Below are 55,729 nucleotides of genomic sequence, written 5' to 3'. Positions count from 1 at the left end.
GAACTCAATCTGTACGAGTGCCCACACAGATGATTGCTTTATATTGTTAAAGAACGTTGCGATTATAAAGTTGAACTTTATCTCGCTAGGGCTGCGCATATTACGCTTTCCCATTTTTTTGTCAACACTTAAATTTAAACTTTCTAAAAAGATTCAATCTAAGTTTTACTTAACACCCTGAGTTGTTCGTGCCTCGCTATGCGTTGCTGTTTCCCGTCTCAGTGGGGTCGCATTATAGGGAGATTCGAGCGGGGGTCAATGTTTTATTTCAGCTTTTTGACAATTAAATGAATTTAGTATGAAAGCTATACAAATAAAGGGCTACAGGATACTTTTAGTTTAAAAAACACGCACAATATAAGTATCTATTGATGAGGTATTAGTAAGGTTTAAACTAAGCTGTATGTTAAACAAACAACACACAGCTTTATTTTAAATTAAAGGTTTATTTAGATGCTATTTCCCATACGGCAATGGAGCCTGATATTTCATTTCCAACGATTAATAGTGGGTTTCCTGTAGCACTTTGCTCAGCTGGAACGAATTCCATTCCTTCAGGCGCTAAATCGCCTGTAATATTAGCGTCTTTAATTAAGCCTCTATTATAGAAGTAGTCTTCAAACTGCACATTATATGGATTGGTAATATCATAAACCATAATCCCACCCATACGCTCAAGCCCTATAAAAGCAAATGTACGATCGTCAATTTTACCAATAGTCAGCGCTTCTGGCTCTGCGCCTTTATCATCTGAACGTGAGTCACCTTTGTTTTCATCTTCATTGTTGTTAAATGCTTCACCATGAACCGATGCAGTAATACGACCTATATCATCGCCTGAATCAAACACCACCAGCCCATTGCTGTCCAAAATGGTAAACGAACGTGCACCATAAGCATAAAGCGATTCGTATTGACCATCATTATTAGTATCGCCTTTTATTGTTGTTACTTTTAAGCGACCAATATCGTTATCGTCGTTATTTAAGTAATCAAAATTAGATGCAAGCGTTAAGTCTTCAACGCGGCTCTCATCTATATAAGCTAAGCAGCCGTCGTCTTTATCGTAATCAAGTCCCCCCTTTGCTATACAGTCTGCTTCATCCGTTGTATCAAAAAAGTATTCTCTTGCGTCACCTTCGTTGGCAGTGACTATAAAGTTAGCGCCTTTCCAACTAAAGCTTGAGATAGTATCGGGCTGGTACATACCATAGAGCCCTGGGTATGATTTAAAATTAACGCCGCCATCTTTATCTGAGGCATCAAGTTGTAAGCTTGACCAATCTTTAAAGCCTAAGCCCTTTAGCTCAAGGCTGTTGTCTTGTAGGTTAACTATTGCAAGTGCATTGTTTTCTTGAATAGATACATAAGCGTATTTGTTATCTTTAGAAATGCTAACGTACTCGGGCTCTAAATCCATAGCTACTGTGGTATTTATCAGATTACCGTTAATAGTACGACCATTGGGGTTTGCAAAAACGACCCCTTGCGCTTCTAGTTCGGTTTGTTTGTTGTTATAGGCTTTAAAATCAATATTTATTGCCGTATCGGCTATTACATTATTTGTTATATCGATAATACTAATAGAACCTTCAGGATCTACGCTGTAGTCGCCACTTGGTTCACCTTCGTTAGCAACCACTGCCTTTGCGCCATCATGGGTGAACGTCACCATGTCTGGTAAAAATCCGACTGTAACATTTTTAATAAATACAGGTGAGTCGCCGCTTATATCGTAAAAAGCAATTTGACCTGCATCACCCGTGCTTTTAGCAGCCATTGCGACCGCTAGTAAATTATTATTTTCATCAATAGCAATGCTGTTTGCATCGCCTTGGGTATGCTCGTTTAGAGACAACGTAATAACGGACGTTAAATTTGTGGCGCTGATAACCCCTTCGTTATCTTTAACGAGTGCGGCAGTATCAAAGGTATCGGCGGGTAAAATATTAATAACAGCGTCATCGCCTGAACTGTTAATAGCGTAAATCCATTTTTTAGATGCTTGGTAAGCAACTATTTCAGCGGCACCTTCTGGACTTTGTGCATTTAATACTCCTCTTCCTACGAGGCTAATATTTAATACTGAATTAGCATTTACACCATTTATCCCATTTGCGCCTTGTTCTCCCTGTAATCCTTGAGAGCCGTTTTGGCCATCGTCACCATCAAGTGAGCAACCAGTAAGAACAGATATAAGTGACAGCGCAATAATTGATTTTTTAAACATGTGATTTTCCTTAGTATTGTATTTGCTAAATATCAACACACAGGCATGACAAGATTATGGCAATTTTATTTTGATTAGCTTTCGGCAATAAAAAAGCGAGTATATAACTCGCTTGAAGCTAAGGAGTACTTATTGCCCATGAAAGCAGGTTTGTAGCTAAAACCTATTAATATACTCATTACGCCTTTTTCGAGTTTCTTTTATAAACTCTTTTAGCTCATCAACAGAAGGCTCAATACCTTGTTGGTTTTTTTGCTCGAACCAATCGGCTATATCACTGATTATGACAGAGCCATCTTGTAAGCATAACTCATCGTTTTTTAGCCAAACATCAGGCGCTCGAAGTGAGGATCCTGTATACCAACTACAATAAGTGTAACCTTTGCTTTTTAAATTAGACTCTATGACAAGATTCGTCGGGATTGATAGAATTAATAAAACAATTAAACCTACAACTGCACTTTTAAATGCATTAATTAAAGTTAACTTTATATCAAACCCCAAAAAACGCTGTAAAGTCGATAAAAACGTTAGAAATAAGCAAGGTAATAATAAAAAAGATAATAGTATGGTGGCTTGCTCTTTGATAAAAAATTGAGGCTGACTAACTAAAAATATAGTTTCCACTTCGGAAAAAAAGTTTAAGGCTATTTTGTAGCACAGTCCCCCACTAACAATTAACAAGAAAAAAACAGATGCTAATTCTTTCATATTTGCAAGATATAACTTTTTATCTGCTTTTTTCCATTCTAAAATAGGCATTAGTTATGGCTCATTTCTGTTTCAACTTATATTCATCAACTACACTACAATTAACACAGCCCCTCGGTTGCATAAAAGTGAGCCATGAAATAGTTCTACATAGATGTTAGCTTATTACTCTTTAATGGTGACTTTTCACTACTTATAATTAGTATAATCATCACGACTTTTTCTAGTTTCTTTTATAAACTCTTTTAGCTCATCAACAGAAGGTTCAATACCTTGTTGATTTTTTTGCTCGAACCAATCGGCTATATCACTGATTATGACAGAGCCATCTTGTAAGCATAACTCATCGTTTTTTAGCCAAACATCAGGACCTCTAAAAGATGGACTAGTATACCAATGACAAAAACTATAACCCTTCCCTATTAATTTAGACTCGATATAAAAACTATTAGTAATAGATAAAGTTATATATAGAGGAATTGCCCAAAGCATAAGTTTTACCATTAGCTTTATTGTTTTCTCGTTGCGAAAATTGAATACCTTTTGAAAACCGGCAATTGTCATAAGCACAGGAAACGGTGTCATTGCTATTATTGGAGCCAACAGGCCACTTTCTCTAATATAATAAAGCGAGTCATCAAAATAAACATTTTCAACAAACCCGTAATAAGAGAAATAAAATAAAGTCATTGAGAATAATACAAACACAACCAAGCCTATAACAACTGTTAGCTTATGCTCGAAAGTTTGTTCTAAAAAGCGTTTTTCAGATTTCTGCCATTCTAAAATAGACATCAATTGTACTCATTTTTACCACGATTAAGATTTATTGTTGGAACTCCAAACATAAAGTTAAAAAAAGCATAAGGATCTTCACTAAAACCCTTTTCTAATTTTTTATTAACCTCAATAATCTCAGAGCGAAGATTGCTTTCAAGTTCTCGCAACTTATAAGCAATGGCATCCGCTATAGGATCTGTTGAAAAAACCATAGTTAAGGCAGTAAAAACTATACCTACACTGACAACAATAAGGAGAGGTATTGCAGCAGTAGTAACAATAATGGCCCCAGCAAAAGCGGTTGCAAAATAAGTAACTGCAAATGTTGTAGCTATAGCAGCTCCAACAACTGCCATATCGACAGCTATACCTGCGACTAAGTCATGCCATGTTTTTTGATCATTTAAAAACAAATCTACACTGTGGAATGTAACTGAAATTAATAAACTAACTACAAAGCCTCCTTTCATTGCTTTAGAAGCTTCTAGCTTGCCTACGCCGATAGTAAAAAGCCTAGGATTACTTGCTAAATAATGAGTTCCCGTTAAATGAGCTCTGATACCAGGGTAAGAAGTCATTATAATAGCAGGGGAGCCATTATATATTTTGATTTTAAACTTACCAAACGTATTACCTTGCCGCTTCATTACTTCTGCAATAATGACTAAAGCTTTAATATCATCAAATAGAGGATATAGACCAGCTCCAGCTTTCAAAGGATCTTTAATTCGTTTCCATTTACTTGATAATGAATTATGCTCTTCCAGTAACTCATCAAGCCAATCAACCACTTCTGAACGAGATTTACCTTGCTTCATCTTTACAGAAATAATGTAGTCTACAAACTCTGCAGAGTTCATTTGTATCAGCGTGTGATTGTTACCTGATAGAAGACTTTTAATTTGATTTTGACGTTGCCTTTCGGCAATAGCACAGCGAGCATATGCTGATATAAGAGTTCCTTGAGTGTATTTTTTAATCCGTTAACCATTAGTTTAAATAACAGCCAAAATATAAACAATAAAAAAGCGACTATATAACTCGCTTTAAAAAGGTGTTGGCTTATTATTTTTTAACTGGGCGTTTCCAACCAGTTAAATTACGCTGTTTAGAGCGTGCTATTGCTAATTGGTCATCTTCAACGGTACTGGTGATCACAGAGCCTGCACCAATTGTTGCAGTTGCACCTATATTTACTGGGGCAACGAGTGATGAATTAGAGCCAATAAAAGCATTATCGCCAATAATAGTTTTTGATTTATTAACACCATCGTAGTTGCAGGTAATAGTACCAGCGCCAATATTCACCTTTTCGCCAATTTCAGCATCACCTAAGTAACTTAAGTGGTTGGCTTTTGAGCCTTTGCCTAAACGGGTTTTTTTCATCTCAACAAAGTTACCAATGTGTGAGTCTTCTTCCATAACAGCGCCAGGGCGAAGGCGAGCATAAGGGCCCAGCGTACATTTAGCAGCTACGCTTGCATCTTCAATTAGGGTATTAGCCTTTATTACCACGTTATCGCCTATGGTACAGTTTTTAAGTACACAGTTAGGGCCAATTTGTACATTGTTACCAAGGGTCACATTACCTTCAAAGATAACGTTTATATCAACTAATACGTCTTCGCCTGTTTTAACATTGCCACGAACATCAATACGAGCAGGGTCGGCAAGTGTTGCGCCATTTAACATTAACTCTTCTGCTTGCCATGCTTGGTAAGCGCGCTCTAAGCCTGCAAGTTGTACACGGTTATTTGCGCCTTCAACTTCCATTGCATGATCTGGTTGCGCTGAAGTGATCTCTACGCCTTCACTGTTAGCCATTGCAACGATATCTGTTAAGTAGTACTCGCCTTGTGCATTATTGTTAGATAAGTTACCTAACCATGTTTTTAATAGCTTACCGTTAACAGCCATAATGCCTGTATTTACTTCGTTAATAAGTAACTGCTCTGAGCTTGCATCTTTTTGCTCAACAATACCGACTAACTTACCACCGGCACGAAGCATTCGACCATAGCCATTTGGGTTTACCAAATTTACCGTTAATACCGCTAAACCATTTTTAGGTGTTGCAGCTAATAAACGCTCTAGAGTTGATTGTTTTGTTAGCGGTACATCGCCGTATAAAATCAATACAGTGTCTTCATCGTTAATATGAGAGTTGGCTTGCGCTACTGCGTGGCCAGTACCGAGTTGTTCTGCTTGAAGTACCCAATTTACATCGTTATCGGCAAGTTGTTGTTGTAATAGATCGCCGCCGTGTCCGTAAACTAAGTTTGTAGTCGTTGCACCTAATGCCATCGCATTATCAATAACGTGCTGTACCATTGGTTTACCTGCAACATTGTGCAAAACTTTAGGTAGAGCAGAGCGCATACGAGTACCTTTACCCGCAGCAAGAATAACAGTTGTTAGAGCCATTAAAACAATTTCCTTTTTCCGTTGTTTTAGCTAAATAAGTATTATGTTTGTGCAGAAGATTACGTAAATCACTTCTTGTGCAGATACTCAGTAGGTTAGTTTATTCGTACTGAATCTTGACTGAAAAACACACTTAATTGGATGACGTTATTGTAGCGAGGATTGGTGAAGGATATAAGTGATAAAGCACAGATAATAGTCTGATAGACCTATTATTTAACAATTATAAATAAGCGATACACCATGTTTAAATTACAGACACAAAAAAGCCCACATAAAGTGGGCTTTTCAAAACCGGATAGGCTTACTTGTGACGTAATTGCTGAATTACGCGTAACTGAGCAACTGCTTCTGCCAGTCGCGTAGCCGCTTGTTGATAATCAAACTCAACAGCTGACGAATTCGCCATATGTTCTTCAGCTTCACGTTTAGCTTTTTGTACAGAATCTTCATCTAAATCTTCACCACGAACCGCAGTATCTGCAAGAATCGTGATGTGATTTGGTTGAACTTCTAATGTACCGCCAGCAACATATAACACATCTTCGTGACCATATTGCTTAACTAAACGTACCATACCAGGTTTAAGGGCAGTTAGTAGTGGAGCATGACCTAGGTTTACACCCAGCTCGCCTTCACTACCAGATACTTGAATCGATTCAACAAGACCAGAGAACAAGCTCTGCTCTGCGCTTACTACGTCAAGATGTACAGTCATAGCTGTCATACTACCCTCCTAGTTACATGCCTTTGGCTTTTTCTTGAGCTTCTTCGATAGAGCCAACCATGTAAAACGCTTGCTCTGGAAGCTCATCAAACTCGCCGTTTAAAATGCCTTTGAAGCCAGCAATTGTATCTTTCAGTGATACGTATTTACCTGACGCGCCTGTAAACACCTCTGCCACGAAGAATGGCTGAGATAGGAAACGTTGGATTTTACGTGCACGAGATACAAGTTGCTTATCTTCGTCAGAAAGCTCGTCCATACCTAGGATTGCAATGATGTCTTTAAGTTCTTTGTAACGCTGAAGAACTGTTTGAACGCCACGTGCTGTATCGTAGTGCTCTTGACCAATTACTTGTGGGTCAAGTTGACGCGAAGATGAATCAAGTGGATCTACCGCTGGGTAGATACCAAGTGATGCGATATCACGTGAAAGTACTACTGTTGCGTCTAAGTGAGCAAAGGTAGTTGCTGGAGATGGATCCGTTAAATCATCCGCTGGTACGTATACCGCTTGGATTGATGTAATTGAACCAGTCTTAGTTGAAGCGATACGCTCTTGAAGCACACCCATTTCTTCAGCAAGTGTAGGCTGGTAACCTACCGCTGACGGCATACGACCAAGAAGTGCAGATACTTCAGTACCAGCAAGTGTATAACGGTAGATATTATCTACGAAGAAAAGTACATCGCGACCTTCATCACGGAACTTTTCAGCCATAGTAAGGCCTGTTAACGCTACGCGTAAACGGTTACCTGGAGGCTCGTTCATCTGACCGTATACAAGCGATACTTTATCAAGTACGTTTGAATCGTTCATCTCATGGTAGAAATCGTTACCCTCACGTGTACGCTCACCAACACCTGCGAATACTGAGTAGCCGCTGTGCTCGATTGCGATGTTACGGATAAGTTCCATCATGTTTACAGTTTTACCAACACCGGCACCACCGAATAAACCAACTTTACCACCTTTAGCAAACGGACATACAAGGTCGATAACCTTGATACCAGTTTCTAAAAGCTCAACTGAACTTGATTGCTCTTCGTATGAAGGCGCTGCACGGTGAATAGACATACGGTCTTCTTCGCCGATTGGACCCGCTTCATCGATTGGCTCACCAAGTACGTTCATGATACGACCAAGTGTTGCTTTACCAACTGGAACTTGAATCGATTCACCTGTATTCATAACTAAAGCACTACGACGTAAACCATCAGTAGTACCCATAGCGATAGTACGCACTACACCGCCACCTAGCTGTTGTTGAACTTCTAAAGTCAAACCAGCTAAATCGCCATCTGTTACTCTTAGTGCGTGGTATACCGCTGGCACGCTATCTTGTGGAAATTCAATATCCACAACGGCGCCGATAATTTGGACGACCTTACCTAAACTCATGTCTATTCCTCTCGTTAATCTTTACCCGAAGCATTAAACTGCTGCTGAGCCAGAACAAATCTCACTAATTTCTTGTGTGATTGCTGCTTGGCGAGCCTTGTTATAAACAAGCTGTAGCTCGTCCATAAGGTCACCTGCGTTATCAGTTGCAGCTTTCATTGCAACCATACGAGCAGCCTGTTCTGAGGCAGCATTTTCTACCACACCTTGGTATGCTTGAGACTCAATAAAGCGTACTAACAAAGACTCTAAAATAGCCTCTGGGTTTGGCTCGTATAAGTAATCCCATGTGTGAGCAGATACTTCTTCTTCAGCTTTTGGCAAAGGGAGTAACTGATCTATAATTGGCTCTTGCTTCATGGTATTAACGAATTTGTTATATACCAAGAATAAACGGTCTATTTTGCCTTCAGAAAATGCATCAAGCATAATTTTTACAGGACCAATAACGTCTTGTACTGAAGGTTTATCTCCTAGGCCCGCTTTTTTAGCGAGTAGTTGACCACCAAAACGTTGAAAGAAGCCTGCTGCCTTACTACCTAAAGTAGCAAATTCAGCATCAACACCTTTCTCTTTCCACGCTTTAACATCAAGTGCAACTTTCTTAAACTCGTTTGAGTTTAGACCGCCACACAGACCACGGTCTGTAGAGATAACAATATAACCAACTCGTTTCACTTCACGTTCTTTTAAGAACGGGTGAGTAAAATCAAGATTTGCTTGAGCAACACGACCAATTACTTCACGTAATTTATTAGCGTATGGACGGCTTGAAGCAACGCGTTCTTGCGCCCTTTTCATTTTAGACGCAGCAACCATTTCCATTGCGCTAGTGATCTTTTGAGTATTTTTAATACTCCCGATCTTGCTTTTAATCTCTTTTCCGCTGGCCATGACTCTCTCTCCGAATCAAGGTGTGCTTTAGTTTCCTAAAGCGCACCATTAATAACTAAATTACCAAGTTTGCGTAGACTTGAACTTCGTAAGAAGTTCTTTAAGCTGCGCTTCGATCTCGGCATTCAAGTTACCAGTTTCATTGATTTGAGCCACAAGCTCTGCGTATGTGCTAGTTGCATACGAAAGTAAAGCTGCTTCAAAGTCACCGATTTTCGCGATTTCGATGTCTTGAAGGAAGCCTTTTTCAGCAGCAAATAACGACAAAGACATTTCAGCAACAGACATTGGCGCGTACTGTTTCTGCTTCATTAGCTCTGTTACACGCTCACCATGCTCAAGTTGAGCACGAGTAGCATCATCAAGGTCAGACGCGAACTGCGAGAACGCAGCTAATTCACGGTACTGAGCTAGGGCTAGACGGATACCGCCACCTAGTTTCTTAACAATTTTAGTTTGTGCAGCACCACCAACACGCGATACCGAGATACCAGCATTTACTGCCGGACGGATACCTGAGTTGAATAAGTCAGTTTCTAAGAAGATCTGACCATCGGTGATAGAGATAACGTTAGTCGGTACGAACGCAGAAACGTCGCCGCCTTGAGTTTCAATGATTGGCAATGCCGTCAATGAACCAGTTTTACCTTTCACTTCACCATTAGTGAACTTTTCAACGTAATCTGCGTTTACACGCGATGCACGCTCTAAAAGACGAGAGTGAAGGTAGAATACGTCACCTGGGTATGCTTCACGGCCTGGTGGACGCTTAAGTAGTAATGAAATTTGACGGTAAGCAACTGCTTGCTTAGACAAATCATCATATACGATTAATGCGTTTTCACCACGGTCACGGAAGTATTCACCCATAGTACAGCCCGCGAACGGTGCTAAGTACTGAAGTGCCGCAGATTCAGAAGCAGATGCAACAACTACGATAGTATTTGCTAGTGCACCATGCTCTTCTAATTTACGAACTACATTTGCAATAGTAGATGCTTTTTGACCAATCGCAACGTACACACACTTAACGCCTGTGTCTTTTTGATTGATGATTGCATCGATTGCTAGTGCAGTTTTACCTGTTTGACGGTCACCGATGATAAGTTCACGTTGACCACGACCAACTGGAATCATCGCATCGATAGATTTATAACCAGTTTGAACTGGCTCATCTACTGATTTACGCTCGATTACACCTGGTGCAATTTTTTCTACAGGTTCAAACCCGTCGTTATCTAAAGCGCCTTTACCATCGATTGGAGCACCTAGTGTGTTTACAACACGACCAAGTAGACCAGGACCAACAGGAACTTCTAAAATACGACCAGTTGTATATACTTTTACGCCTTCAGTAAGGTCAGCGTACGGACCCATTACTACTGCACCAATTGAGTCGCGCTCAAGGTTTAATGCGATAGCATAACGGCTGCCAGGAAGCTCAATCATTTCACCTTGCATACAGTCAGCAAGACCGTGGATGCGGATGATACCGTCAGTAACAGATACAATAGTACCTTCGTTACGAGCTTCACTTACAACTTCGAACTTCTCAATACGTTGTTTGATCAGATCTGAAATTTCAGTGGAATTAAGTTGCATGCTCTTTTTCCCAATTACGATTGTAGTGTTGTAGCTAAGCGGCTTAATTTACCGCGAATAGTACCGTCGATTACAGTGTCGCCAGACCTAATAATAAGTCCACCAACCACTGACGCGTCTTCACTACAATTCAGCTTAACTTTGCGTGCGAAACGTTTTTCAAGTGCCGCTACCAATGACTCTTGTTGCGCAGCAACAAGAGGAGTTGCAGAAATCACATCTACTTCGATTTCTTTATCGTATTCTGCTTTAAATTCAGCAAATAACTCAGCAACGTCAGGTAGAGCTGTCAAACGTCCATTTTCAGCCATCACCTTAACTAGGTTCTGACCTTGTTCGTTGAGCTGCTCAGCACAAAGTTGAATAAATAATTCAGCTTGTGCAGTAGCTGTAGGCATACCTGCTAAAGCAGATGATGCTTGTTCATTGCTGGCTACGTGGCCTGCAAAGAACAACATATCATTCCAGCTTTCTAGAGTGCCTTTCTCAACGGCAAGTTCAAAAGCCGCTTTAGCGTATGGGCGAGCGATAGTAGTCAAATTAGACATGCTCATACCCTCCTAATTACAGCTCAGCGACAAGTTTTTCAACGATGTCACTATGTGCGGCTTGATTAATTTCACGCTCTAAAATACGTTCTGCACCAATCACTGCCAGAGTTGCTACTTGCTTACGTAGCTCTTCTGTTATGCGATTACGTTCAGACTCAACTTCAGAGTGCCCTTGAGCAATGATACTTTCACGCTCTTGCTGACCACGAAGTGTTTCTTCGTCAACAATTAGCACTGCACGCTTTTTAGCTTGATCAATGATATCAGCCGCTTGAGCTTTTGCATCTTTAAGCTGTTCAGCAGCTTTCTTTTGCGCAAGTTCTAAGTCTTTTTCGGCTCTATCAGAGGCAGCTAAACCATCTTCGATTTTTTTCTGGCGAGCTTCAATTGCACCGTTCAATGGTGGCCATACGTATTTCATACAAAATAATACGAACACCGTAAACGCAATCAATTCACCGATAAGAGTGGCGTTTAAATTCACAACCGCTCCTCCTTAAATAGTAAGCTGTTCAAAAAATAAAATTAAAGTACGAACAACAATACCATAGCGATACCAACACCAATCATTGCTACAGCATCGATTAGACCAGCAAGAATAAACATCTTAACTTGTAGCGAAGGTGCAAGCTCAGGTTGACGCGCACATGCTTCAAGGAATTTACCGCCCATGTTACCAAAACCGATTGCAGTGCCGATTGCACCAAAACCGATTAGTAAAGCTACTGCGATGTATTTTAAGCCTGTTAATAATTCTAAAGCTTCCATTTATTTCTCCAAAGTTTCAATTGTAAAGTTAAAAGTAAAAGTAAAATTGTAAATATAAAATTAGTGATTATCTGAGCTAGCCATGCTTAGGTATACGATTGTTAGCATCATAAATACGAATGCTTGCAATACAATTACTAAGATGTGGAATACAGCCCAAACAAAATGCAATGGTAATTGCATAAATCCGATAGCGCCGATCAAGATGAAAATCAATTCACCTGCATATAAGTTACCAAACAGACGTAGCGCTAATGAAAACGGTTTAGAAACCAGCGCAATCAGTTCAAGTAATAAGTTAAACGGGATTAAAAGGATTTGTAGTGCAGTATTATTTGAACTAAACGGGTGAAGTGTTAATTCTTTAATAAAACCACCAATGCCTTTTATTTTAATTGAGTAGCCTATCATTAAAATAAATACACCCAGCGCTAGCGCTGCAGTCATATTAATGTCAGTCGTTGGTACAATTTTCATGTACACATCGTGTGAATCCATACCAAACGCAGTTTCACCAACAAAACCAGCTAATGCAGGTAAAAAGTCAACCGGAATTAAATCCATTAAGTTCATTAAAAATATCCAAACGAATATTGTTAATGCTAATGGTGCAATAAGCTTGCTTTTACCATGGAAAGTATCACGTACGTTGTCACCAACAAACTCTACTACCATTTCAATGAAACATTGAAATTTTCCAGGTACACCTAGTGTTGATTTTTTAGCGGCACTACGAAAGATCCATAAAAATATAAGACCTAAACCGATAGACCATGCGAGGGTATCTATATGCCATGTCCAGAAACCACTATCCGTACATGCTTTATTGAAGGCGAGACCTGTATCGGTCGAACACATCTTAGCATTGGTCAAATGGTGCTGGATATGGCCAGATAGAGTAACTTCTTCTGCTGCCATGTTATATCCCAAAGTTAATGTTTAAAAAAAACGGGTGCGAACAATCCAGTAAAGAGCGCCAGTATATAAGTACTAAAAAAGGGTAATAAAATTACCGGAAAATGCTTCAGTACTAGCGCAAACAATACAATTGTTAGCATAAATTTTAATCCGTTGCCGCGTTTCAACGAGGCATACGCTTGATTTGCTCGACTTGCACCCATATGTCTGAATGCATAAAGACCAAATACAAAGTGCGGAAGTACTGCGACAACTCCACCAGCGAGTGATGAGAGCGCGGCATTGACTCCCGAACTAAAACAAATAATTACAGCAGCAACTAATGCTACAACACCCTGAAGGCAAATTAACTTTAATACGGCAAGTCGATATGGACTCGCTAACTTATCAGTCACGTTTAGTTAACCTTTATTGCGTTCTAATTGTTAGGGTGTGAAAACTGGCGAAATTATACTTAATCCTGCCAGTTTTGCAACTTGAGTAGACGCTTTGTAACACGAAATAGCTACAAATGTCCCTTTTTAGACATGTAGAAAACTAATGGTGGGTATTGTCTTGATTAATGCGATTTAAAATGCCGTCAAGTTCGTCCAAATTAGTATAAGAAATAACAAGCTTACCTTTGCCTTTTTTGTTGTAATTTATTTCTACTTTGGCACCTAGGTTTTCAGCGAGTTGTTGCTCTAACTGTTTAACATCTGGATCTTTTTCAGCTATTTCTTTAGCTGGCACGGGTTCTAAAATTGAACGAACTAACTTTTCGGTTTCACGAACGGTTAATGCTTTAGCAACAGCTAAACGAGCAGCATCTGATTGTGCTTCTCCCTCAAGGGCTAATAAACAACGAGCGTGCCCCATTTCAATGTCGCCATGTTCTAACAGAATTTTTACATCACTGTTTAAATTATTTAAACGAAGTAAGTTAGTTACTGTAGTGCGTGATTTACCCACCGCATCTGCTACTTGTTGATGTGTTAGTTCAAACTCATTGAGTAAGCGATTTAACGCAACCGCTTCTTCCATGGCATTTAAGTCTTCACGTTGAATATTTTCTATTAGCGCAATAGCAACTGCAGCTTCATCTGGTACGTCTTTAATAATACAAGGTACTGTTTCAAGCTTAGCTATTTGCGCTGCACGCCAACGACGCTCACCGGCGATAATTTCAAAACTATTTTGTGCAATAGGGCGCACGACTATAGGTTGAATAATACCTTGTGAGCGAATAGAACTAGCAAGCTCTTCTAGTGCCTCTTCGGACATGTCTTTACGAGGTTGATATTTACCAGAGTGTAAAAACTCGATTGGGAGTTTTTGTAATTCACTGTTATTTGGCCCAGCCGCATTTTTTACAGCTTCAGTCACGTTTGATGTGTCTTTTTCCTTGCTTGCGCTCGGTGTAGGCTTTGACGAACTTAAAAGTGCATCGAGTCCTCGGCCTAAACCTCGTTTTTTAGCAGACATGTTATTTTTTTACCTCAAAGTTAGGCGACAACGGACGCTGTTTTTTCTTTTCTACGTAACATTTCACCAGCGAGTGCTAAATATGCTTTAGCGCCACTTGATGCCCGGTCATAATACATAGCAGGTGTACCAAAACTAGGTGCCTCTGCTAAACGAACATTACGCGGGATCACCGTACGGTATACTTTGTCGCCAAAATGTTGTTTTAATTGTTCTGATACGTCATTCGCTAAACGGTTACGCGGATCGTACATAGTACGAAGTATGCCTTCAATTTGTAAGCTAGGGTTTACTAACTTAGCAAGCTGCGTAATCGTATCCATTAATGCGGTTAACCCTTCAAGTGCATAATACTCACACTGCATTGGCACTAAAATAGAATCAGCTGCGGCCATTGCGTTAACAGTTAACATATTTAAAGAGGGTGGACAGTCGATAAAAATAAATTCGTACTGATCCTGAATTTTTTCAAGTGCGTTACGTAAACGCACTTCACGGGCAAATAATTCCATAAGTTTAACTTCTGCAGCGGTTACATCACCGTTTGCAGCAATCATATGGTATTCGCCAGACGTTTCTTTGATAATAACGTCTTCTATAGGTTTATCTTCAATGAGTAAGTCGTAAATAGTTGGTACGTCGCCGTACTTATCTACGCCACTTCCCATAGTCGCATTGCCTTGCGGATCGAGATCAATTAACAGCACTTTACGTTTCGTTGCAGCCATAGACGCAGCGAGGTTTACAGCGGTTGTAGTTTTACCCACTCCACCTTTTTGATTTGCTAATGCGATGACTTTTGCCACAGTGTCTCTGATCCCTAGTCTTTAGAAAGAATAATTAAATGTCGTTGTGCATCTAACTTAGGTACTTCTAATGCAATTTTTTGCTCAAACTTAACGCCAGTAGGTAATGACTCTAGCTCTTCACTAGGGAACACACCTTTAAGCGCTATAAATTTACCCGAATGATCAATTAAGTGCGAACACCAGTCAACCATATCTTGTAATGAAGCAAATGCACGACTGAGTACGCCATCTAATTTAACACTTGGCTGATATTCTTCAACTCTTGACTGAACAGGTGTTACGTTATCAAGGCCAAGCTCATGTTTAACATGCATTAAAAAGCGAACGCGTTTACCTAGACTATCTAGTAACACAAATTGTGTGTTAGGTAATGCAATCGCTAATACAATGCCCGGAAGGCCAGGCCCTGTGCCAACATCAATATAATGATGACCGGGTAAGTGAGGTGCAACAACTAAACTATCCATAATATGCTTAATCATCATTTCTTCAGGTAAGCGTACCGAAGTTAAATTATAAGCTTTATTCCACTTATCTAATAACTCGACGTAACGAATTAGCTGTTGCTGTTGTTTTTCCGTTAGCGCAATATCAGTTTGCGCTAACAATGTAGTTAATTGTTGCTGTAACACTATGTACCCTTATCGTTACGCAGATTTGCGTAATAAGCCTTGCTTCTTCAGATACACTAATAATAGCGAAATCGCCGCTGGGGTGATACCAGAAATACGCGATGCTTGGCCAATAGTGTCTGGACGTGACTCAATAAGCTTAGCAACAACCTCATTTGATAAACCTGATACAGTTTTGTAATCAAACTCTTTTGGTAAAATTGTTTGCTCATGACGAAGCTGCTTATTGATCTCATCTTGTTGACGCGCAATATAGCCTGCGTACTTAGTATGGATCTCAACTTGTTCAAGTGCTGCTACGTTTGTAAATTCAGATCCTAAACCGTCAATAGCCATAAGATCGTTATAACGAATCTCTGGACGACGAAGTAATTCTTCTAAACTTGCTTCACGAGTTAATGGTGTTTTTAGTAATGCATTTACTTGATCAACAACAACGTGATCTTTATGAATCCACGTATCTTTAATGCGTTGCTTCTCTTTTTCGATTACTTCCATTTTTTCGTTAAATGCCTGCCAACGTTCGTCATTAACTAAACCCAGCTCACGGCCTTTTTCAGTTAAGCGAATATCTGCATTATCTTCACGAAGTAGTAAACGGTATTCGGCACGGCTAGTAAACATGCGGTACGGTTCTTTCGTACCCAGTGTTGCTAAGTCGTCGATTAATACACCCACGTAAGCTTCATCGCGACGTGGCGTCCAAGAATCTTTACCTTGCACTTTTAACGCAGCATTCATACCTGCGATTAAGCCTTGTGCACCCGCTTCTTCATAACCGGTAGTGCCGTTAATTTGACCCGCGAAAAATAAGCCTTCGATAAATTTTGTTTCTAAAGACTGTTTTAAATCACGTGGATCAAAGTAGTCATATTCTATTGCATAGCCTGGTCGACAAATATGTGCATTTTCAAAACCAGAAATAGATTGCACAATCTCAAGTTGTACATCAAACGGTAAACTAGTAGAAATACCATTTGGATATAATTCGTATGATGTTAAGCCTTCAGGTTCAACAAATATTTGGTGCTTATCTTTATCCGCAAAACGTACAATTTTATCTTCAATTGATGGGCAGTAGCGTGGACCAATACCTTCAATAACACCTGAGTACATAGGTGAGCGATGTAGGTTTTTACGAATAACATCATGTGTTTTTTCGTTGGTGTAAGTGATGTAACACGGTATTTGTTGTGGGTGATCTGATTGTTTACCCATAAATGAAAATACAGGTGTTGGCATATCACCAGGCTGTGCTTCCATTTTTGTAAAATCAACAGTACGTGCATCAATACGTGGCGGAGTACCTGTTTTTAAACGATCCACTCTAAAAGGGTGTTCGCGTAAACGTTCAGCCAATGCAATTGATGGTGGATCACCAGCACGACCGCCTTTGTAATTTTCTAAACCAATGTGTATTTGGCCACCTAAAAAAGTACCCACGGTTAAAACAACACTTGGAGCACTAAAACGTAAACCCATTTGAGTTACTACGCCAGTAACACGATCGTTTTCAACAATAAGATCATCACATGATTGTTGAAAAATCTTAAGGTTATCTTGATTTTGTAATGTTGTTTGAATAGCTGCTTTGTACAAAGCGCGATCTGCTTGTGCTCGAGTTGCACGAACAGCAGGTCCTTTTGAAGAGTTTAGTGTGCGAAATTGGATCCCACCTTTGTCAATGGCCTGTGCCATTGCACCGCCAAGCGCATCAATTTCTTTTACCAAATGACCTTTGCCAATCCCACCAATCGCTGGGTTACAAGACATTTGACCAAGGGTATCCATATTGTGAGTCAGTAGCAGGGTATTCATCCCCATACGGGCAGCTGCTAATGCGGCTTCAGTGCCAGCATGTCCACCACCTACTACGATAACGTCAAAATTTTCGTGAAAAATCATTAATGGGATCCTACTTAAATCAAACCGGTAAACTTCAAAAGGGAGCGTATTCTACCTAGAAATTGGCAGAAGATAAATGATTAAACATAGAGCAAGATCTAAGTATGTGATCTCTAATAATATAAAGGATCTTTTAAAGAGATCTTTTATTACTATTACTACTACTGATCAGCTTTTCTGTTGATAAGGTTTAGATCTTCATTTAAAACATGAAATTAGATCAGATCTAAAGGTGTTAATATGATCGGATCATCCCGCAAATAAGCTCTGATCAAAAAGGCACCTTATGCACAGGGCTGAATCAGTTGGATCTTATCCCATGGATAAGCATGCTTTAAAAAGCAGTTTATTCAATCTTTATCCACAAAATCTATTAAATTATTAGTAAATTGTGGGTAACTTTATATATAACTTTTTACTTGATCTATCTATTTTAAGCCTGTTTTGGTTATCCAAGAGTCTAACCATGCTAATGCTGTGTCTTCTGGTAGTGCTTCATCGAGAATATTAAGCTCTAAGCGTTCTGCTACTTTTATAGCGCCTTTTTGAGATAATAAGGCATCTATATTACGTCCAGCTTGGTTGTAAGTGTCATAACTGGTATCACCTAAAGCGATTACTGAGTATTTTAATTCTGATAAATCATTAGCTTGAGTCACATCTTCAACAAAGCTAATAAAGTTTTCAGGATAATCACCTGCACCATAAGTAGATGTGCAAATTAACCAAATAGTATTTTGCTGATCTATATCGCTAAATTCAGGTTGATCATGTAGTTGTGTAGTAATACCAAGGTTATTAAGCGCGTCGCTTAGTTGCTCTGCAACATACTCGGCTGATCCCATTTGGCTGCCAACAATAAGATTTACTGAACTCATGAATATTAGTGATCACATTGGTTTTAATTGCTGCCTATGATAACTGAGTGTGAGTAACAGTAAAGTTAAGAGTGCTTTTTTGTATAACTATTTTTGTGCTAATTTTACTCTTATTTGAAAGTGCCTCCTTAAGTTGTTGATATTATAAGGCTTAACAAAATATCTTTAAATGTAATCTTCTGATCAAGTTGTTGATAACAGTGGGGAAAGCTCTGTTTAAACACACCTTTTAGGTTGTTTAATAATCGCTAAGTTATTGATATTACTATTTAGTGAAAGACTTAATTGTAAATCTAGGCATAAAAAGCACAAAGTGATCATAATGTGGATATAAAGGTTGTTGATAACCTTAAATTTAGATCGAAAATAATTTTATTAAATGATCTAATTGAGCTGATCTAACGAAATTAATTAAAAATAAGCTTATAAACAGATAATTTTTAATAGATCATTAGGTTTTTCTCTGCGAGGTGGCTCAATTTACTATTTATTTGAGCTAAAAATTAGGTTTTGTGGATAAGTGATCTCAATATATTTAATTTAATGCGTATTTATAGCTGCTTTTTTTATGTATTTTGCTGGTGGATTAGTAGATCAAAAGTTTGATGCACTCAAATCTCGAGTCATTTTTATTAAAAAGCCGCATTGATCGTCTGTCCATATGTTGTATAAAGTTGATTATTTAGAGTGTTTATCGTCACGTTTTAGCTCTTAAATTGAGCAAATAACATTAGTTTTTATGAGCTAGGTAATTATAAAAAAGCTATTTATAACTAACTTTTGTGTGGAGGATAACGATTTTAAAACGTATTTTTGTTTGAAATATGTATCGGTTTTGACCTTAAAATGGGTGTTACTTGCGCTATTAATACCTTACTTAAAGGCTCTTTTCACTGTCTAATCTACATGATCTGGCTGGTAATAATTATCGCTTTGGGTATGATTTTATTGGCAGAACTGGCTGGGATTGACGGTATAAATACATATTTTATAGTGAATATTTTACATAAAAAAGAGCACCTAAGTGCTCTTATAATAAACATATATCTGTAATAAGGTGCTTATTTACCAATACAAAATGAGCTAAATATCTTGCCAAGTAAGTCGTCTGAGGTAAATTCACCGGTTATTTCGTTTAAATACTGCTGTGTTAAACGTAGTTCTTCAGCCAATATTTCACCAGCAATGTGCATTTCTAATTGTGTTTTACCTGTTTCTAAATGATACGCAGCACTCTCTAGTGCATCCAAATGACGACGGCGCGCCATAAAGCCACCCTCTGTTGCGCCTTGAAAGCCTATACAGGCTTTTAAATGCTCGCGAACAAGTTCAATACCGTCAGCATTTTTAGCACTTAAGCTGATGACCGGGTATTGTTGCTCTTGCTCCATTCCGACTATATCACCCGATAAATCAGCTTTATTTCTGATGACCGTAACCCCCATACCTTCTGGTAATTTGGCCATAAATTCAGGCCAAATTTTATGCGGGTCAGTATCTATAGTGTCAGTGCCATCAAGCATAAATAAAACGCGATCGGCTTGGTTTATTTCATCCCACGCCCGTTCAATACCTATTTGTTCTACGCGGTCAGGGCTCTCTCGTAGGCCTGCGGTATCTATAATATGCAGTGGCATACCATCTATATGTATATGCTCTCGTAGTACGTCGCGAGTGGTACCGGCTATTTCTGTTACGATTGCAGCTTCACGACCGGCTAGGGCGTTAAGTAGGCTTGATTTACCGGCATTTGGGCGACCAGCAATAACAACACGCATACCTTCGCGCATGATGCTGCCTTGTTTTGCTTGATTAGTTACGGTATTAAGCTGGGTAATAATGGCATCTAAGTCGCCTGATACCTTACCGTCTGATAAAAAATCAATTTCTTCATCAGGAAAATCTATTGCCGCTTCTACATACATACGTAAGTGAATTACTTTTTCTACAAGCGTTTCTATGTGTTTAGAAAATTCACCTTGGAGAGACTGTAGGGCGCTTTTGGCAGCTTGTTCGCTCGTAGCATTAATTAAGTCTGCGATGGCCTCTGCTTGAGTTAAATCAAGCTTGTCATTCATAAATGCGCGCTCAGAAAACTCACCAGGCTTTGCTAAACGAACGCCCTCTATTTTACTAATTTCTTTAAGTAGCATATCAAGTACTACAGGACCGCCGTGGCCTTGTAATTCAAGTACGTCTTCACCAGTAAATGAGTTAGGACCTGCAAAGTAAATGGCAATACCTTGGTCAAGTTGCTCGCCAGCTAGGCTTTTAAATGGCACGTAATCGGCGTAGCGAACTTTAGGAATTTTACCTACTACTTTTTCGGCGACACTTTTAGCAAGGCTACCTGAAACGCGAATAATACCAACACCACCACGTCCGGGGGCAGTTGCTTGTGCTGCAATTGTATCTTGATTGATCATGCTATTAATTTGCCAACGATGAGTAACTTTATGGCGGTATTGTAACCTATGAAATAAACACTCGCGAATACTCTGGTGAAAAACAGGCAATAAAAAAGGCGACCGAAGTCGCCTTTATATAAGTAGGAGCTTGGTTAGCCTCTTACTTTAATTCCTTTCTTTTCCATGCCACGGTAGATGATTAACATCTGGACAATAGAAATAAGGTTAGACACTAACCAGTAAAGAACTAAACCCGATGGGAACCATAAGAAGAATACAGAGAAGATAACCGGCATAAAGGTCATCATTTTTTGCTGCATTGGATCAGTTACCGTCATAGGCTGAAGTTTTTGCGTCACAAACATACTCGCACCAAATAAGATTGGTAATACGTAGTACGGGTCTTGTGCAGAAAGGTCTGTTAACCAAAAAATAAATTCAGCATGGCGAAGTTCAGTTGACTCTAAGAATACGTAGAACAAGGCTAAGAAAATTGGCATTTGTAGCAAAATAGGGAAACAGCCACCCATTGGGTTAACTTTTTCTTTTTTGTACATTTCCATAGTTGCTTGGCCGAACTTTTGACGGTCGTCACCAAACTTTTCTTTAAGAGCTGCCATTTTAGGCTGTAGGGCACGCATTTTTGCCATTGAAGTGTATTGCGCTTTAGTAAGTGGGTACATTAACGATTTAACGATAATAGTGATGGCAATAATTGCTACACCCCAGTTACCTAAAATGCTATGTAGCCATTTTAGCAATACAAATAAAGGTTGCGAAATAAACCATAACCAACCGTAATCTACAGTTAAGTCTAAGTCTGGGTGAATTGCTTCAAGAATATCTGACTCTTTCGGACCCATATAATAAGTAGCAGTTAGTGTTTGCTCACTACCAGCTTGAATATTTACAGCGGGATCTTTAGCACCAATAATAGCGGCATTACTTTTTGTAATTAAGCTATAAATTGTATTTGTTTGATCCTGCATTGGAACCCAAGCACTTACAAAGTAATGTTGTATAAATGCAACATAACCACCTTGCGTGTTTTTGTTTAGGTTTTTATCAGCCATATCTGAAAAACTATACTTTTCGTATGGTTCTTCGTCAGTACCGTATGCAGCACCTAAATAGTTTTGATCAACCATGCTACCTTTTTCTTGTACGGTACGCTTAATTTGCGTGTACAGCTGTACTTGAAGAGGTGCGCTGGTAGTGTTGTTAATTTTGTATTCTAAGCCTACGTCATACTGACCTTTTTTGAATACATATGTTTTAGTAAAACTAACACCATTACTATCAGTAAACTGAAGTGGAACGCGAAGCTCATCACCCGTTAAGGTATATGATTTTTGTTCGGTACTATAAGTAGGGCGACCGTTAGCTGACGCGTCAGGGCCATTTAAGCCAATTAAGCCACTTTGTGAAAAGTATTGTTTGCCACTATCAAGCTGACCAAGAAGCATATAAGGTGTTTCACTTCCTTTAGTTTCTTCGTATTGAAGAAGGTCTGTTTCAACAATGTCACCGCCTTTGGTGTCAATTTTAACTTTAAAAACGTCAGTTGTGATTTCAATAACTGAACGTTTAGCTAAAGTTGCTGAAGCGGGTAAACCTGAATCTGACGATGAAGGAATATAATCATCCGACTCTGGTGAATTTGCTTGTAGTGTTTGTGTTGTGGCACTTGGATCGGCTTTAGGCTTGTTGTAATCATTATCCCATTCTTGGAACAATAAAAACGACACTAGCATTAGGCCAATTAATAAAAACGTGCGTTGCGATTCCATAACAGCTCTTATTTCTCGTGTTGGTGGTTAATATGGGTTAATTTTTCAGGTACGGGGTCGTCTCCACCTGAATGTAAAGGATGGCATTTTAATATGCGTTTTAAAGCTAACCAACTACCTTTTATAAATCCATGCAAATTAATTGCTTGAATTGCATAATGTGAGCAGCTTGGATTAAAACGACAATGCGGACCTAACAGCGGGCTAATCCACTTTTGATAACCGCGGATAAATAACACTAAACAAATCTTAGGAAAAGCAACAAGTGGTTTAATTAACCTCATGATGTTTATGCCCCTACTTAAGTTTAGTGAGATAGATATCATGTATTTAAAGACTCAATTAGAAATTTTAAATGCATGATTAAAAGGTGAGCTAAAGATACATTAATTAACCCTGCAATTCTATTGCAATTAGGTTTGTTTATTAGATTTAGCTGATTTGTTTGGGCGTTTCTTAAAAGGTGGCGGTTTAGGTGCACCTGGTTTACAGCGTTCGTTAATTTTTCGCCATAATTTAGTAAGTTGTTTGGTTAATTCTTCATTAGACTGTTCATCAATACCACTTTTCACCATAAGCACAATATCAATATTATCGATGCTGTGTTGATTTAAACGAAAACTTTCGCGAGCGAGACGTTTAATACGGTTTCGTTGGCATGCCTTTTTTACGCGTTTTTTAGCAACAGTAAGACCTAACCGAGGTTTTTCTTGGTCATTTGGTTTAGCTAATAGAGTAAAGAAAGGAGTTGCAGCCCGAGCGGGTTCATTAAATATGCGAGAGTAATGCGAGGGAGTTAACAGACGTAACTCCCTGCCAAAGCTAAAGTCTTCCACTTATAAATTAAGCAGAAAGAACTTTGCGGCCTTTAGCGCGGCGACGTGCTAATACTTTACGGCCATTTACAGTTGCCATGCGAGCACGGAAGCCGTGTGCACGTTTGCGTTTTAAAACGCTAGGTTGAAAAGTTCTTTTCATAACAATCTCATCCGATCGGTTAAAGTTAAAACATCCTATACAGGTCGCGATCCTGGCATAGGTGCCATTGCGAGCGCGAGATATTATAGAGTAAGTAACGTAAAGTCAATCATAATTACGTTCGCAGTATATAGCCTACTTATGGTCCATAAAGAGATCATGTAGAGCGATCTGATAGGATCATCATAAATAAGAAGTTTTCCACAGCCCCTGTATAAAAAGTGAATAAAAGCGGGGGAAAAGAAAATTGGATCGTAAATTTGGTTCGCGATCTTGGTGTTATTTTGTTATGATCTCCTCTTCGGATCTAAAATAAAAACTGTTTTAAATCAGGTTGTTAATGATTTTATACATCGATATCAACAATTTTATAAAAATCAATCTTTTACTTGTGGATAAAGTGCCTTCATAATACGCGGTCTTGGGTCGCTTATTGGACCATTTGAACGCAATAAATGTATGATTTATAATCATTAATGATGTGCGGGAATAAAAATTATATCTCTGGGAGTTTAACTGTGTATCTGTCGGTTTGGCAAAGTTGTTTATATGTATTGCAAGATGAGCTGCCTTCGCAGCAATTCAGTATGTGGGTAAGACCACTACAAGCAGAAAGTACCGAAGATACCTTGACGATTTATGCACCTAATCGCTTTGTGCTTGATTGGGTAAGAGAAAAGTACCTAAATAGAATTAACGAATTATTAGTAGAAATTTGTGGTGTTGAAGCACCAAAGCTACGTTTTGATGTAGGTAGTAAGCCTTTATTAAATGCACAAGCAGCACCGGTTATAGAAACACAATCAGCACCACAAGCTTCTACAAAACAACAGCCTCGTGAGCAAAAGCCTGTTGTTGAACCTGCACCTAAGTCAGGTTACAAATCTAACATTAAAGAAAACTATACCTTTGACAGCTTTGTTGAGGGTAAGTCAAACCAATTAGCAAAAGCAGCGGCCACTCAAGTTGCCGATAATCCTGGCTCTGCTTTTAACCCTGTATTTATTTACGGTGGTACTGGTTTAGGTAAAACTCACTTATTACATGCTGTAGGTAACGGCATTATGGCAAACAAGCCAGATGCTAAAATTGTTTACATGCATTCAGAACGCTTTGTTCAAGACATGGTAAAGGCACTACAAAATAATGCGATAGAAGAATTTAAGCGTTATTACCGCAGTGTTGACGCATTAATGATTGATGATATTCAATTTTTTGCTAATAAAGAGCGTTCACAAGAAGAGTTTTTTCATACCTTTAATGCATTGCTTGAAGGCAACCAACAAATTATTTTAACCTCTGACCGTTATCCAAAAGAGATTGAAGGGGTCGAAGACCGTCTTAAATCACGTTTTGGTTGGGGATTAACAATCGCGATTGAGCCACCAGAGCTTGAAACTCGCGTTGCTATTTTGATGAAAAAAGCACAGCAAAGTAAGATTAACTTACCACATGAAGTTGCCTTTTTTATCGCCAAAAAATTACGTTCAAATGTACGTGAACTAGAAGGCGCACTTAACCGTGTAATTGCTAATGCTAATTTTACAGGTCGTCCAATTTCGATTGATTTTGTAAAAGAAGCACTACGCGATTTACTTGCCTTGCAAGATAAGCTGGTTACGATAGATAATATTCAGCGCACCGTTGCTGAGTACTACCGAATTCGAGTGTCAGATCTATTGTCTAAGCGCCGCAGCCGCTCTATAGCAAGGCCACGCCAAGTTGCCATGGCATTATCTAAAGAATTAACTAATCACAGCTTACCTGAGATTGGTGACGCATTTGGTGGACGCGATCATACGACCGTATTACACGCATGTCGTAAGATAAAATCACTACGTGACGAAAGCCACGAAATTAAAGAAGATTACCAAAACTTAATAAGAACATTGTCATCTTAGGGCTGACTTTATTATGCAAATAACAATATCAAGACAACAATTTTTAAAGCCATTGGTGCAAGTGTCGGGTGCAATAGAGCGCAAACACACGCTACCAATCTTATCTAACGTTTTGTTAGTGGTAGAAAACGGACAACTTTCAATGACGGGTACTGACCTTGAAATTGAATTAGTTTCTGGCGTATTTGTAGGTGATGATATTGCCGATACAAAACTAACGTTACCCGCTAAAAAGTTACTCGATATTTGTAAAAGTCTACCAGACGGTTCAGACATTACTTTAAGCTTGCAAGAGCACCAATTACTTTTAACCAGTGGTAAAAGCCGTTTTTCATTAACGACTTTATCAGCTGATGATTTTCCTAATTTAGAGCAGTGGGATGGTGAGGTTGAATTTCAACTAACTCGTTTAGAGCTTCGTAAGTTACTTGAAAGCACGCATTTTTCGATGGCGAATCAAGACGTACGTTATTACTTAAACGGTATGTCTTTTGAAGTAGATAATACAGACATAAAAACAGTAGCAACAGATGGTCACCGTTTAGCTATTGCACAAAAGCAATTAACGCAATCGCTTAACACTCAACGTCAATTAATTATACCTCGCAAAGGTGTGCAAGAAATTATGCGCCTTATGGTAGCTGACGACGAATTGGTAACAATTCAGTTTGGTGCTAACCATATCCGTATTATTGATATTGAGTTTACATTTACAAGTAAGCTAGTTGATGGACGCTTTCCTGATTACCGTCGTGTATTACCTCGTGGTGGCGACAAAGTAATTACAGCTAACAGAGAATGGTTACGAAATGCGTTTCAACGAGTGTCTATTTTATCGAATGAAAAATTTCGTGGTGTACGCTTAAACCTATCAAACGGTTTATTAAAAATTACTGCCAATAACCCAGAGCAAGAACAAGCTGAAGAAGTTGTTGAAGTAAGTTACGAAGGCGCGGACCTAGAAATAGGATTCAACGTGTCTTACGTATTAGATGTACTAAACACATTAAAAACAGAAGACGTACTATTTACATTAGCCGACTCAAACAGCAGTGCATTAATTGAAGGTGCAGGCGATGAAGAAGCAATGTACGTTGTTATGCCTATGCGTTTATAAGACTATAAATACATAATGAGCTTAAGTCATTTGAGCCTCAAATATTTTCGTAATATTGAGGCGCTGACGCTAGAACCAGTCAACGGCGTTAATATAATTTATGGTGAAAATGGCAGCGGAAAAACCAGCCTTTTAGAGGCTATATATTACCTTTCTCATGGCAAATCTTTTCGTACTCCAAAACACAAAAGTATTATTGCGCACCAGCAAGAGCAATTTGTAATTCACGGGCGTAAAACAATACACGATTTATCAATTCCAATTGGTATTAGTAAAACGCAAACGGGTGAGACCAATTTAAAAATTCAAGGTAAGGCGAGCCGTAAGATATCAGAACTCGCTCAACTTATGCCTGTACAAATTATTACACCAGAGAGTTATTCTTTGTTTTTTGGTGGACCTAAAGAGCGCAGAAAGTTTTTAGATTTAGGTTTGTTCCACGTGGAACATGAGTTCTTTTTTTTGTGGCAATCATTTAATAAAGTACTTAAACAACGTAATGCATTATTAAAAACTAAGCCCAAGAATTATTTTGACCAAATTAAGTTTTGGGACAAAGAATTTGTTAGACTGGCTGAAGAAATAAATAAATTAAGATTGGCGTATATAAGTAGGTTTAAGCAGCAATTTTTTGATAAAATGTGTGCAGAATTGACGCTTGTACGTGATTTAGAAATGACCTTTAGCGCAGGCTGGAAAGAGACTGAATCTCTTGCAGATGCGTTAGAGCAAAACTTTGAGCGAGATGCTCGCCAAGGGTTTACAAGTAAAGGCCCTCATAAGGCCGATTTTAGTTTTAGTGTCGCTGGCAACAGTGTGGAGAATACATTCTCACGCGGTCAATTGAAGCTATTATTGTATGCGTTGAAAGTTACGCAAAATAGCTTAATTGAGTCAGAGACAGATAAGCAATCTATATTGCTAATAGATGATCTACCTTCAGAATTAGGCGAAGATACAAAAGAGAAAGTGGGACAATTACTTGCTCACTGCAGTTCTCAAATTTTTATCTCTTCAATTTTATCTGAAAGTATTTCTGCTGTGGTGGAACCCATGCAACGAGAACTACAAATGTTCCACGTGAAACATGGCAACCTAATAACAAGATAAGTGGGATTAACCATGTCTGAGAATTATGACTCGTCGAGTATTAAAGTACTTAAAGGATTAGACGCAGTAAGAAAGCGTCCTGGAATGTATATTGGGGACACCGATGATGGCACAGGCTTACACCACATGGTGTTTGAGGTCGTTGATAACTCGATCGATGAAGCCTTAGCAGGTCATTGTGATGATATTTATGTAACGATTCACTTAGACGGTTCTGTCTCAGTTCGAGATAACGGTCGTGGTATCCCAACTTCTATCCATGAAGAAGAAGGCGTATCTGCAGCCGAAGTTATTATGACGGTACTTCATGCCGGTGGTAAGTTTGATGATAACTCTTATAAAGTATCAGGTGGCTTACACGGTGTTGGTGTTTCTGTTGTAAATGCACTTTCAGAAAAACTAAAACTGACTGTTCGTCGTGAAGGAAAGCTTCATGAGCAGTTTTATACTATGGGTGTTCCAGATGCACCTTTAGCAGTAATTGGTGACTCAGAAACAACTGGTACAGAATTACGTTTTTGGCCAAGCGCTGAAACATTCACAAATTTAGATTTTCATTACGACATTTTAGCTAAGCGTTTACGCGAACTTTCATTCCTAAACTCAGGTGTGAGCATCATCTTAAATGATGAGCGTGAAGAAAATAAATCTGACCACTTTAAATATGAAGGCGGTATTCAAGCTTTCGTAGAATACTTAAACCGTAATAAAACACCTATACATAAAGGTGTGTTCCATTTTACTCACGAACGTGAAGAAGATGGTATTAGTGTTGAAGTATCAATGCAGTGGAATGATGCATACCAAGAAAACATTTACTGTTTCACAAATAATATTCCACAACGTGATGGTGGTACTCACTTAGCCGGTTTTAGATCAGCGCTAACACGTACACTTAATAACTACATGGAAAAAGAAGGCTTTAACAAAAAAGCTAAAACAACCAGCAATGCTACCGGTGATGATGCCCGTGAAGGCTTAACGGCTGTTGTTAGTGTTAAAGTTCCTGATCCTAAGTTCTCATCACAAACTAAAGACAAGCTAGTATCAAGTGAAGTTAAATCTGCGGTTGAACAAGCAATGGCTGAAAAATTCACTGAGTTTTTACTAGAAAACCCAACTGATGCCAAAATTGTTGTAGGTAAGATTATTGATGCCTCACGTGCTCGTGAAGCGGCGCGTAAAGCCCGTGAAATGACGCGACGTAAAGGTGCAATGGACTTAGCAGGCTTACCAGGTAAGCTAGCTGATTGCCAAGAAAAAGACCCAGCCCAATCTGAACTATATATAGTGGAAGGGGACTCTGCTGGCGGATCAGCCAAGCAGGGACGTAACCGTAAAAACCAAGCTATTCTTCCGCTTAAAGGGAAAATATTAAACGTAGAAAAAGCACGTTTTGATAAAATGTTATCTTCGCAAGAAGTAGCAACACTAATTACTGCATTAGGGTGTGGTATTGGTCGTGACGAATATAACCCTGAGAAATTACGTTATCACCGTATCATCATCATGACCGATGCGGACGTGGATGGTTCTCACATTCGTACGTTACTACTAACATTCTTCTATCGTCAAATGCCTGAAATTGTAGAACGCGGTTATATTTATATTGCTCAACCACCACTTTATAAAGTGAAAAAGGGTAAGCAAGAGCGTTATATTAAAGATGATCCTGCATTAGTAGAATACTTAACGTCGCTTGCGCTTAATAATGCTGCTTTATATCCAAGTGCAGATGCTCCTGCGCTAGAAGGTGAAGCGCTAGAGAAAGTCGTTCACGATTACCAAAATACAGTTAAAGTTATTGAGCGTTTAAAGCGTAAATACCCTAACACGGTAATGGAGCGCTTAATCTACCAAACAGAGTTGAAAACTGATGACCTTTCTGACGAAGCTAAAGTAATTGCTTGGACAAAAGAGTTAGTTGATGACCTGATTGCACGTGATGAAGATGCAACTATTTTCCATGCGGGTACAGAGTTTGACGCTGAGCGTAATATGTATTACCCGGTTGTGAATATTCGTCAGCACGGTGTTGATAAAGCACATGTACTTCATTATGACTTTATTGCATCACGTGACTACCAACGCATTGCTGTGACTGGTACTAACATTGCAAACATCCTAAAAGAAGGTGCTTATATTCAACGTGGTGAGAAAACAAAACCTGTTGATAACTTTGTGGATGCTTTGGAATGGTTGATCACAGAATCTAAGCGCGGGATCTACATTCAACGCTATAAAGGACTGGGTGAAATGAACCCAAGCCAGCTTTGGGAAACAACAATGGATCCTAGTGCTCGTCGTATGTTACAAGTAACGATTGAAGATGCTGTTGGCGCGGATCAATTATTTGCCACCTTAATGGGTGATCAAGTAGAGCCTCGTAGAGAGTTTATCGAAACTAACGCTCTACGCGTAGTTAATCTAGACGTGTAAAAATATTACTTACACCGAAAAAGGAGCCTAATGGCTCCTTTTTTATTTTTTCAATTACACAAACTGCTTAAAACCTGAGTGTACACACGGTATACTAAGGGTAATTTTCACGCTACTTCTTAGATAGTAAAAAGCCAAATATGCAAAAATATGACGTAAAAACCTTTCAAGGTTTGATCCTGGCTTTACAGGATTATTGGGCGCAGCAAGGCTGTGTCATTATTCAACCACTTGATATGGAAGTGGGCGCCGGGACATTTCACCCGCAAACATTTTTAAAGTCTATTGGTCCAGAGCCAATGTCGAGCGCGTACGTTCAGCCGTGTCGTCGTCCTACGGATGGCCGCTATGGTGAAAACCCAAATCGCCTACAACATTACTACCAATTCCAAGTAGTTTTAAAGCCATCACCAGATAACATCCAAGAGCTTTACTTAGGCTCATTAGCGGCAATGGGTATTGATACCCTTACTCACGAAGTTCGCTTTGTAGAAGATAACTGGGAATCACCTACGCTAGGCGCATGGGGCTTGGGATGGGAAATTTGGTTAAACGGCATGGAAGTAACGCAGTTTACCTACTTTCAACAAGTGGGTGGCTTAGAGTGCTCACCAGTAACAGGCGAAATTACTTACGGCCTAGAGCGTTTAGCAATGTACATTCAAGGCGTAGATAGCATTTACGACCTAGTATGGGCAGACGGTCCACTAGGGCGCGTAACATACGGCGACGTGTTCCATCAAAATGAAGTAGAGCAATCTACTTATAATTTTGAACATGCAAACGTAGAAGACTTATTTGCACAGTTTGATAAGTGTGAAGCAGAAAGCCAAAAGTTAATTGAAGCTAACTTACCACTACCTGCATACGAGCAAGTAATGAAAGCATCGCACGCATTTAACTTACTAGACGCACGCCACGCAATTTCGGTAACCGAACGTCAGCGTTATATTTTACGCGTTCGTGCGTTATCAAAAGCGTGTGCACAAAGTTACTATGACAAACGTGAAGCGCTTGGTTTCCCGCTGTGTAAGGATAAGTAAAATGTCAGCACAAAATTTATTAGTAGAAATTGGCACTGAAGAGTTACCACCAAAAGCATTGCGTAAATTAGCAGAAGCCTTTGCTGCAAACTTAACTCAAGAGCTAGAAACATTAGAATTAGCACACCAAGGCGTAAGCTGGTATGCATCGCCTCGTCGTTTGGGTTTACAAGTAAAAGCGCTTGAAGCTAAGCAACAAGACAAAGAAGTTGAAAAGCGTGGCCCAGCAACAAAGGCAGCGTTTGACAGCGAAGGTAACCCAACAAAAGCAGCAATGGGTTGGGCACGTGGTTGTGGTATTGAAGTAAAAGACGCACAAACACTTGAAACCGATAAAGGCGCTTGGTTATTGCACATTGCTAAAGTAGCAGGGCAAGAAACTAAAACCCTAATGACAGATGCAATCACAAAAGCATTAAGTAAATTACCAATCCCTAAACCAATGCGTTGGGGCGCGAATAAAACACAATTTATTCGCCCTGTGCATACAGTAACTATTTTATTTGGTGATGAGTTACTTGAAGGCGAAATTCTTGGTAAGCAAATAACTAACCAGCTTCAGGGTCATCGTTTTCATCACCCAGAAAAAATTAGCATTAACCATGCAGATGACGTTTTTGACGTACTTAAATCTGCTTACGTTATTGCTGATTACGAGCAACGTAAAGCGCAAATTCGAGCACAAATAGAAGAGGCTGCAAGCGCAGTTAACGCTGTTGTTGCAATGGATGAAGATTTACTAGAAGAAGTAACATCACTTGTAGAGTGGCCAGTTACTTTAACGGCAACATTTGAAGAAGCATTTTTAGATGTACCAGCCGAAGCGTTAATTTACACCATGAAAGACGATCAAAAATATTTCCCGTTATTAGATCAAAACGGCAAACTTTTAAATAAGTTTTTGTTTGTATCTAACATCGAAAGTAAAGATCCAAGTGTGGTTATCTCTGGTAACGAAAAAGTAGTGCGCCCGCGTTTAGCCGATGCACAGTTCTTCTTTGAAACAGATAAAAAGAAAACCCTAGAAAGCCGATTAGAGTCGCTTGATAGCGTATTGTTCCAAAAGCAACTTGGTACGCTTAAAGATAAGTCTGAGCGCATTAGTGAACTTGCAGGTTATATTGCTGAGCAATTAGGTGCTGATAAAGACCTAGCACAGCGTGCAGGCTTATTAAGTAAAACTGACCTAATGACTGAAATGGTTATGGAATTTACCGACGTGCAAGGTGTAATGGGAATGCATTACGCTCGCCACGATGGTGAAGCCGAAGATGTAGCCGTAGCGCAAAACGAGCAGTACATGCCACGCTTTGCAGGGGATAACTTACCAACAAACTTAATTAGCTGCGCAGTAGCGATTGCTGATAAGTTTGACACGCTGGTGGGTATTTTTGGTATAGGCCAAGCACCTAAAGGTGACAAAGACCCATTTGCTCTTCGTCGTGCTGCTATTGGTGCACTGCGCATCATGGTAGAAAAAGAACTACCACTTGATATTTTAGACCTAGTAGCTAAATCGCAAACATTGTTTGGCGACAAGTTAACTAACTTAAATGTATCAACTGACGTATTTGAGTTTATGCTAGGGCGCTTCCGTGCTTGGTATCAAGACGAAGGTATTGAAGTAGACGTAATTCAAGCAGTGCTTGCACGTCGTCCGACTAAACCTGTTGATTTTGACCGCCGTGTTAAAGCCGTAAGCCACTTCCGTACATTAGACGCAGCAGAAGCGCTTGCAGCAGCTAATAAGCGTGTAGGTAACATTCTGGCTAAAAACGACATTACCAGCCAAGGTAGTGTTGATGAGAGCTTATTAAGCGACGACGCCGAAAAAGTATTGGCATCACAAGTAGCAAAATTTGCCACTGACCTTGCACCACTTTACGCAGATGGAAACTACCAAGAAGCATTAAGCCAATTGGCGGGTATTCGTGAAAGTGTTGATAACTTTTTTGACAACGTAATGGTTATGGCCGACGATGAAGCTGTTAAGCAAAATCGTCTTGCGCTATTAAGCCAGTTAAGCGGATTGTTTTTAGGTATTGCAGATATTTCTGTTTTACAAAAATAACACCGATTAGCAATTTTAAAAGCCAGCGTTTTGCTGGCTTTTTAGTTTTCACTGTATGCAAAGGATACCCATTGATGATTTCTATGAAACGAATTTTAACCTTAGCAATTGCTGGTTTACTTACTGCCTGTACAAGCCAAATTTCGATTAACGATGTATTGCCACAGCAAGAGCTTGACCGCACAATTTACTTACGTGGCGACTTTACACTGTGGGATGCAGAGCCCCAGTATCAGTTTGCGCCAGTTGGCCCTGCGCTTTATCAAGCGCAAGTTAAATTTTCGACGCCTGGTAAAGTGTACGAATTTAAAATAGCTGATGCCGATTTTAGTGAAGGCTACAACTGTGGTTACAGCGATGCACAACCAGCAGGGCAAAAACTAACACTCGGCCAGCCAGCTATCGCAGACTGTAATACTATTTATAACTACTTTAGTTTCACACCAGCAATAAAAGGCACGTACATAGTAAGTATTGATTACAGTGACTACGATAAGCCACAAGTGACGATAACGAAGAAGTGATTTTTAGCTATTTAATAGCCCTAGTGGGTTGATGGATTTGTGACAAGGACGTTGTAGGATTTATTCAGCATTAACACCAAGGGGGTTTAGTCGTTTGGGTAGAGTGAAGCGAAACCCAACATGTGTGGCGAACAAAACTATTTTGGTGGTTATTAAATACGTTGGGTTTCGTAAAACTCAACCCAACCTACGTGAGTTTAAAGCCCTTTCTTCACCACATATCTATACGGTGCTTCCTCTGCATCTTTAGCCACCAGCGTGTGATCCATAAACGTACAAAAGCTCGGAATGTCGCGAGTGGTTGATGGGTCATCAGCAGTTATTAATAACGTTTCACCATCATTCATTTTGCGAATAGCAGCACGTACCATCATTACTGGCTCTGGGCAGCGAAGGCCTATAGCATCTAATTGGTGATCGGGATTATCAAAGCTCATAATAAATTGGCCTGTTTAATTAAAGTGATTGCTGTGTACGCGAGTGCTTAGGTATAGCAATTAATAAGTTTGGCAGTTTAACGCAATTTTATATGTAATTTAACTATTTTACTTTATGCTTTTAGCGGTTTCAAAATACCCTATTTAATAATACGCCCGATCACATAATTAAGCTGTTACATGCTTGCTTGATAAAGGGACGTTTTTATAAATGAAGCTAATAAAAAAGGCGAACTGAATAAAATCAGTTCGCCTTTTTAATCACCAAGATGGTTTTACATGTTTAAGCTAATTAGTCTTGAACACGTTCAAATACAGTTGCAATGCCTTGGCCTAAACCAATACACATAGTTGCTAAACCGTATCGTACATTTTTGTCTTCCATTAAGTGAATAAGCGATGTGCTAATACGCGAACCCGAACAACCCAGTGGGTGACCAAGTGCGATTGCGCCGCCATTTAAATTCACTTTTTCGTCAACAACATCCATTAACCCTAAATCTTTCATTACAGGTAATGATTGTGCTGCAAAGGCTTCATTAAGTTCTACTACGCCTAGGTCATCAATTGTAATACCGGCTTGTGCAAGTGCTTTTTTACTTGCTGGTACTGGGCCGTAACCCATAATTGATGGATCGCAACCAGCGACTGCCATTGCTTTAATGCGCGCACGAATTGGTAAACCAAGTTCTTTTGCTTTTTCTTCGCTCATTACTAACATTGCAGATGCGCCGTCAGAAAGTGCTGAAGAAGTACCGGCTGTTACCGTACCTGATGCAGGATTAAATACTGGGCGAAGCTTTGATAGACCTTCTACTGTTGTTTCTGGGCGAATTACTTCGTCGTCTTCAACTAAGATAAGCGAACCATCTGCATCGTGACCTTCCATTGCTAAAATTTCGCGACGGAAGCGGCCTTCAACAGTTGCAGCTTGTGCACGTTGATGTGAACGGTAAGCAAATTCATCTTGTTGCTCACGGCTAATGCCATGAAGCGTTGCAAGGTATTCTGCTGTTAAGCCCATAGAGCCAGACGCTTGTGCAATTGATGTTGCTAAGCCTGGGTGAAAGTCGTTGCCGTGAGTCATAGGTACGTGACCCATGTGCTCAACACCACCAATTAGGTAAGTGTCGCCAGCGCCTGTCATTATTGCGCGTGCTGCGTCATGCAATGCTTGCATAGAAGAGCCACATAAACGGTTAACCGTAACAGCAGGAACGCTGTGCGGAATACCGGCAAGCAATGATGCGTTACGTGCTACGTTAAAGCCTTGCTCTAATGTTTGCTGTACACAACCCCAATAAATATCGTCAATTGATGCAGGATCAACTGCAGGGTTGCGATCTAGCAAGCCTTTCATTAAATGTGCGCTTAAGTCTTCTGCACGTTTATGTTTGAATACACCACTTTTAGAGCGACCCATTGGTGTGCGGATACAATCTACAATTACTGGATTATTCATGATATTAACCTTCCACCTTATAGAAAACACGACCTTCTTCGGCCCACTTGCGAGTTTGTTCAGATACTTGGTAAATCGCACCTAGGTGAGCGTATTTGTCTGCTGCTGCAACAAAGTTAGCTAAACCAGTTTGATCTAAGTAACGGAACGCGCCGCCTCTAAATGGAGGGAAACCAACACCGTAAACTAATGCCATATCTGCTTCTTGCGGCGAGGCAACAATGCCTTCTTGCAAACACAGTAGCACTTCGTTAATCATTGGAATCATACAACGGTCGATGATTTCTTGTTTATCAAATTCTTTTGGTGCGTCTGTGATTGGGCTTAGTAGCTCAATTGCTGTCTCGTCATGAGACTTTTTAAGACGACCGCGACGATCTGTTTCGTATTTGTAAAAACCGGCTTTGTTCTTTTGTCCAAAACGTTTTTCGTTGGCAAAAATAGTCACAGGGTCTTTATCAGCACGAGCCATACGCTCAGGGAAGCCGTCAGCCATTACGCCAGTACAATGGAACGCTGTATCAATACCTACAACATCAAGTAGGTAAGCCGGACCCATAGGCCAGCCAAATACGTTTTCCATTACTTTATCTACTTTTGCAAAGTTAGCGCCTTCAACCACTAATTTGCTAAAACCTGCAAAGTAAGGGAATAAAACACGGTTTACGAAAAAGCCTGGGCAATCGTTAACAACAATTGGCGATTTACCTAATTTAAGCGCGTAATCAACTACTGCATTAATTGTTTTATCTGAGGTTTTTGCACCACGGATAATTTCTACTAATGGCATTTTTGGCACAGGGTTGAAAAAGTGCATACCACAGAAGTTTTCTGGCTTATCTAGCGCTTGCGCTAGTAAATCAATACAAATAGTCGATGTGTTTGAAGTAAGTACAGTGCCTTCTGGCATGTTCTTTTCAAGATCAGCGAGTACTGCTTGCTTAACTTTAGGGTTTTCTACAACGGCTTCAACAATGATGTTGGCACTTTGTAGGTCTGACTCGTTAAGTGTTGGCTTAATTTTGCTAAGTGTTGCCAACATTTTTTCCATTGGCATGTGACCACGCTTAACTTTTGCACCTAATAACTTAGATGCTTCACCCATACCTAAATCAAGCGCATCTTGTTGGATGTCTTTCATTATAATAGGTGTGCCTTTATAAGCAGACTGGTATGCAATACCGCCACCCATAATACCAGCACCTAATACAGCGGCTTGTTTAATTTCTACATCGCTGTGCTTAGCAAATTTACGTGCTTTACCTTTAATGTATTGATCAGCTAGGAATATACCTGTCTGTGCAGCTGCTTCTGGTGTGCGTGCTAATTTAGCAAAGTTAGCGTTTTCGATTGCCATTGCTTCATCGCGAGTACAGTTTGCCGCTGCTTTAATAGTACGTACAGCCATAACCGGTGCAGGATAGTGGCCTTTGGTTTTACCCATTACCATACCTTCTGCCATAGCAAAGCTCATGCCTTGCTCAACACGGTTTAATTTAAGTGGCTGTAGTTTTACGTTGCGTTTTGCTTGCCAATCTAGCTTGCCAGCAATCGCCAGTTCAAGTGTTGATACACTTGACTCTAGAAGTTTGTCAGCACTAACTACCGCGTCAAACGCACCTACTTTAAGGGCATCTGCTGCGCGGTTTTCTGCGCCTGAGGTAATCCACATCATCGCGTTATCGGCGCCAATGATACGTGGTAAGCGCACTGTGCCACCAAACCCTGGCATTATGCCAAGTTTAACTTCTGGTAGGCCCATTTTAGCTGTTTCGCTTGCCACACGATAATCGGTAGCAAGTGCCCACTCACAACCACCGCCAAGTGCCATACCGTTTATAGCGCTTAGAGTTGGGAATGGTAAATCTTCAATTGCATCAAAAACGTCGGTTGCGTTTTTGATCCACACTACTAATTCTTCTTCAGGTTTAGTAAATGTAGGTAAAAATTCGAAGATATCGGCACCAATAATAAAGTGGTCTTTATCACTGGTAAAAATCATGCCTTTGATATCAGTATTGGCGGCTAATTCTTTTAATGCTGCTGCGCAATCTGAAAGAGTTTTTTGAGATAGTGTGTTTACAGAACCTGCAACACAAAACTTAAACTCGGCGATGTTTTCCTTTAGGAAGCTAACTTCAAAGGAATCGCTTTTATATAACATTATTATTCTCCCTAGTTGACGAACTAAGACTGGTACGATGAGTTTGTATTTCAATCAGTGTGCTTGCTTTAAATTAAAAATGCAACGAAAAATTTAACTCGGTTACAATCGACTGGTTAAAATATAGCTGGTTTGGTGCTAAGGTGGTTGAAAAGTTTTTATTCACTACTTTAATTTTTTATTAAAGGACATTATGAAAAAATATTTATTAAGCATTGCGGCAGCTGCATTCATTTTCCCTCTTCATTCTGCCGAGGCAAGTATTGATAACGATGCATTTTTAGATGCCGAAAAAAAAGTAAGGTACGGCAGTTACCAAGACTTTAAACAAGCGGTTAGTAACCTAAATCATCCGTTAAAACCTTATGTTGAAAAAACGTATTGGCAACGCCATCCGAGCATTAAACATCAGGCAGAAATAGAAGAATATTTAAATATATACCAGCATACGCCGCTTGAGTGGCCGGTCCGTAAAGCGTGGTTAGAGTATTTAAAAGATAACAACGAAAAGGCGGCGTATATCCGCAACTATCGTGAAACGTCTAATACGGAGCTTACTTGTACTTATTTAGATTTTCAGCTTGATTTAGGTGCGCCCGAAAAGGCAATTCTAAATCAGGTGACCGACTTATGGGCTGTAGGTAAATCGCAACCTAATGGTTGTGATAGTTTATTTTCTACGTGGCGTAAAAAAGGCTACATGAAAGAAGAAACGGTTTGGAAGCGTGTAACACTTGCTGCACAAGGCGGAACGCAAAGCTTATTACCTTACTTAAAAACTTTATTACCAAGTAAGGAGCGTTACTTAGCTGACTTATATTTAAAAGTGCGAAAAGATCCAAGCGCAGCCGCTGGATTATATAGATATAAAAACAAGTCGGCTAAAGAAGGGCAAATAGCTATTTATGGTGTTAAGCGTTTGGTTTGGCGCGATAAAGAGCTAGCTTTAAAAGCATGGGAAAAGCTAGAAAAAATATTTAAGTACAGCGATGAAGAAAAAGCGGATGTGTATTACACTTTTGCATTGTCACTTGCCTCTAGCGGGCATAAACAAGCGAGCTTTTGGCTAAATAAAGTGCCAAAAGAGCGACTAGACAGCAAGCTTATTCAGTGGCAACTGGGCAATATGCTCAAAACCCAAGATTGGGAAGGGATTGCTGCATTTTTTACAGGTAAAGAAAATTTAAGTCTTGGTCAGCAATATTGGTTAGCTTATAGCTATGCACAACGTGGCGAGCAACAAAAAGCAGACGACATCTGGAAAAAAGTAGCGGCTAATCGTGATTATTACGGCTTTTTAGCCGCAGCACGTTTGGGGTTGCCCGTTGATTTAAATAATCAGCCTTTAGCAGTCGATAAGGTACTTGTAGATAAAGTGAGTAATGCACCAGGCTTTAAGCGTGCAAAAGCACTTTATGATATTGAGCGCTTTACGTCGGCGCGCCGTGAATGGAATTACTTAACGGATACCTCCAGCGATGAAGAAAAGCTGGCAGCATCACAGTTATCTACCGATTTAGGTTGGCACGACAGTACTATTTTTACTTTAGCAAAAATTAAAGCATGGGATAATGTAGAGCAACGTTTTCCGTTTGCGTTTCAAGATGTTTTTGAGCGCTACAGTAAACGTAGCAAGATAGATGTTGCTTGGAGTATTGCTATTGCAAGGCGCGAAAGCTCTTTTGCGCCAGATGCACGCTCGCATGCTAATGCGCGTGGTTTAATGCAGTTATTACCTAGTACTGCTGAGTATGTAAATAAAGGCAGTGTGACAAGTAGTCGTTTATATCAACCTAAAACAAATATTAGGTTGGGTACGAGTTACTTACAATACTTAAAAAAGAAAAACCATGGCAATGAAGTGCTGGCTACGGCTTCTTATAATGCGGGTTATCACCGTATAAAGCGTTGGTTACCTGATGACGCTATTCCGGCTGAGTTATGGGTAGAGCTTATTCCGTATCGCGAAACCCGCGATTACGTAAAAAATGTATTTGCGTACAGGCAGGTTTACCATACAAGAATGGGCCGAGAAGGTAATGTATTAGCGCCGCTACTCGAAATGAAAATGGGCGGTTGAATATATGATACCAATCGACCAATAACTTAACACGATAGGTATAGGTATTAATAAGGGGGATGTTTACATGTTAAATATCCCCCTTTTTTGAGCGCTGAGGGTCATACCAATTTTATTAAAAACATGATCATTCTAGCGTATTAAATAACTCAATAACTGCGTTAAAAATTATTTATATAGAACAACTATGTATCATAATTTTAGCCTTGTTATTAAGCTATTTTCTTATCGCTATAATAGATCATTAATTTAATGCAATTGGTATAAGTGATAGACTCATAGCAAGTTAAATTTAACAGATGGATTAACAATGGATAAATTAGCCGTTTTATACGCCGAACATATTGCAACACTGCAACAGCGTACTCGTACAATTTGTAATAGCGAAGGGTTAGAAGGATTAGTAATTCATTCAGGCCAAGCTAAGCGCCAGTTTTTAGATGATATGTATTATCCATTTAAAGTTAATCCACAGTTTAAAGCATGGTTACCGGTTATTGATAATCCTCATTGCTGGATTGTGGTAAATGGCAGCGACAAGCCAAAACTCATATTTTATCGCCCGGTAGATTTTTGGCATAAAGTACCAGACGAGCCTCGCGACTTTTGGGCAGAGTACTTTGATATAGAGCTACTACTTCAGCCTGATCAAGTAGAAAAGTTATTACCATACGATAAAGCTAAATATGCTTACATGGGTGAATACATTGAAGTAGCGCAAGCACTTGGTTTTAGTATTATGAACCCTGAGCCTGTACTTAACTATTTTCATTACCACCGCGCTTATAAAACCCAGTACGAACTTGAATGTTTACGCAACGCTAACCGCATTGCAGTAGATGGGCATAAAGCTGCACGCGATACATTCTTTAATGGTGGTAGCGAGTTCGACATTCAGCAAGCGTACTTAATGGCGACACGTCAAAGCGAAAATGAAATGCCGTACGGCAACATTGTTGCGCTTAACGAAAACTGCGCTATTTTGCACTACACGCACTTTGATCCAAAAGTGCCGCACACCCACAACTCATTTTTAATTGATGCCGGTGCAAACTTTAATGGTTACGCTGCTGATATTACTCGTACGTATGATTTTAAAAAGCAGGGTGAGTTTGCTGAGCTTGTACAAGCGATGACTGTTCAACAAATCGAGTTAGGTAAAGGTTTAAAGCCGGGTATGCTTTATGGTGATTTACACGTTGAATGCCATAACCGTATCGCACAAATACTCAGTGACTTTAAAATTGTTAACCTACCCGCGGAGGAAATTGTTGAGCGTAAAATTACATCTACTTTCTTCCCGCATGGACTAGGACATCACCTAGGTTTACAAGTGCATGATATGGGCGGTTTTATGAGTGACGAAAAGGGCACACATCAACCATCGCCTGAAGGGCATCCGTTCTTGCGTTGTACTCGCCTGATCGAAAAAAACCAAGTGTTTACTATTGAGCCAGGTTTATACTTTATTGATTCACTGCTTGGTGATTTAGCGCAAACCGATAATAAGCAGTTTATTAACTGGGAAAAGGTAGAGTCATTTAAACCATTTGGCGGCATTCGTATTGAAGATAACATTATTGTTCACGAAGATAGCCTAGAGAATATGACGCGTAATTTAGAACTCGATTAATTTCTATAAAGACGAGTTAGCGAATAAACGTTAAAATATGCATATGAACGGGGCCTTTAGGCCCCATTTTTAATTGAGCTTTTAATATGTCTGAATATAAATATCCTGCTGCTGACGTTTTTCATCAAGAAGAAATTAAAAAAAGTACGTTTATAGTCCACATTGCACATACCCCCGATTTAAATTCAGCCAAAGCATTTATTAAAAGCATTGAAGAAAAGTATAGCGATGCGCGTCATAACTGCTGGGCACATGTGGCAGGCAACCCCGGTGGTAGTCATGTTTATGGTTTTTCGGACGATGGTGAACCCAATGGCACGGCAGGAAAGCCTATGTTAAATGTGCTGGTGGGTTCAGGCCTTGGCGAAATCACAGCTGTTGTTACACGTTACTTTGGCGGTATAAAATTAGGCACAGGCGGATTAGTACGTGCTTATGGTGGCTCATTAAATAATGCACTAGTAAAATTGCAAACAGTGCTTAAAGTTCCCAGTGTTGAAATTACAGGGAGTAGCGAGTACAGCATGCAAGGTGCGATTGAGCAGTTATTAAAAACAAAGTATCAAGTGCTTAATATTGATAAGCAATTTACTGCTAATATTGAATGGGTGATTACAATAGATAGCCGCGAAGCTCAGCAAGCAATCAAAGATATTTTTGATTTAAGTCACGGCGCAGTTGAGTTAACTATTAAAGAGTAATAACCTAGACAAATTGCATGTAATGCATACTGACCCTATTTAATTTGGTTGATACTACTCAGCCTGAATTTACTAATAATAAAAGCGACAAGCTAAATGCAATTTCGTACCATCATAAAAATTCTTGGCCAACTTGTTGCGCTGTTTAGTATTACCATGGTGCCGCCGGCACTGGTGTCTTTAATATATAAAGACGGTGGTGGTGTTCCTTTTGTTTTAGCATTTATCTTTAGTGTTGTTATTGGCATGATGGCTTATTACCCAAACCGCCATGAAAACGGTGACTTAAAAGCGCGTGAAGGCTTTTTAATTGTTGTCCTGTTTTGGCTGGTACTTGGGGCGTTTGCGTCCTTGCCGCTTATCTTTTTACAAGAACCTAACTTATCGCTCGCCGATGCGGTATTTGAAGCATTTTCTGGCTTAACAACCACCGGCGCTACGGTGCTTACCGGTATTGAGTATTTACCCAAGTCGGTATTGTTTTATCGCCAGCAACTCCAGTGGTTTGGCGGTATGGGTATAATCGTACTCGCTGTTGCTATACTCCCAATGCTAGGTGTTGGTGGTATGCAGTTGTACCGCGCTGAAATACCAGGGCCTGTAAAAGATTCTAAAATGACCCCGCGAATTGCCGATACTGCAAAGCACCTTTGGTATATTTATGTGTCGTTGACTATTACTTGTATGCTGGCTTATTGGGCTGCGGGAATGGAGTGGTTTGATGCTATATGCCATGCATTCTCAACGGTGGCAATAGGTGGTTTTTCTACTTACGACGCCTCCATGGGGCACTTTGACAGCCCTGTAATTAACTTTATTTGTGTGTTCTTTTTAATTATTGCCGCTGTTAACTTCTCCCTGCATTACGCCGCAGTGGCGAGCCGAAATATACAAGTTTATATTAGAGACCCAGAGTTTAAGGTGTTTTTGTGTATTCAATTAGCGCTGGTGGTTATTTGTTTTACCGTACTTTCCTCTAACGAAATATTTGCTAATGGCGATGAAACCCTCGATCAGGCGTTATTTCAAGCTGTTTCAATGAGTACAACAGCAGGCTTTGCTACTGATAACTTTTCAACATGGCCTTTGTTTTTACCTATTTTACTTATATTTTCGAGCTTTATTGGTGGCTGTGCAGGCTCTACCGGTGGTGGTATGAAAGTAGTGCGCGTATTTTTACTTTATTTGCAGGGCGTGCGTGAGCTCAATCGTTTAGTGCACCCACGGGCTATATATTCAATCAAGCTGGGTCGTAAGGCGTTGCCAGACAAAGTAGTAGAAGCCGTGTGGGGATTTTTCTCTGCATATGCGCTTGTATTTATTATTATCATGTTAGCGCTTATGGGCACGGGTATGGATAACATAACTGCGTTCTCAGCCACTGCGGCTTGTTTAAATAACTTAGGGCCTGGCTTAGGAGATGTAGCGTCGCATTATGGTGCTATAACCGATGGTGCTAAATGGTTGCTTACTATTGCAATGGTGTTTGGTCGCCTAGAAATATTTACTTTATTAGTGTTATTTACGCCTACATTTTGGCGTGGATAAACGAGCGGCTTAAGTTTTAAATTACAAAATATTGGAAAAAGGGATATGCCAACAAATTTAGAAAAGCTAAAGCATATAGGTGTAGGCAGTTTAGTTGACCTAGAAATATTAACACCTACAAGCAGTAAGCGTGTTAAAACTGAATTAGTTGGTTTACTCGATAAACAGTTTATTATTTTAAATTATCCCAATGCTAAGCGTTTACCTGCAGCGAGTGACTATTTACGTGATGGTGTAATGGTTGTTGTAAGAGCACTGATTGAAGGCAGTGGCGGGCAAGTTATTGCGTTTCGCCAGCAAATTATGTCAGTAGCCTCTCATCCCGCTAAACTCGTCTTTATTAATTTTCCTAAGCAAGTGCAGCTATTTGCGCTACGCTCGCAAACACGCATACCTACCTTGTTACCTGCAAAGCTAAAACTAAGTGACGATAGAGTGCTTGAAGGCCTTATTAAGGACATTTCACTCACTGGTGTAATGTTTGATATTAGAGGCGATCAGCAAGCTGAAGGTATTAAAGATATGCAATGCACTGTCGTACTCAATAGTAGTGATAAAGATTTTGAAGGTGAAATTTGCAGTGTTAAAGAGCATGTCGCAGGTGTGCACTGCGGAATTAAGCTACTAGCAAGCGAGGATGAAATGAAAACCTTTATGAAAGAGCATTTTATAGACCCATCTGCGCTTGAGCCCACCGTTGACTAAATCGTTTTTCGCTTATTTGCAACAAAATGTCGTTTTACGTGAGTATTTATAAAGTGTTTTTTTGTTTTTATATAATTAAAAATATTATTCAGATAAAACAATGTTTTACGTATTTTTTGTTATGGCTTGTTTTTTGTTGTTATAGCTACTTCGTTAAAATTAACCTTAATTATTTTTTAAAATCCCTCCTTTTATAGCTCTACATTTTAAAATGTATCTTTTTATATAAACATAACTAGTTGTTTTTAATGACTTTAGTTTTTCACCTCTAAAGCGTGTTGCGAAAAGGCAACAGTAATGACTCTGAAAATTCCTACTTATTGTACGTATTCTTTTTAACTTCTTGAAATTTAATGGCTTTTCAATGTTGGCATTTAAGTTGTAATAGTCAGGGTGTACTGAACGAAATCGTGATTCAAAGTGAAACACTTAATCGCACACACATAAATTTGAAGGATACATATTATGAAAAGCATTAATAAAACTTTAGCACTTATCGCTATTGCATCTTCTTCAGCCGCTTTTGCAGCAACAGATTTTGACACACTTGATGTAGACGGCAGTGGCACAATTAGCCAAGCAGAAGCATCAGTAGACGCAAAATTAATGAGCATGTTTTCTGAGCTTGATACTGACCAAAATGGTGAGTTATCAAAAGAAGAATTTTCAGAAGCTTAATTAAAAAGTATTTATCCTGAGTGGCCAAAGACAACCTAAGTAGGCAAGGGAGCTTACGAAAGAGGATAACAAGGAAGTGAAAAATTACGTTTTAAGTTAAACGAAGCAATTTTTTTGATAGAACATTGAAGGATTAAGTTATGAAACATTTAAATAAAGCATTAGCACTTATAGTACTAGCATCTTCTTCAGCTGCATTTGCAGCATCAGATTTTGACAGCCTTGATATTGATGGTAGCGGCACAATTAGCCCAAGCGAAGCGGCAGTCGATACCGATTTAATGGCTGAATTTATTGAGCTAGACACAGATGGTAGCGGCGAGCTTTCTAAAGAAGAGTTCTCTAATTACTAATTAAACATTTTTCACAGTCAGGGATCTTTGAAAAGGACTTCCCATATTACTAGGAATATTATTATGAAAACATTCAATACAACACTTGCAGTTATCGTTTTAGCATCTTCATCAGCAGCATATGCTGCAGTAGATTTTGCCTCTTTTGATGCAGATGGCGACGGTGCGATTTCAATGGAAGAAGCGAAGGTTAACCCTCAACTTGTGAAGATTTTTGATGATTTAGATACTGATGGAAATGGTGAAATCTCTAAAGAAGAGTTTTCAAAGGTACAGTAATCAATATTCGAAGATACTCCACTAAAGCCGCCTTAGTCAGCGGCTTTTTTGTATTTTAAATTAACTAATTAGCGTAACTAGTTAAAGGAATATAGCACTTACTTGGAATAGTTTTTCTACAACGGTAATATGTTTTTTGTCGATTAAAAACATAATGACATGATCGCCCGACATAATAATTGTATCATCGTGAGCTATCAGTACATCGTCATTACGTACTATTGCGCCAATAGTTGTACCCGCTGGAAGTTTTATGTCGGCAATCGCGCGACCAACAACTTTAGATGTGCTTTCATCACCATGAGCAACCGCTTCTATGGCTTCTGCCGCACCTTTACGCAGTGAATACACATTAACAATATCACCACGGCGTACGTGCGTTAATAACGCTGATATTGTTGCTTGTTGTGGCGATATGGCAATGTCTATTTCGCCGCCTTGTACCAAATCAACGTAAGCACCACGCTGGATAAGCACCATGGTTTTCTGTGCGCCCATACGTTTTGCAAGCATGGCTGACATAATGTTTGCTTCATCGTCGTTGGTTACGGCAATAAACACATCTACTTGTTCAATATGCTCTTCTGAGAGCAGTTCTTGATCAGATGCGTCACCACAAAAAACGACCGTGTTATCGAGCATTTCTGAGAGTTGCTCAGCACGTTCTTTACTGCGTTCAATTAGTTTAACGGTGTGGTTTTTTTCAAGTGAGCGGGCAAGGCCTGCCCCAATGTTACCGCCACCAGCTATCATAATTTTTTTGTACGAACGCTCAAGTTTTTGTAGCTCGTTCATTACTGCGCGTATATGTTTTGTAGCGGCAATAAAGAATACTTCGTCATCGGCTTCAATAACGGTGGTACCCAATGGTTTTATTGCTTTACCTTGACGATAAATAGCGGCAACACGAGTTTCTACATTAGGAATATGTTCTTTAAGTGCAGATAACGCATAACCTACAAGTAAACCGCCATAGTAAGCTTTTACGGCTACTAACGAGAGCATGCCATCAGCAAACTGCAATACTTGCAGAGCACCAGGGTAGTCAATTAAACGGCGAATATACTTAGTGACCAGTGCTTCGGGAGCAATGTAATGATCGATTGGTAAATCATCGTTTTGAAAAAGTTTTTCGCGGTATTTTAAGTATTGCTCTGAGCGAATACGAGCAATTTTAGTAGGCGTTTTAAAAATACTGTATGCCACTTGGCATGCAACCATGTTCACTTCATCTGAACTGGTTACCGCTATAATCATATCGGCATCTTCAGCACCTGCGCGGCGTAATACATCAGGATGCGCGCTGTGGCCCATAACCCCTTGTAAGTCGTACTTATCTTGAAGTTCACGTAATCGGTTACCGTCTATATCAACAACGGTAATTTCGTTTTGTTCGCCAACTAAGTTTTCAGCAAGCGTAGCACCAACTTGCCCGGCACCGAGTATAATTATTTTCATTATTTACCCGTGGTATTGATCATAATTTAATTAAAAAAATAGCCATTTAATTTTTCATAAATGGCTAACTATTTAGTGTACGGCTATTAGGCTTTTTTAACTAGCTTAGCGTAATAAAATCCATCACTTTCACCGGGCAGTAACTGCAAACCTGGCGTTGTTACGGTATCGTTTTCGTGTAGAGGTATATGTTCTACATCATCGTTATTAGCTAAAAACTTAGCAACTTGCTGTTGGTTTTCTTGTGGAAGAACTGAACACGTAGCATATACCAATGTGCCACCTGGTTTTAACAGTGGCCAAATGCTATCAAGAATATCGCTTTGTAACTTGGCTAAGTCTTCGATATCTGATGCGCGACGTAACCATTTTATGTCAGGGTGACGGCGAATTACGCCAGTGGCCGAACAAGGCACATCAAGTAAAATACGATCAAATAATTTTTCATCCCACCAGGTATGTGGTTGCGATGCATCGCCACATTGTAGGTCTGCACCTAAGCCAATACGAGTTAAGTTTTGCTTAACACGTTCAAGGCGAGTTGAGTCGCTATCAAGTGCAAGTACATCAGCATCAGCAAGCTCTAAAATATGACATGTTTTACCGCCAGGGGCTGCGCAGGCATCCAAAATATAGTCGTCTGCTTTAGGTTCTAAAAAGCGGGCTGCCAACTGTGCTGCAGCATCTTGTACTGAACATGCACCTGTATCAAACTCAGGTAACGAAAATACATCACGTGGTTTGGCAAGCTTAATCCCATCAATAAAATCAGGGTTTAAGGTGTGTTCAATATCGTTAGCGCTGAGTATGTCACTGTATTCTTGCGTGCTAAATTGGGCTTGATTGACACGAAGCCACATTGGCGCTTGTTGCTGGTTTTCTTCAAGTAGTGCTTCCCAGCTATCTGGGTAGGCTGTTTGCACCTGTTTAATAAACCAATTTGGATGGTTGTATAAACATACCGGAATAAGCTTCGCTTTTTCTTCAAGCTCAGCTTGTTGACGCTGAAAGCTACGTAAAATGGCGTTTATCAGTCCTTTTAATCCTAAAGCGCGTAGTTGAGCCAGTGCGTTAACCGTTTCTGAAATGGCAGCATGAGGTGGTACGCGCATATGCTGCAGTTGATAAATACCTACGTATAATAAAAACTGAAATATTCTACGTTTACCTTTTAATGGCTGCTCTACTAAGTGTTGGCAGTAATTTTCAAGGCTCGGTAAGTAGCGTAAAACGCCATAACAAATTTGCTGTAGCAACGCTTTATCTTTAGGCGGCAAGCCTTGGCTTGCAAATGGAAGTTCTTGATTAAGCGATGCGCCTTTATCAACTACGTTATATAAAGTTTCAGCGGCAAGCGCTCGTACGTTTGGAACATTACTCATTGTTTTCGCCTAATATTGTGCCAGGAGTAACCCAGTCACTACGACCATTTAAAAAGTCGTTAATTGCCATTGGTTTTTTACCTTGCGGCTGTAATTGCGTAATACATAAAGCGTGTTCGCCACACGCCACTACTACGCCATTTTTGTCGCTTGATAAAATTTGCCCAGGATCACCTGATTGCAGCATAACCTGCGCTTGATGAATTTTTACTGTTTGCCCACCCATTTGGGTAAAGCACATTGGCCACGGGTTAAAAGAGCGAATGTTTCGCTCGATTTGAAGCGCACTCATGGACCAGTCGATATCAGCTTCCTCTTTAGAAAGCTTTTTAGCGTAGTTAGCAAGTTCATCGTTTTGAGGTTCAGGGGTGATCTCACCATTAGCTAATTTATTAATGGTTTCAATTAACGCATCTGGACCTAGCTCAGCAAGCTTTGTATATAAGCTTGCGCTAGTTTCTGTTGTGCTAATAGGGCAGCGGCTTATATGTAGCATATCGCCGGTATCTAGCCCTTCATCCATTTGCATTATTGTTACGCCGGTTTGTTCATCACCTGCCCAAATTGCGCGTTGAATAGGTGCAGCACCGCGCCAGCGCGGTAATATAGAGCCATGCACATTTAAACAACCTAAACGTGGCGCTTCTAAAATAGCTTTAGGTAAAATTAAGCCATATGCTACAACAATCATAATGTCGGCATTTAAGCTTGTTAGCTCAGCTAGTGCTTCATCATTTTTTAATGACTGTGGCTGAAAAACCGGTAAGTTGTGCTCAAGCGCTAGCTCTTTCACTTCACTGGCTTTTAATTTTTTACCACGACCTGCAGGGCGATCTGGCTGGCTATATACACCCACTATTTGGTGTTCGCTTTGTATCAGCGCTTGTAAATGACGTGCGGCAAAGTCCGGCGTACCGGCAAATATAATGCGTAATGGTTGAGTCACTGAGTTTTCCTAAGGTGCTTATTACTGTTCTGCAAACTTGGCTTCTTTTTCAAGCTTTTTACGAATACGTTGGCGCTTTAATGGAGATAAGTAATCAATGAATAGCTTACCTTGAAGGTGATCTAGTTCATGTTGAATACAAATAGCCAATAATTCATCTGCATCTAATACAAATTCTTCACCGTTTTCGTTGAGTGCAGCGACTGTTACTGTTTCTGCGCGATCTACTTTTGCATACGAGTTAGGTACTGATAAACAGCCTTCTTCGCTAACGGTAGAGCCGTCTTTTTTTATGATTTGTGGATTAATTAATACCAGTGGCTCATTGCGCTCTTCTGATACATCAATAACAACGATTCGTTGATGAATATCTACTTGCGTGGCCGCAAGACCAATGCCATTTTCATCGTACATTGTCTCTAGCATGTCTTTTACAATTTGGCGTACTGTGTCATCAACTTGTACAACATCTTTTGCTACAGTACGTAAACGTTCATCTGGAAATCTTAAAACTTCTAACCTAGCCATAGTTACCTTTTTCACTTGTGCTTAATTTAGGGTATTGTATGCTCTTATTTTAGCCATTCGCGTTCACCTTTAACAGGTTTTGGGCAATAATAATGAAAAAACAATACAAGGAAGCTCGATGAAATCTCCACTACTTGCAATCATGCTTACGTTAAGCGCTGCGTTTCCCGCAGTTGCTGATGTACTTAAAATAAAAAAAGACGCACCAAAACAGTATGTTGTAAAAAAAGGCGATACACTTTGGGATATTTCTGGCATCTATTTAGATGAGCCTTGGCTATGGCCTGAACTTTGGCAAATGAATCCACAAATTGACAACCCACACCTAATTTACCCCGGTGATGCATTAGCGTTGATATACGATGCAGATGGAAACCCACGTTTAGTGATAAATAAAGGATATAGAAAGCTATCTCCTCAGGGTCGTATTACACCAAAAGGGCGTGATGCTATTACTACTTTGCCGCTTGAAATGATCAAACCTTATATCAGTTACGAGCAAGCAATGAACAGTGACGATATTAAAGGTAAACCTTATATTTTAGGTGCAAACGAAAATACTAAAACACAAACGCTAGGCCATATTTTATATGTTAAAGGCGACTTACAAGTACATAAAGCATATGCCATTTACCATAAAGGTGACCCCTACACTGACTTAACCGGTGAGGTGTTAGCAACGCGTGCATCTTATGTGGGTATAGCACGTGCTTTTAGAGCGGGCGATGAGAAAAATGGCGTGCCTTCATCATTACGTGTTGAGTCTGTTAAACGAGAAATTCAGCAAGGTGATTTTTTAATGCCGGCAATGGAAGGCCAAATGCTTCCTGCGTACTTTGATATACACCGTCCTTCAGAACCTGTAACAGGTAATATTATTGCTTCACCACGCGAAGTTAGAGAATTCAGCACAATGGATGTTGTGGTGCTAAACTTAGGCAGTGAACAAAATATAGAAGCGGGTCATGTATTAGATCTAGAGCGTCAATCACCAACGGTTATTGATGGTCCTCGTGGCCCTCGTTACCCAGAAGATTCTAGTAAATATGAGAAGCTTTTATCTGATGTGAGCCAATTATTTGGTGATGAGTCTGACGAACAAAACACAACGTGGACCATGCCTAAAGAAAAAGTTGGTGAGCTAATTGTCTTTAAAGTGTATGACAAAGTAAGTTATGCATTAATAACTAAAAACCAGCACCCAATTCGCATTGGAGATATTGCAGTTATTCATTAAGAAGTAGCGAGTCGGTGCTCTAGGAGAGAGCATGGATCAGTCATCTGGCAAGCTAGCCCACTGGCTTGCCTTTTATATGTGTAAAGGGTTGGGTATAAAAACTCTTTTAGCACTATCTACAAACTATTCCCTTGGGTCGTTATTCGACTTATCTCATGACAAGCTTTTACAGCTTGGGTTAACCGCTAATCAAGCGAGTAATTTACTCAACACCAATTGGCAACAAGTCAGTCATTATGAGCAATTAATAGCGCTGAACAACATTACTGTTGTCTGTATTTTTGATGCGCTTTACCCAGAAGATCTCCGGCAGATTGCCAGTGCGCCATTATTACTATTTTGCAGGGGAGATGTCTCGTTATTATCAACTCCACAAATTGCAATTGTTGGCAGTCGTAATGCTACACCTACCGGGCTTGAAATAGCCTCAGAATTTGCATACGAGTTAACTTTGGCGGGTATTACAGTTACTTCAGGTATGGCGCGGGGAATAGATGGTGCAGCACATAAAGGCTCTCTTGCTGGTACAGGTAAAACCATAGCTGTGCTTGGTACTGGGGTTGATATTTACTACCCCAAACGCCATAAACTATTAACAGACCAAGTTTTAGAAAGCGGTTTGCTGGTGAGTGAGTTTTTACCAGGCACAGCTGCTCATGCGCACAACTTTCCGCGCCGTAATCGTATTATTTCTGGGTTATCGTTAGGAGTACTTATTGTTGAGGCTGAAATTAAAAGTGGTTCGTTAATTACAGTACGCTATGCGCTTGAACAAAATAAAGAGGTATTTGCAGTACCGGGTTCTATTAAAAACCCGTTAGCGCAGGCAAGTCACTTTCTAATAAAGCAAGGTGCTAAGCTGGTAGAAAACGTGGCTGACATTCTTGATGAGGTGAGTTTCACTTACGACAATAATGTATTTAATAAAGAGCAGCCGATTCAAGCCAATTCTCAATGTGAGGTTTTAAATAGTATTGGCTTTGAAGTAACCAGTGTAGATGACATTGTGCGTCGTGCGCAGTGGCCAATAGATAAAGTACTCAGTAGGTTGCTCGATTTAGAATTAGACGATCAGATTGAGCGAGTGTTAGATGGTTACATCAAGTTAAGCGCAGGAAGGTAATATGTTTGATATTCTTTTGTATCTTTTTGAAAATTACATTCATAGCGAAGCGGATATATTTGCAGAGCAAAATGAGTTAACCGATGAGCTACTGCGTGCTGGCTTTAATAAGCCTGAGATATTTAAAGCTCTTGATTGGTTAGAGCAACTAGCCGATTTACAACACAGCGATGAGTCTCCTTATCTTATTGCTAACCCTAAAGATGCTGTGCGTATATTTACCGATAGTGAATGCCAAAGGCTCAGCGCTGAGTGTCGTGGCTTTTTAATGTTTATTGAACAAATAGGCGTAATTAACAATGTAACACGTGAAATGGTAATGGACTGTTTAGCCTCTCTCGATAAACCAACTATAAGCCTAGAAGACTTAAAGTGGATTGTACTTATGATCTTGTTTAACGTTCCTGGCTCTGAAGAGGCATATGAGCAAATGGAAGATTTGATTTTTGATGAACCCAGCGAACTTCTTCATTAGAGATAATTATCTTGATTGTACTCAAATTACTTAAAAGGATAAGCACGGCATTGCTTGTATCTTTAAGTGGTTTGGGTATATTAGGCGAAAATTCACCAACCTATTAGGATCACCATGAGTAAAATCGACCATTCGCTTTTCTCGGCGAACAAGCACGCCCTCGAAAAAGAATACGAGATATGCCCACAGTGTGGTTCAGAGTTAGTGATCCGCAATAGTAAATCAGGCCCTTTTTTAGGATGCGCAAGTTATCCCAAATGCGACTTTATTAGGCCGCTGGCACATCACGACAGTAACGAAATCAAAATATTAGAAGATTCTGCATGTCCTGAGTGTAGCAAACCGCTGGTGGTTAAAAATGGCCGCTATGGTATGTTTATTGGGTGTACGGGTTATCCAGAGTGTCATTATATTGCTAACGAAAATGAAGAAAAGCAAAGCGAAGATACTTTGCCTAGTTGCCCTAAATGCAAAAAAGGTCATTTAGTCGCGCGCAGTAATAAGTTTGGTAAAGTATTTTATTCTTGTGATTGCTACCCAAGTTGTAAATACACGCTTAATAATAAACCGGTTGAACATCCGTGTCCTGAATGTGACTGGCCTATCGTCATAGAAAGAAATATGGCAAACGGCATATTATTGCAATGCCCACAAAAAAGCTGCATGCATAAGCTCACCCCAACTGAATAACGTTTAATTATATCTGGAGACTACTTTGTCAGACCTTTCAAATACGCCCACTGCAATAACATGCTTAACGCAAGGCGAAGTTATTTTATACCCAACAGAAGCTGTATATGGTTTAGGTTGTGATCCAGATAATCAACAAGCCGTTGAGGCACTATTAGCTATTAAGCAGCGCCCGGTTGAAAAAGGGCTTATTTTAATCGCTGATAACTACGGACAATTATTAAAATACGTAGATGATGCAAAAATACCAATGGATAAACGCGCTGATATTTTTTCGAGTTGGCCTGCTGCAATTACATGGGTTATGCCTGCATCTAAAAATACGCCTAAATGGCTCACAGGGCAGTTTGATACCATCGCGGTAAGAGTAACAAACCATCCAACAGTAAAGCGTTTGTGCCAAGAGTTTGGCAAGCCATTAGTATCAACCAGTGCAAACTTAACCGGTCAAGAAACGGTAATTAGTATTGAGCAAGCCAAAGCGCAATTTGCAGAACAAGTTGGCTTTTACGTTGACGAGCCGTTAGGTGGTAATACTCAACCAAGCACAATAAAAGACGCCATGACTGGCAAAATATTTAGAGGTTAATATGCAAAGCGAATTATTAAATCAAGTAAAAGCATACTTTATGGCTTTGCAAGACACTATTTGCCAAGGTTTGGAGGCTGCAGATGGCAGTGCTAAATTTATAGAAGATAACTGGCAGCGAGCAGAAGGCGGTGGTGGTCGTACACGCGTAACCACTAATGGCACTGTAATAGAGCAAGGCGGAGTTAATTACTCTCATGTATTTGGCGCTTCAATGCCTGGTTCGGCAACAGCGCACAGACCAGAGCTTGCAGGGCGCAGCTTTCATGCGTGTGGTGTGTCGTTAGTTATTCACCCTAAAAACCCTCATGTACCAACAAGTCATGCCAATGTGCGCTTTTTTATAGCCGAAAAAGAAGGCGAAGAGCCAATATGGTGGTTTGGTGGCGGGTTTGATCTCACTCCTTTTTATCCAGTATTAGAAGACGTACAACATTGGCATCAAGTTGCTCACGACATTTGTTCGCCTTTTGGCAGCGACGTTTATCCAAAATACAAAACCTGGTGCGACGAGTACTTTTATTTAAAGCACAGAGATGAGACTCGCGGAGTAGGCGGTTTATTCTTTGACGATTTAAACGAACTTGGTTTTGAAAAGAGTTTTGCGTTTATGCAATCGGTGGGTAATGGATTTTTAGATGCCTATTTACCTATTATTGAACGTCGCAAAAATGACGAATACACAGAGCAACAACGTGATTTTCAGCTTTATCGTCGCGGGCGCTACGTTGAGTTTAATTTAGTATGGGATAGGGGCACTTTATTTGGATTGCAAAGTGGCGGGCGCACTGAGTCTATATTAATGTCTATGCCACCACTTGCACGCTGGGAATATAACTATAAACCAGAGCCAAGTAGCCCAGAAGCTAACCTATATCAGTATTACTTACGCTCGCAAGAGTGGTTAACGAGTCAACCAAGTGAGCTGATAGCCAGAGAGTGGCAATTATAAAAATTAAACAATAATCAAAAAGGCGCTAATTAGCTGTCTCTTGATCACAAGTCTGACTCAAGAGATTTTGCTAAATCGTAGCCTTCCAGGATGGCTTGTAACTTAAGCCACCCTTGCCATAACACTTTCACAGATGCACGCCCTGTGCGCTTGGTATCTTTCCAGCCTCCTAACTTTGCCAGTTCCTGATACGCCCATGACATATTTGGAGCAGTTTCAGGCAATGGTGTTTTTAT

52 protein-coding genes and 1 pseudogene are annotated in these 55,729 nt (G+C 39.8%); 21 read left to right on the top strand and 32 right to left on the bottom strand.

Annotation, left to right across the window (positions count from 1 at the left end; all coding sequences use genetic code 11):
* Window positions 1–445 precede the first annotated feature (445 nt).
* The 24 genes from H5118_RS18425 to rpmH all read right to left on the bottom strand — a co-directional run bounded on the left by H5118_RS18425 (window position 446) and on the right by rpmH (window position 23,868).
* Window positions 446–2,230, bottom strand: coding sequence for a choice-of-anchor I family protein (locus H5118_RS18425; RefSeq protein ID WP_182749653.1), 1,785 nt, complete (start codon window positions 2,228–2,230; stop codon window positions 446–448).
* Between the two features lie 156 nt (window positions 2,231–2,386).
* Window positions 2,387–2,992, bottom strand: coding sequence for a DUF1240 domain-containing protein (locus H5118_RS18420; RefSeq protein WP_182749652.1), 606 nt, complete (start codon window positions 2,990–2,992; stop codon window positions 2,387–2,389).
* 138 nt (window positions 2,993–3,130) lie between these two features.
* On the bottom strand, window positions 3,131–3,736 hold the full coding sequence (locus tag H5118_RS18415; RefSeq protein WP_182749651.1) for a DUF1240 domain-containing protein: 606 nt from the start codon (window positions 3,734–3,736) through the stop codon (window positions 3,131–3,133).
* Window positions 3,736–4,581 carry a hypothetical protein gene (locus H5118_RS20485; protein WP_259398003.1) on the bottom strand — a complete coding sequence of 282 codons (846 nt, stop codon included), beginning with the start codon at window positions 4,579–4,581 and terminating at the stop codon, window positions 3,736–3,738. The genes H5118_RS18415 and H5118_RS20485 overlap by 1 nt, the downstream gene beginning before the upstream one ends.
* A gap of 205 nt (window positions 4,582–4,786) precedes the next feature.
* Window positions 4,787–6,145: a bifunctional UDP-N-acetylglucosamine diphosphorylase/glucosamine-1-phosphate N-acetyltransferase GlmU gene (gene glmU, locus H5118_RS18405; RefSeq protein WP_182749650.1), complete on the bottom strand. Its 1,359-nt coding sequence runs from the start codon at window positions 6,143–6,145 to the stop codon at window positions 4,787–4,789.
* Between the two features lie 304 nt (window positions 6,146–6,449).
* The gene (locus tag H5118_RS18400) at window positions 6,450–6,872 is read right to left on the bottom strand and encodes a F0F1 ATP synthase subunit epsilon (RefSeq protein ID WP_004335277.1); all 423 of its coding nucleotides are present in this window, start codon (window positions 6,870–6,872) and stop codon (window positions 6,450–6,452) included.
* Window positions 6,873–6,885: 13 nt separating this feature from the next.
* Complete coding sequence (gene atpD / locus H5118_RS18395; protein ID WP_004335274.1) at window positions 6,886–8,271, bottom strand: F0F1 ATP synthase subunit beta; 1,386 nt, start codon at window positions 8,269–8,271, stop codon at window positions 6,886–6,888.
* A gap of 33 nt (window positions 8,272–8,304) precedes the next feature.
* Window positions 8,305–9,165 (bottom strand): F0F1 ATP synthase subunit gamma, encoded by an 861-nt coding sequence (gene atpG / locus H5118_RS18390; RefSeq protein ID WP_024597176.1) that lies wholly within the window; start codon window positions 9,163–9,165, stop codon window positions 8,305–8,307.
* Between the two features lie 60 nt (window positions 9,166–9,225).
* Window positions 9,226–10,767, bottom strand: a complete 1,542-nt coding sequence (atpA, locus tag H5118_RS18385) for a F0F1 ATP synthase subunit alpha (protein WP_004335270.1) — start codon at window positions 10,765–10,767, stop codon at window positions 9,226–9,228.
* 14 nt (window positions 10,768–10,781) lie between these two features.
* Entirely contained in the window at window positions 10,782–11,315 is a 534-nt protein-coding gene (gene atpH / locus H5118_RS18380; protein WP_004335267.1) for a F0F1 ATP synthase subunit delta, read from the bottom strand.
* 16 nt (window positions 11,316–11,331) lie between these two features.
* Window positions 11,332–11,802 (bottom strand): F0F1 ATP synthase subunit B, encoded by a 471-nt coding sequence (gene atpF, locus H5118_RS18375; RefSeq protein WP_004335264.1) that lies wholly within the window; start codon window positions 11,800–11,802, stop codon window positions 11,332–11,334.
* 41 nt (window positions 11,803–11,843) lie between these two features.
* Window positions 11,844–12,086 (bottom strand): F0F1 ATP synthase subunit C, encoded by a 243-nt coding sequence (gene atpE / locus H5118_RS18370; RefSeq protein ID WP_007585980.1) that lies wholly within the window; start codon window positions 12,084–12,086, stop codon window positions 11,844–11,846.
* 60 nt (window positions 12,087–12,146) lie between these two features.
* Window positions 12,147–13,004, bottom strand: coding sequence for a F0F1 ATP synthase subunit A (atpB, locus tag H5118_RS18365; protein WP_024597178.1), 858 nt, complete (start codon window positions 13,002–13,004; stop codon window positions 12,147–12,149).
* Window positions 13,005–13,018: 14 nt separating this feature from the next.
* Window positions 13,019–13,399 (bottom strand): ATP synthase subunit I, encoded by a 381-nt coding sequence (locus tag H5118_RS18360; protein ID WP_004335240.1) that lies wholly within the window; start codon window positions 13,397–13,399, stop codon window positions 13,019–13,021.
* 142 nt (window positions 13,400–13,541) lie between these two features.
* Entirely contained in the window at window positions 13,542–14,468 is a 927-nt protein-coding gene (locus H5118_RS18355; protein ID WP_182749649.1) for a ParB/RepB/Spo0J family partition protein, read from the bottom strand.
* 20 nt (window positions 14,469–14,488) lie between these two features.
* Window positions 14,489–15,274 (bottom strand): ParA family protein, encoded by a 786-nt coding sequence (locus H5118_RS18350; RefSeq protein WP_004335235.1) that lies wholly within the window; start codon window positions 15,272–15,274, stop codon window positions 14,489–14,491.
* Between the two features lie 14 nt (window positions 15,275–15,288).
* Window positions 15,289–15,909 carry a 16S rRNA (guanine(527)-N(7))-methyltransferase RsmG gene (gene rsmG, locus H5118_RS18345; protein WP_182749648.1) on the bottom strand — a complete coding sequence of 207 codons (621 nt, stop codon included), beginning with the start codon at window positions 15,907–15,909 and terminating at the stop codon, window positions 15,289–15,291.
* A 15-nt stretch (window positions 15,910–15,924) separates the two neighbouring features.
* Window positions 15,925–17,814 carry a tRNA uridine-5-carboxymethylaminomethyl(34) synthesis enzyme MnmG gene (mnmG, locus tag H5118_RS18340; protein WP_004335230.1) on the bottom strand — a complete coding sequence of 630 codons (1,890 nt, stop codon included), beginning with the start codon at window positions 17,812–17,814 and terminating at the stop codon, window positions 15,925–15,927.
* A gap of 428 nt (window positions 17,815–18,242) precedes the next feature.
* The gene (gene mioC / locus H5118_RS18335; protein ID WP_024604761.1) at window positions 18,243–18,692 is read right to left on the bottom strand and encodes an FMN-binding protein MioC; all 450 of its coding nucleotides are present in this window, start codon (window positions 18,690–18,692) and stop codon (window positions 18,243–18,245) included.
* Window positions 18,693–19,753: 1,061 nt separating this feature from the next.
* Entirely contained in the window at window positions 19,754–21,118 is a 1,365-nt protein-coding gene (mnmE, locus tag H5118_RS18330) for a tRNA uridine-5-carboxymethylaminomethyl(34) synthesis GTPase MnmE (protein WP_007584209.1), read from the bottom strand.
* A gap of 134 nt (window positions 21,119–21,252) precedes the next feature.
* Window positions 21,253–22,890, bottom strand: coding sequence for a membrane protein insertase YidC (gene yidC / locus H5118_RS18325; RefSeq protein WP_024597181.1), 1,638 nt, complete (start codon window positions 22,888–22,890; stop codon window positions 21,253–21,255).
* An 8-nt stretch (window positions 22,891–22,898) separates the two neighbouring features.
* Window positions 22,899–23,174: a membrane protein insertion efficiency factor YidD gene (gene yidD, locus H5118_RS18320; protein WP_004335219.1), complete on the bottom strand. Its 276-nt coding sequence runs from the start codon at window positions 23,172–23,174 to the stop codon at window positions 22,899–22,901.
* 129 nt (window positions 23,175–23,303) lie between these two features.
* Window positions 23,304–23,726 carry a ribonuclease P protein component gene (rnpA, locus tag H5118_RS18315; RefSeq protein ID WP_004335217.1) on the bottom strand — a complete coding sequence of 141 codons (423 nt, stop codon included), beginning with the start codon at window positions 23,724–23,726 and terminating at the stop codon, window positions 23,304–23,306.
* A 7-nt stretch (window positions 23,727–23,733) separates the two neighbouring features.
* The gene (gene rpmH / locus H5118_RS18310) at window positions 23,734–23,868 is read right to left on the bottom strand and encodes a 50S ribosomal protein L34 (protein ID WP_004335215.1); all 135 of its coding nucleotides are present in this window, start codon (window positions 23,866–23,868) and stop codon (window positions 23,734–23,736) included.
* A gap of 518 nt (window positions 23,869–24,386) precedes the next feature.
* Between rpmH and dnaA the strand changes: the two genes are divergently transcribed.
* From dnaA to H5118_RS18275, 7 genes are all read left to right on the top strand, one after another.
* Window positions 24,387–25,769, top strand: a complete 1,383-nt coding sequence (dnaA, locus tag H5118_RS18305) for a chromosomal replication initiator protein DnaA (protein ID WP_004335207.1) — start codon at window positions 24,387–24,389, stop codon at window positions 25,767–25,769.
* Window positions 25,770–25,782: 13 nt separating this feature from the next.
* Window positions 25,783–26,886 (top strand): DNA polymerase III subunit beta, encoded by a 1,104-nt coding sequence (gene dnaN, locus H5118_RS18300; RefSeq protein WP_004335206.1) that lies wholly within the window; start codon window positions 25,783–25,785, stop codon window positions 26,884–26,886.
* A 15-nt stretch (window positions 26,887–26,901) separates the two neighbouring features.
* On the top strand, window positions 26,902–27,996 hold the full coding sequence (gene recF, locus H5118_RS18295) for a DNA replication/repair protein RecF (protein WP_024597182.1): 1,095 nt from the start codon (window positions 26,902–26,904) through the stop codon (window positions 27,994–27,996).
* 12 nt (window positions 27,997–28,008) lie between these two features.
* Entirely contained in the window at window positions 28,009–30,435 is a 2,427-nt protein-coding gene (gyrB, locus tag H5118_RS18290) for a DNA topoisomerase (ATP-hydrolyzing) subunit B (RefSeq protein ID WP_182738746.1), read from the top strand.
* A gap of 140 nt (window positions 30,436–30,575) precedes the next feature.
* Window positions 30,576–31,478: a glycine--tRNA ligase subunit alpha gene (glyQ, locus tag H5118_RS18285; protein WP_004335201.1), complete on the top strand. Its 903-nt coding sequence runs from the start codon at window positions 30,576–30,578 to the stop codon at window positions 31,476–31,478.
* A 1-nt stretch (window position 31,479) separates the two neighbouring features.
* A complete protein-coding gene (glyS, locus tag H5118_RS18280; RefSeq protein WP_024597184.1) occupies window positions 31,480–33,549 on the top strand; it encodes a glycine--tRNA ligase subunit beta in 2,070 nt (689 codons plus the stop codon).
* Between the two features lie 74 nt (window positions 33,550–33,623).
* Entirely contained in the window at window positions 33,624–34,073 is a 450-nt protein-coding gene (locus tag H5118_RS18275) for a hypothetical protein (protein ID WP_004335197.1), read from the top strand.
* Window positions 34,074–34,270: 197 nt separating this feature from the next.
* Here the strand turns inward: H5118_RS18275 and tusA are convergent, their stop codons facing one another.
* The 3 genes from tusA to fadB form a co-directional block, all read right to left on the bottom strand.
* Complete coding sequence (gene tusA, locus H5118_RS18270; RefSeq protein ID WP_004335190.1) at window positions 34,271–34,510, bottom strand: sulfurtransferase TusA; 240 nt, start codon at window positions 34,508–34,510, stop codon at window positions 34,271–34,273.
* A 292-nt stretch (window positions 34,511–34,802) separates the two neighbouring features.
* Entirely contained in the window at window positions 34,803–35,972 is a 1,170-nt protein-coding gene (gene fadA, locus H5118_RS18265) for an acetyl-CoA C-acyltransferase FadA (RefSeq protein ID WP_024597185.1), read from the bottom strand.
* A 4-nt stretch (window positions 35,973–35,976) separates the two neighbouring features.
* Entirely contained in the window at window positions 35,977–38,136 is a 2,160-nt protein-coding gene (gene fadB, locus H5118_RS18260) for a fatty acid oxidation complex subunit alpha FadB (RefSeq protein WP_138489862.1), read from the bottom strand.
* Between the two features lie 193 nt (window positions 38,137–38,329).
* Between fadB and H5118_RS18255 the strand changes: the two genes are divergently transcribed.
* From H5118_RS18255 to H5118_RS18220, 8 genes are all read left to right on the top strand, one after another.
* Window positions 38,330–40,216: a transglycosylase SLT domain-containing protein gene (locus tag H5118_RS18255; protein ID WP_182716737.1), complete on the top strand. Its 1,887-nt coding sequence runs from the start codon at window positions 38,330–38,332 to the stop codon at window positions 40,214–40,216.
* Window positions 40,217–40,526: 310 nt separating this feature from the next.
* Window positions 40,527–41,849 (top strand): Xaa-Pro dipeptidase, encoded by a 1,323-nt coding sequence (pepQ, locus tag H5118_RS18250; RefSeq protein WP_024597188.1) that lies wholly within the window; start codon window positions 40,527–40,529, stop codon window positions 41,847–41,849.
* 86 nt (window positions 41,850–41,935) lie between these two features.
* Window positions 41,936–42,550, top strand: coding sequence for a YigZ family protein (locus tag H5118_RS18245; RefSeq protein ID WP_007377640.1), 615 nt, complete (start codon window positions 41,936–41,938; stop codon window positions 42,548–42,550).
* A gap of 96 nt (window positions 42,551–42,646) precedes the next feature.
* A complete protein-coding gene (locus H5118_RS18240; protein WP_004335179.1) occupies window positions 42,647–44,098 on the top strand; it encodes a TrkH family potassium uptake protein in 1,452 nt (483 codons plus the stop codon).
* Between the two features lie 45 nt (window positions 44,099–44,143).
* Complete coding sequence (locus H5118_RS18235) at window positions 44,144–44,803, top strand: flagellar brake protein (RefSeq protein WP_024597190.1); 660 nt, start codon at window positions 44,144–44,146, stop codon at window positions 44,801–44,803.
* A gap of 465 nt (window positions 44,804–45,268) precedes the next feature.
* Entirely contained in the window at window positions 45,269–45,481 is a 213-nt protein-coding gene (locus H5118_RS18230) for an EF-hand domain-containing protein (protein WP_004335175.1), read from the top strand.
* Window positions 45,482–45,621: 140 nt separating this feature from the next.
* Window positions 45,622–45,834, top strand: a complete 213-nt coding sequence (locus H5118_RS18225; RefSeq protein WP_182749647.1) for a calmodulin — start codon at window positions 45,622–45,624, stop codon at window positions 45,832–45,834.
* A gap of 63 nt (window positions 45,835–45,897) precedes the next feature.
* Window positions 45,898–46,113: an EF-hand domain-containing protein gene (locus H5118_RS18220; protein WP_182694279.1), complete on the top strand. Its 216-nt coding sequence runs from the start codon at window positions 45,898–45,900 to the stop codon at window positions 46,111–46,113.
* Between the two features lie 81 nt (window positions 46,114–46,194).
* Here H5118_RS18220 and trkA read toward each other — a convergent pair whose 3' ends face one another.
* The 4 genes from trkA to def form a co-directional block, all read right to left on the bottom strand.
* Window positions 46,195–47,571, bottom strand: a complete 1,377-nt coding sequence (gene trkA / locus H5118_RS18215; RefSeq protein WP_154904167.1) for a Trk system potassium transporter TrkA — start codon at window positions 47,569–47,571, stop codon at window positions 46,195–46,197.
* Between the two features lie 86 nt (window positions 47,572–47,657).
* The gene (gene rsmB / locus H5118_RS18210) at window positions 47,658–48,953 is read right to left on the bottom strand and encodes a 16S rRNA (cytosine(967)-C(5))-methyltransferase RsmB (protein WP_182749646.1); all 1,296 of its coding nucleotides are present in this window, start codon (window positions 48,951–48,953) and stop codon (window positions 47,658–47,660) included.
* Window positions 48,946–49,899 carry a methionyl-tRNA formyltransferase gene (gene fmt, locus H5118_RS18205; RefSeq protein ID WP_182738246.1) on the bottom strand — a complete coding sequence of 318 codons (954 nt, stop codon included), beginning with the start codon at window positions 49,897–49,899 and terminating at the stop codon, window positions 48,946–48,948. The genes rsmB and fmt overlap by 8 nt, the downstream gene beginning before the upstream one ends.
* A gap of 21 nt (window positions 49,900–49,920) precedes the next feature.
* Window positions 49,921–50,427: a peptide deformylase gene (gene def, locus H5118_RS18200; protein ID WP_004335162.1), complete on the bottom strand. Its 507-nt coding sequence runs from the start codon at window positions 50,425–50,427 to the stop codon at window positions 49,921–49,923.
* 118 nt (window positions 50,428–50,545) lie between these two features.
* On the opposite strand from def, the gene H5118_RS18195 reads away from it, so the two are divergent.
* From H5118_RS18195 to hemF, 6 genes are all read left to right on the top strand, one after another.
* Window positions 50,546–51,664, top strand: a complete 1,119-nt coding sequence (locus H5118_RS18195) for a LysM peptidoglycan-binding domain-containing protein (RefSeq protein WP_004335161.1) — start codon at window positions 50,546–50,548, stop codon at window positions 51,662–51,664.
* A gap of 31 nt (window positions 51,665–51,695) precedes the next feature.
* Window positions 51,696–52,787, top strand: a complete 1,092-nt coding sequence (gene dprA, locus H5118_RS18190) for a DNA-processing protein DprA (RefSeq protein WP_024594983.1) — start codon at window positions 51,696–51,698, stop codon at window positions 52,785–52,787.
* A 1-nt stretch (window position 52,788) separates the two neighbouring features.
* Window positions 52,789–53,262, top strand: a complete 474-nt coding sequence (locus H5118_RS18185) for a DUF494 family protein (protein WP_004335158.1) — start codon at window positions 52,789–52,791, stop codon at window positions 53,260–53,262.
* Between the two features lie 114 nt (window positions 53,263–53,376).
* Window positions 53,377–53,952 carry a type I DNA topoisomerase gene (locus H5118_RS18180; protein WP_004335155.1) on the top strand — a complete coding sequence of 192 codons (576 nt, stop codon included), beginning with the start codon at window positions 53,377–53,379 and terminating at the stop codon, window positions 53,950–53,952.
* 25 nt (window positions 53,953–53,977) lie between these two features.
* Window positions 53,978–54,541 (top strand): L-threonylcarbamoyladenylate synthase, encoded by a 564-nt coding sequence (locus tag H5118_RS18175; protein ID WP_004335153.1) that lies wholly within the window; start codon window positions 53,978–53,980, stop codon window positions 54,539–54,541.
* A 1-nt stretch (window position 54,542) separates the two neighbouring features.
* Window positions 54,543–55,493 carry an oxygen-dependent coproporphyrinogen oxidase gene (gene hemF / locus H5118_RS18170; protein ID WP_182749645.1) on the top strand — a complete coding sequence of 317 codons (951 nt, stop codon included), beginning with the start codon at window positions 54,543–54,545 and terminating at the stop codon, window positions 55,491–55,493.
* A 44-nt stretch (window positions 55,494–55,537) separates the two neighbouring features.
* Here hemF and H5118_RS18165 read toward each other — a convergent pair.
* Window positions 55,538–55,729, bottom strand: a pseudogene (locus tag H5118_RS18165) (IS4 family transposase); the annotation flags it as partial.

Origin of the sequence: Pseudoalteromonas sp. SR41-1 (assembly GCF_014164015.1) — a bacterium.
Classification (GTDB): domain Bacteria; phylum Pseudomonadota; class Gammaproteobacteria; order Enterobacterales; family Alteromonadaceae; genus Pseudoalteromonas; species Pseudoalteromonas distincta.
Note: the sequence above shows the minus strand (reverse complement) of the source record. Positions and strands in the feature narration are given on the sequence as shown.

Coding starts and splice junctions, on each gene's coding strand:
- H5118_RS18425 (WP_182749653.1), bottom strand. CDS start 2,230: ATGTTTAAAAAATCAATTATTGCGCTGTCACTTATATCTGTTCTTACT.
- H5118_RS18420 (WP_182749652.1), bottom strand. CDS start 2,992: ATGCCTATTTTAGAATGGAAAAAAGCAGATAAAAAGTTATATCTTGCA.
- H5118_RS18415 (WP_182749651.1), bottom strand. CDS start 3,736: ATGTCTATTTTAGAATGGCAGAAATCTGAAAAACGCTTTTTAGAACAA.
- H5118_RS20485 (WP_259398003.1), bottom strand. CDS start 4,581: ATGAACTCTGCAGAGTTTGTAGACTACATTATTTCTGTAAAGATGAAG.
- glmU (WP_182749650.1), bottom strand. CDS start 6,145: ATGGCTCTAACAACTGTTATTCTTGCTGCGGGTAAAGGTACTCGTATG.
- H5118_RS18400 (WP_004335277.1), bottom strand. CDS start 6,872: ATGACAGCTATGACTGTACATCTTGACGTAGTAAGCGCAGAGCAGAGC.
- atpD (WP_004335274.1), bottom strand. CDS start 8,271: ATGAGTTTAGGTAAGGTCGTCCAAATTATCGGCGCCGTTGTGGATATT.
- atpG (WP_024597176.1), bottom strand. CDS start 9,165: ATGGCCAGCGGAAAAGAGATTAAAAGCAAGATCGGGAGTATTAAAAAT.
- atpA (WP_004335270.1), bottom strand. CDS start 10,767: ATGCAACTTAATTCCACTGAAATTTCAGATCTGATCAAACAACGTATT.
- atpH (WP_004335267.1), bottom strand. CDS start 11,315: ATGTCTAATTTGACTACTATCGCTCGCCCATACGCTAAAGCGGCTTTT.
- atpE (WP_007585980.1), bottom strand. CDS start 12,086: ATGGAAGCTTTAGAATTATTAACAGGCTTAAAATACATCGCAGTAGCT.
- atpB (WP_024597178.1), bottom strand. CDS start 13,004: ATGGCAGCAGAAGAAGTTACTCTATCTGGCCATATCCAGCACCATTTG.
- H5118_RS18355 (WP_182749649.1), bottom strand. CDS start 14,468: ATGTCTGCTAAAAAACGAGGTTTAGGCCGAGGACTCGATGCACTTTTA.
- mnmG (WP_004335230.1), bottom strand. CDS start 17,814: ATGATTTTTCACGAAAATTTTGACGTTATCGTAGTAGGTGGTGGACAT.
- mioC (WP_024604761.1), bottom strand. CDS start 18,692: ATGAGTTCAGTAAATCTTATTGTTGGCAGCCAAATGGGATCAGCCGAG.
- mnmE (WP_007584209.1), bottom strand. CDS start 21,118: ATGATCAATCAAGATACAATTGCAGCACAAGCAACTGCCCCCGGACGT.
- yidC (WP_024597181.1), bottom strand. CDS start 22,890: ATGGAATCGCAACGCACGTTTTTATTAATTGGCCTAATGCTAGTGTCG.
- yidD (WP_004335219.1), bottom strand. CDS start 23,174: ATGAGGTTAATTAAACCACTTGTTGCTTTTCCTAAGATTTGTTTAGTG.
- rpmH (WP_004335215.1), bottom strand. CDS start 23,868: ATGAAAAGAACTTTTCAACCTAGCGTTTTAAAACGCAAACGTGCACAC.
- dnaN (WP_004335206.1), top strand. CDS start 25,783: ATGCAAATAACAATATCAAGACAACAATTTTTAAAGCCATTGGTGCAA.
- recF (WP_024597182.1), top strand. CDS start 26,902: ATGAGCTTAAGTCATTTGAGCCTCAAATATTTTCGTAATATTGAGGCG.
- gyrB (WP_182738746.1), top strand. CDS start 28,009: ATGTCTGAGAATTATGACTCGTCGAGTATTAAAGTACTTAAAGGATTA.
- glyQ (WP_004335201.1), top strand. CDS start 30,576: ATGCAAAAATATGACGTAAAAACCTTTCAAGGTTTGATCCTGGCTTTA.
- glyS (WP_024597184.1), top strand. CDS start 31,480: ATGTCAGCACAAAATTTATTAGTAGAAATTGGCACTGAAGAGTTACCA.
- H5118_RS18275 (WP_004335197.1), top strand. CDS start 33,624: ATGATTTCTATGAAACGAATTTTAACCTTAGCAATTGCTGGTTTACTT.
- tusA (WP_004335190.1), bottom strand. CDS start 34,510: ATGAGCTTTGATAATCCCGATCACCAATTAGATGCTATAGGCCTTCGC.
- fadA (WP_024597185.1), bottom strand. CDS start 35,972: ATGAATAATCCAGTAATTGTAGATTGTATCCGCACACCAATGGGTCGC.
- fadB (WP_138489862.1), bottom strand. CDS start 38,136: ATGTTATATAAAAGCGATTCCTTTGAAGTTAGCTTCCTAAAGGAAAAC.
- H5118_RS18255 (WP_182716737.1), top strand. CDS start 38,330: ATGAAAAAATATTTATTAAGCATTGCGGCAGCTGCATTCATTTTCCCT.
- pepQ (WP_024597188.1), top strand. CDS start 40,527: ATGGATAAATTAGCCGTTTTATACGCCGAACATATTGCAACACTGCAA.
- H5118_RS18245 (WP_007377640.1), top strand. CDS start 41,936: ATGTCTGAATATAAATATCCTGCTGCTGACGTTTTTCATCAAGAAGAA.
- H5118_RS18240 (WP_004335179.1), top strand. CDS start 42,647: ATGCAATTTCGTACCATCATAAAAATTCTTGGCCAACTTGTTGCGCTG.
- H5118_RS18235 (WP_024597190.1), top strand. CDS start 44,144: ATGCCAACAAATTTAGAAAAGCTAAAGCATATAGGTGTAGGCAGTTTA.
- H5118_RS18230 (WP_004335175.1), top strand. CDS start 45,269: ATGAAAAGCATTAATAAAACTTTAGCACTTATCGCTATTGCATCTTCT.
- H5118_RS18225 (WP_182749647.1), top strand. CDS start 45,622: ATGAAACATTTAAATAAAGCATTAGCACTTATAGTACTAGCATCTTCT.
- H5118_RS18220 (WP_182694279.1), top strand. CDS start 45,898: ATGAAAACATTCAATACAACACTTGCAGTTATCGTTTTAGCATCTTCA.
- trkA (WP_154904167.1), bottom strand. CDS start 47,571: ATGAAAATAATTATACTCGGTGCCGGGCAAGTTGGTGCTACGCTTGCT.
- rsmB (WP_182749646.1), bottom strand. CDS start 48,953: ATGAGTAATGTTCCAAACGTACGAGCGCTTGCCGCTGAAACTTTATAT.
- def (WP_004335162.1), bottom strand. CDS start 50,427: ATGGCTAGGTTAGAAGTTTTAAGATTTCCAGATGAACGTTTACGTACT.
- H5118_RS18195 (WP_004335161.1), top strand. CDS start 50,546: ATGAAATCTCCACTACTTGCAATCATGCTTACGTTAAGCGCTGCGTTT.
- dprA (WP_024594983.1), top strand. CDS start 51,696: ATGGATCAGTCATCTGGCAAGCTAGCCCACTGGCTTGCCTTTTATATG.
- H5118_RS18185 (WP_004335158.1), top strand. CDS start 52,789: ATGTTTGATATTCTTTTGTATCTTTTTGAAAATTACATTCATAGCGAA.
- H5118_RS18180 (WP_004335155.1), top strand. CDS start 53,377: ATGAGTAAAATCGACCATTCGCTTTTCTCGGCGAACAAGCACGCCCTC.
- hemF (WP_182749645.1), top strand. CDS start 54,543: ATGCAAAGCGAATTATTAAATCAAGTAAAAGCATACTTTATGGCTTTG.